This window comes from Paenibacillus agilis (assembly GCF_007786455.1).
Classification (GTDB): Bacteria; Bacillota; Bacilli; order Paenibacillales; family Paenibacillaceae; genus Paenibacillus_B; species Paenibacillus_B agilis.
This window is the reverse complement of sequence record NZ_VNJK01000001.1, coordinates 2746778-2804448: the sequence shown is the minus strand read 5'-3', so window position 1 is coordinate 2804448 and position 57671 is coordinate 2746778. Positions and strand designations below refer to the sequence as shown.

At 41.6% G+C, this 57671-nt stretch carries 47 protein-coding genes and 1 pseudogene (2 of these 48 running past the window's edge); 41 read left to right on the top strand and 7 right to left on the bottom strand.

The features are described 5' to 3' along the window. From FPZ44_RS12360 to FPZ44_RS12345, 4 genes are all read left to right on the top strand, one after another. On the top strand, window positions 1-976 hold the 3' portion of the coding sequence (locus FPZ44_RS12360) for an assimilatory sulfite reductase (NADPH) flavoprotein subunit (protein WP_144991818.1). Its footprint begins 881 nt before the window's first position; the window shows 976 of its 1857 coding nt (coding positions 882-1857); its start codon lies beyond the left edge, outside the window; it ends in the stop codon at window positions 974-976. A gap of 76 nt (window positions 977-1052) precedes the next feature. Then, the gene (gene cysI, locus FPZ44_RS12355; protein ID WP_144990592.1) at window positions 1053-2786 is read left to right on the top strand and encodes an assimilatory sulfite reductase (NADPH) hemoprotein subunit; all 1734 of its coding nucleotides are present in this window, start codon (window positions 1053-1055) and stop codon (window positions 2784-2786) included. A 163-nt stretch (window positions 2787-2949) separates the two neighbouring features. Continuing rightward, a complete protein-coding gene (locus FPZ44_RS12350) occupies window positions 2950-5637 on the top strand; it encodes a winged helix-turn-helix domain-containing protein (protein WP_144990590.1) in 2688 nt (895 codons plus the stop codon). Between the two features lie 126 nt (window positions 5638-5763). Beyond that, window positions 5764-6675, top strand: coding sequence for an NAD(P)-dependent alcohol dehydrogenase (locus tag FPZ44_RS12345; protein ID WP_144990588.1), 912 nt, complete (start codon window positions 5764-5766; stop codon window positions 6673-6675). Between the two features lie 39 nt (window positions 6676-6714). Here FPZ44_RS12345 and FPZ44_RS12340 read toward each other — a convergent pair whose 3' ends face one another. Next, a complete protein-coding gene (locus tag FPZ44_RS12340; RefSeq protein WP_144990586.1) occupies window positions 6715-7398 on the bottom strand; it encodes a class I SAM-dependent methyltransferase in 684 nt (227 codons plus the stop codon). Window positions 7399-7750: 352 nt separating this feature from the next. Between FPZ44_RS12340 and FPZ44_RS12335 the strand changes: the two genes are divergently transcribed. From FPZ44_RS12335 to FPZ44_RS12285, 11 genes are all read left to right on the top strand, one after another. Next, window positions 7751-8518, top strand: coding sequence for a GNAT family N-acetyltransferase (locus tag FPZ44_RS12335; protein ID WP_144990584.1), 768 nt, complete (start codon window positions 7751-7753; stop codon window positions 8516-8518). A gap of 43 nt (window positions 8519-8561) precedes the next feature. Beyond that, window positions 8562-9056, top strand: coding sequence for a GNAT family N-acetyltransferase (locus FPZ44_RS12330; RefSeq protein WP_144990582.1), 495 nt, complete (start codon window positions 8562-8564; stop codon window positions 9054-9056). Window positions 9057-9063: 7 nt separating this feature from the next. Further along, complete coding sequence (locus FPZ44_RS12325) at window positions 9064-9366, top strand: hypothetical protein (RefSeq protein ID WP_144990581.1); 303 nt, start codon at window positions 9064-9066, stop codon at window positions 9364-9366. Window positions 9367-9711: 345 nt separating this feature from the next. Further along, on the top strand, window positions 9712-10275 hold the full coding sequence (locus FPZ44_RS12320) for an HD domain-containing protein (RefSeq protein ID WP_144991817.1): 564 nt from the start codon (window positions 9712-9714) through the stop codon (window positions 10273-10275). 93 nt (window positions 10276-10368) lie between these two features. Then, window positions 10369-10833 (top strand): GNAT family N-acetyltransferase, encoded by a 465-nt coding sequence (locus FPZ44_RS12315; RefSeq protein ID WP_144990579.1) that lies wholly within the window; start codon window positions 10369-10371, stop codon window positions 10831-10833. 18 nt (window positions 10834-10851) lie between these two features. Beyond that, a complete protein-coding gene (locus tag FPZ44_RS12310; RefSeq protein WP_144990577.1) occupies window positions 10852-11562 on the top strand; it encodes an alpha/beta fold hydrolase in 711 nt (236 codons plus the stop codon). 1014 nt (window positions 11563-12576) lie between these two features. Then, the gene (locus FPZ44_RS12305) at window positions 12577-13134 is read left to right on the top strand and encodes a glycerol-3-phosphate responsive antiterminator (RefSeq protein WP_144990575.1); all 558 of its coding nucleotides are present in this window, start codon (window positions 12577-12579) and stop codon (window positions 13132-13134) included. A 194-nt stretch (window positions 13135-13328) separates the two neighbouring features. Further along, window positions 13329-14126, top strand: coding sequence for an MIP/aquaporin family protein (locus FPZ44_RS12300; protein WP_144990573.1), 798 nt, complete (start codon window positions 13329-13331; stop codon window positions 14124-14126). Between the two features lie 51 nt (window positions 14127-14177). Further along, complete coding sequence (gene glpK / locus FPZ44_RS12295) at window positions 14178-15668, top strand: glycerol kinase GlpK (RefSeq protein ID WP_144990571.1); 1491 nt, start codon at window positions 14178-14180, stop codon at window positions 15666-15668. 156 nt (window positions 15669-15824) lie between these two features. After that, window positions 15825-17486, top strand: coding sequence for a glycerol-3-phosphate dehydrogenase/oxidase (locus tag FPZ44_RS12290; protein ID WP_144991816.1), 1662 nt, complete (start codon window positions 15825-15827; stop codon window positions 17484-17486). A 331-nt stretch (window positions 17487-17817) separates the two neighbouring features. Continuing rightward, entirely contained in the window at window positions 17818-18183 is a 366-nt protein-coding gene (locus FPZ44_RS12285) for a MerR family transcriptional regulator (RefSeq protein ID WP_144990569.1), read from the top strand. 77 nt (window positions 18184-18260) lie between these two features. Here the strand turns inward: FPZ44_RS12285 and FPZ44_RS12280 are convergent, their stop codons facing one another. Then, the gene (locus tag FPZ44_RS12280; RefSeq protein WP_144990567.1) at window positions 18261-19022 is read right to left on the bottom strand and encodes an SDR family oxidoreductase; all 762 of its coding nucleotides are present in this window, start codon (window positions 19020-19022) and stop codon (window positions 18261-18263) included. A 759-nt stretch (window positions 19023-19781) separates the two neighbouring features. Here FPZ44_RS12280 and FPZ44_RS12275 point away from each other — a divergent pair. From FPZ44_RS12275 to FPZ44_RS12255, 5 genes are all read left to right on the top strand, one after another. Next, window positions 19782-20495 carry a pentapeptide repeat-containing protein gene (locus tag FPZ44_RS12275; protein WP_144990565.1) on the top strand — a complete coding sequence of 238 codons (714 nt, stop codon included), beginning with the start codon at window positions 19782-19784 and terminating at the stop codon, window positions 20493-20495. Window positions 20496-20708: 213 nt separating this feature from the next. Beyond that, a complete protein-coding gene (locus FPZ44_RS12270) occupies window positions 20709-21272 on the top strand; it encodes an HD domain-containing protein (protein ID WP_144991815.1) in 564 nt (187 codons plus the stop codon). Window positions 21273-21527: 255 nt separating this feature from the next. Then, entirely contained in the window at window positions 21528-23597 is a 2070-nt protein-coding gene (locus tag FPZ44_RS12265) for a serine hydrolase (protein ID WP_144990562.1), read from the top strand. A gap of 273 nt (window positions 23598-23870) precedes the next feature. Beyond that, on the top strand, window positions 23871-25946 hold the full coding sequence (locus FPZ44_RS12260; protein ID WP_144990560.1) for a serine hydrolase domain-containing protein: 2076 nt from the start codon (window positions 23871-23873) through the stop codon (window positions 25944-25946). 300 nt (window positions 25947-26246) lie between these two features. Continuing rightward, window positions 26247-26924, top strand: a complete 678-nt coding sequence (locus tag FPZ44_RS12255; protein WP_144990558.1) for an HAD family hydrolase — start codon at window positions 26247-26249, stop codon at window positions 26922-26924. A 29-nt stretch (window positions 26925-26953) separates the two neighbouring features. On the opposite strand, the gene FPZ44_RS12250 is transcribed toward FPZ44_RS12255, so the two are convergent. Beyond that, on the bottom strand, window positions 26954-27949 hold the full coding sequence (locus FPZ44_RS12250; RefSeq protein ID WP_144990557.1) for an alpha/beta hydrolase: 996 nt from the start codon (window positions 27947-27949) through the stop codon (window positions 26954-26956). Window positions 27950-28109: 160 nt separating this feature from the next. After that, window positions 28110-28202, bottom strand: a pseudogene (locus tag FPZ44_RS27050) (DNA-binding response regulator); the annotation flags it as partial. A 195-nt stretch (window positions 28203-28397) separates the two neighbouring features. On the opposite strand from FPZ44_RS27050, the gene FPZ44_RS12245 reads away from it, so the two are divergent. The 17 genes from FPZ44_RS12245 (at window position 28398) to FPZ44_RS12165 (ending at window position 49896) form a co-directional block, all read left to right on the top strand. Continuing rightward, window positions 28398-29417 (top strand): ABC transporter substrate-binding protein, encoded by a 1020-nt coding sequence (locus tag FPZ44_RS12245; protein WP_272482988.1) that lies wholly within the window; start codon window positions 28398-28400, stop codon window positions 29415-29417. Window positions 29418-29452: 35 nt separating this feature from the next. Continuing rightward, on the top strand, window positions 29453-30466 hold the full coding sequence (locus FPZ44_RS12240; protein WP_144990555.1) for a FecCD family ABC transporter permease: 1014 nt from the start codon (window positions 29453-29455) through the stop codon (window positions 30464-30466). Further along, window positions 30463-31506, top strand: coding sequence for a FecCD family ABC transporter permease (locus FPZ44_RS12235; RefSeq protein ID WP_261378303.1), 1044 nt, complete (start codon window positions 30463-30465; stop codon window positions 31504-31506). Before FPZ44_RS12240 ends, FPZ44_RS12235 begins: the two co-directional genes overlap by 4 nt. Before the next feature lie 30 nt (window positions 31507-31536). Next, entirely contained in the window at window positions 31537-32316 is a 780-nt protein-coding gene (locus FPZ44_RS12230) for an IucA/IucC family C-terminal-domain containing protein (RefSeq protein ID WP_261378302.1), read from the top strand. Between the two features lie 425 nt (window positions 32317-32741). Beyond that, window positions 32742-33737, top strand: coding sequence for an ATP-grasp domain-containing protein (locus FPZ44_RS12225; protein WP_144990553.1), 996 nt, complete (start codon window positions 32742-32744; stop codon window positions 33735-33737). A gap of 39 nt (window positions 33738-33776) precedes the next feature. Further along, window positions 33777-35135 carry a diaminobutyrate--2-oxoglutarate transaminase gene (locus FPZ44_RS12220; RefSeq protein ID WP_144990551.1) on the top strand — a complete coding sequence of 453 codons (1359 nt, stop codon included), beginning with the start codon at window positions 33777-33779 and terminating at the stop codon, window positions 35133-35135. Beyond that, window positions 35129-36562: an MFS transporter gene (locus FPZ44_RS12215; RefSeq protein WP_144990549.1), complete on the top strand. Its 1434-nt coding sequence runs from the start codon at window positions 35129-35131 to the stop codon at window positions 36560-36562. Before FPZ44_RS12220 ends, FPZ44_RS12215 begins: the two co-directional genes overlap by 7 nt. Then, window positions 36540-38228 carry an IucA/IucC family protein gene (locus tag FPZ44_RS12210; protein WP_261378385.1) on the top strand — a complete coding sequence of 563 codons (1689 nt, stop codon included), beginning with the start codon at window positions 36540-36542 and terminating at the stop codon, window positions 38226-38228. Before FPZ44_RS12215 ends, FPZ44_RS12210 begins: the two co-directional genes overlap by 23 nt. Then, on the top strand, window positions 38194-39981 hold the full coding sequence (locus FPZ44_RS12205) for an IucA/IucC family protein (protein WP_261378301.1): 1788 nt from the start codon (window positions 38194-38196) through the stop codon (window positions 39979-39981). Before FPZ44_RS12210 ends, FPZ44_RS12205 begins: the two co-directional genes overlap by 35 nt. Then, window positions 39978-40757, top strand: a complete 780-nt coding sequence (locus FPZ44_RS12200) for an HpcH/HpaI aldolase family protein (protein ID WP_144990545.1) — start codon at window positions 39978-39980, stop codon at window positions 40755-40757. Before FPZ44_RS12205 ends, FPZ44_RS12200 begins: the two co-directional genes overlap by 4 nt. Continuing rightward, window positions 40754-41959, top strand: coding sequence for a type III PLP-dependent enzyme (locus FPZ44_RS12195; RefSeq protein WP_144990543.1), 1206 nt, complete (start codon window positions 40754-40756; stop codon window positions 41957-41959). The genes FPZ44_RS12200 and FPZ44_RS12195 overlap by 4 nt, the downstream gene beginning before the upstream one ends. Before the next feature lies 1 nt (window position 41960). After that, window positions 41961-43787: an IucA/IucC family protein gene (locus tag FPZ44_RS12190; protein ID WP_144990541.1), complete on the top strand. Its 1827-nt coding sequence runs from the start codon at window positions 41961-41963 to the stop codon at window positions 43785-43787. A gap of 266 nt (window positions 43788-44053) precedes the next feature. Continuing rightward, window positions 44054-45271 carry a DUF418 domain-containing protein gene (locus tag FPZ44_RS12185; protein WP_186786032.1) on the top strand — a complete coding sequence of 406 codons (1218 nt, stop codon included), beginning with the start codon at window positions 44054-44056 and terminating at the stop codon, window positions 45269-45271. Window positions 45272-45584: 313 nt separating this feature from the next. Next, window positions 45585-46283, top strand: coding sequence for a response regulator transcription factor (locus FPZ44_RS12180; protein ID WP_144990539.1), 699 nt, complete (start codon window positions 45585-45587; stop codon window positions 46281-46283). Window positions 46284-46289: 6 nt separating this feature from the next. Then, complete coding sequence (locus FPZ44_RS12175) at window positions 46290-47753, top strand: sensor histidine kinase (RefSeq protein ID WP_144990537.1); 1464 nt, start codon at window positions 46290-46292, stop codon at window positions 47751-47753. Beyond that, on the top strand, window positions 47750-48853 hold the full coding sequence (locus FPZ44_RS12170; RefSeq protein ID WP_144990534.1) for a WD40 repeat domain-containing protein: 1104 nt from the start codon (window positions 47750-47752) through the stop codon (window positions 48851-48853). Before FPZ44_RS12175 ends, FPZ44_RS12170 begins: the two co-directional genes overlap by 4 nt. Before the next feature lie 182 nt (window positions 48854-49035). Continuing rightward, a complete protein-coding gene (locus tag FPZ44_RS12165) occupies window positions 49036-49896 on the top strand; it encodes a polysaccharide deacetylase family protein (protein WP_144990532.1) in 861 nt (286 codons plus the stop codon). 217 nt (window positions 49897-50113) lie between these two features. On the opposite strand, the gene FPZ44_RS12160 is transcribed toward FPZ44_RS12165, so the two are convergent. Next, complete coding sequence (locus FPZ44_RS12160; RefSeq protein WP_261378300.1) at window positions 50114-50737, bottom strand: helix-turn-helix domain-containing protein; 624 nt, start codon at window positions 50735-50737, stop codon at window positions 50114-50116. A gap of 224 nt (window positions 50738-50961) precedes the next feature. On the opposite strand from FPZ44_RS12160, the gene FPZ44_RS12150 reads away from it, so the two are divergent. The 4 genes from FPZ44_RS12150 to FPZ44_RS12135 all read left to right on the top strand — a co-directional run bounded on the left by FPZ44_RS12150 (window position 50962) and on the right by FPZ44_RS12135 (window position 54361). Continuing rightward, window positions 50962-51504, top strand: coding sequence for an AAA family ATPase (locus FPZ44_RS12150; protein ID WP_144990528.1), 543 nt, complete (start codon window positions 50962-50964; stop codon window positions 51502-51504). Between the two features lie 129 nt (window positions 51505-51633). Continuing rightward, entirely contained in the window at window positions 51634-52611 is a 978-nt protein-coding gene (locus tag FPZ44_RS12145) for a glycerophosphodiester phosphodiesterase family protein (protein ID WP_144990526.1), read from the top strand. A 248-nt stretch (window positions 52612-52859) separates the two neighbouring features. Next, window positions 52860-53315 carry a hypothetical protein gene (locus FPZ44_RS12140; RefSeq protein WP_144990524.1) on the top strand — a complete coding sequence of 152 codons (456 nt, stop codon included), beginning with the start codon at window positions 52860-52862 and terminating at the stop codon, window positions 53313-53315. 602 nt (window positions 53316-53917) lie between these two features. Further along, a complete protein-coding gene (locus FPZ44_RS12135) occupies window positions 53918-54361 on the top strand; it encodes a GNAT family N-acetyltransferase (protein WP_222429803.1) in 444 nt (147 codons plus the stop codon). A 787-nt stretch (window positions 54362-55148) separates the two neighbouring features. Here FPZ44_RS12135 and FPZ44_RS12130 read toward each other — a convergent pair. Beyond that, a complete protein-coding gene (locus FPZ44_RS12130) occupies window positions 55149-55586 on the bottom strand; it encodes a site-specific integrase (protein WP_144990520.1) in 438 nt (145 codons plus the stop codon). Between the two features lie 443 nt (window positions 55587-56029). Further along, a protein-coding gene (locus tag FPZ44_RS12125; protein WP_144990518.1) for a DUF7507 domain-containing protein crosses the window boundary here: on the bottom strand, window positions 56030-57671 show its end. It continues 3491 nt past the right edge of the window; the window shows 1642 of its 5133 coding nt (coding positions 3492-5133); the start codon falls outside the window, past its right edge; its stop codon occupies window positions 56030-56032.

Sequence of the window (57671 nt, the reverse complement as noted above, 5' to 3'; positions counted from 1 at the left end):
ACAAAACGATCCAGCTTTAGTTGATGATATTATTTCATTCTTACAATGGAATCCGCAAGAGTCTGTTGTAATTGGAAAAGCAGGCGAGACTTCTACACTGCGCGAAGCGCTACTTCACCACTATGAAATTACCGTACTAACGAAGCCTTTACTTGAAAAAGCAGCTGCCTTCTCTGGAAACGGAAAATTGGCCGATCTGCTGAAGCCAGAACATAAAGAAGATTTAAAAGCATATACGAACGGACGCGATCTATTGGATCTGCTTGGTGATTACGGACCATGGACATTCAAAGCTGCGGACGTTGCGAATTTGCTGCGGAAGATACCGCCAAGATTATACTCCATTGCAAGCAGTGAGAACTCCCATCCGGAGGAAGTACATCTTACAATCCGAAAAGTAGAATATGAAGCGCACGGACGTCCACGTAAAGGTGTGTGCTCTGTGTACACATCTGAGCGTCTCGAAGCGGGCGATAAGCTGCCTATTTTCATTCAGCAAAATCCGAACTTTAAGCCGCCAGTCAATCCGGATACGCCAGTTATTATGGTGGGGCCAGGCACAGGCGTTGCGCCATTCCGCTCATTCCTTGAGGATCGTGAGGAATCTGGGGCTGCGGGTCAAACATGGTTGTTCTATGGTGATCGCCATTTCGTAACGGATTTCTTGTATCAGACGGACTGGCAGCGCATGCTGAATGATGGTGTATTGACGAAGCTTGACGTTGCATTCTCTCGTGATTCAGATGAGAAGGTATATGTGCAGCATCGGATGTTGGAACATGGCGAAGAGCTCTATAAGTGGCTGCAAAATGGTGCTCATGTATACGTCTGCGGAGATGAAAAATATATGGCGCATGATGTTCAATCTGCACTGCTTTCGATTATTTCTAACTACGGAGGCAAGTCTCCCGAAGGAGCAGCCGCATATCTAACAGAGCTGCAAGAACAAGGCAGATATCAAAGAGACGTATATTAAGCGCGAATCGAATTTACATGCATTTATAGATATAAACGGGAACGATCCGATCATGGGGATAAAGGAGCTAACAGCAATGGCAAAAAAACTAAAAGTACAGCCAATTGGTGGGCCGCCGAGTGACGTCGAACAGCTAAAAGACGAAAGTAATTATTTGCGCGGTTCGTTAGTTGAATCACTGTCCAACCGTATTACAGGCGGATTGCCTGAATTGGACAATCGTCTTCTCAAATTCCACGGCAGCTACATGCAGGATGACCGTGACTACCGCAACGAGCGTGAAAAGCAAAAGTTGGAGCCATATTTTCAATTTATGCTTCGTATCGTTACGCCTGGCGGTGTATCGACACCGGAACAATGGCTTGTTATGGATGAGCTGGCTGAGAAATATGGAACAGGCAGCCTTCGTGTCACGACACGTCAAGCATTCCAACTGCATGGCGTATTGAAGTGGAATTTGAAAAAAACGATTCAAGAAATCAACGAAGCTTTGCTTACTACTTTGGCTGCTTGCGGTGACGTTAGCCGTAACGTTATGTGTAATCCGAACCCTTACCAATCGGACATCCACAACGAGGTCTTTTATTGGTCGCAGCAGCTGACGACACATTTAGCGCCTAAAACGCCTGCGTACCATGAGATTTGGCTCGATGGGGAGAAGGTTGTAGACAGCTCGGAGCAAAATGGCGCAGCTGTTGAAGTAGAACCGATTTACGGCCATGTATACTTGCCGCGTAAGTTCAAGATTGGTATTGCAGTACCACCATCGAATGATGTGGATGTGTATTCGCAGGATCTTGGCTATATTGCAATTGTGGAAAATGACAAGCTTGTTGGCTTTAACGTCTGTGTCGGTGGCGGTATGGGTATGACACACGGAGATACAGCAACGTATCCGCAGTTGGCTCGCGTTATCGGCTTCATTACACCCGATCAAGTACTTGATGTAGCAGAGAAAACGGTCACGATTCAGCGCGACTACGGCAACCGTTCTGTACGTAAAAATGCACGTTTCAAATATACGGTCGACCGCCATGGTTTGGAATGGTTTGTAGAAGAGCTTCATGATCGCTTGGGCTGGGAGCTTCAGCCTGCACGTGAATTCCATTTTGAAAATACGGGCGACCGCTATGGCTGGATTAAAGGCAAAGACGGCAAATGGAATTTGACGCTGTATGTACAAAGCGGACGCATTGTGGATATTGAAGGCTACAAGCTAAAGACGGCTTTGCGTGAGATCGCCAAGATTCATACAGGAGATTTCCGTCTGACTGCGAATCAGAATTTGATCATTGCTAATGTGAGCAGTCAGAAGAAGACGAAAATCGTTGCGCTGCTCAAGGAATACGGCATTGAAGAGGGTACGCAGTATTCAGCTCTTCGCCGCAGCGCGTTGTCCTGTGTGGCTTTGCCGACATGCGGTCTTGCTATGGCAGAGGCTGAACGCTATTTGCCGTCGCTAATCGACAAGCTTGAACCGGTAATGGAGCAAGCAGGTCTACGCGATGAGGAGATTACTATTCGTATGACAGGCTGTCCGAATGGCTGCGCTCGTCCTGCTTTAGGCGAGATCGCGTTTATCGGCAAATCGCCTGGAAAATACAACATGTATATGGGCGCTGGTTTCTCTGGCGATCGATTGAGCAAGCTCTACCTCGAGAACATCGGCGAAGAGGAAATTATCGATACACTTACGCCAATTATTAACCGCTATGCAGCGGAGCGTGATAAAGGCGAGCACTTTGGCGATTTCGTCATTCGAGCTGGTTATGTAAAAGAAGTTACGGACGGAACAAACTTCCACGATTAATCGAGACCATAGTGAAGGCGATGCAGGGGTTATGCTGCATCGCCTTTTTCATTTGCAAGTTTACAGACGAGTTTAGAAAAGGAAATACAATGGAATTAGAGAACATAATATTACGTATCACTTATCCAACCGCTGAAACTCTCAGCGTAGAATGGTGGTTATTATGGATTTTTCGATTATTTCCACGAAACTATATATCCCTCAAACAAGGTCACATGTTGTGAAGCGCTCACGATTAATCGATAAGCTGGATGAAGGTGCGAAAAACAATAAATTAACACTAATCTCTGCCTCTGCTGGCTATGGGAAAACGACATTGGTCAGCGATTGGCTTGCTTGTTGTGATCAGCCTGCTGCTTGGCTATCGTTGGACGAAGGGGACAATGATCCAAGGCGATTTTTTCAATATCTCTTTGCTGCGGTAAAGATGAACATGAGAAATATGGATGAGGAAGCAGTGGAGAGATTGGATATCGTTCATTCTCCTCAGTTACCGTCAATAGAACTGCTGCTAACAACGTTGATTCATACTATGACAGCTACTTCAGATGACTGTCTCATCGTGCTGGATGATTACCATGTTATTCAATCGGAAACGATTCAACAAGCAGTTGCTTCACTTTTAGAACGGATGCCGAATTATGTGCATGTTGTTATTACAACGCGGGAGGAGCCGCTTCTACCCTTGTCGAGATTACGAGCTAGAGGCCAAATAACGGAGATACGAGTATCGGATTTACGGTTTACTTATTCCGAAGCAGCTGAATTTTTGGAGCAGACGATGGGTTTGCAACTTTCCTCAGAACAAACTGCGCTGCTAGAAACTCGTGCAGAGGGCTGGATTGTTGGTTTACAATTAGCGGCTCTTTCTATTAGGGATCAGAAAGACGCCTCAAGCTTCATCCGATCTTTTAGAGGTAGCCATAGGTTTGTACTAGATTATCTAGTGGAAGAAGTCTTGCAACGGCAGCCATCAAGTATTCAACAATTTTTAATGCGTACCTCCATTCTCGATCGATTATGTGGATCGCTTTGTGAGGCAGTTCTGCACTCAGAAGATGGAGAACCAACCGTACGAGATGCTTCTGGGCAAAGTATATTGGAATATCTAGAACGGTCAAATTTATTTATTGTGCCACTGGATGATGAGCGGCGTTGGTATCGCTATCACCATCTGTTTGCTGATTTACTGCGGCAGCGTCTCCGTCAGCAATTGAATGCCTCTACTCAAAACGAGATGTTGATTGTAGCGGGATTGCATCTGCGAGCTAGTGAATGGTATGAAAATAATAGCTTTGAGATAGAGTCTTTTCACCATGCTGTAGCAGCTAATGATACCGAACGTGCCGCTCGTCTATTAGAGGGAAACGGCATGCCGTTACTGTTTCGTGGAGCAGCAGCGCCTGCATTAATATGGCTGGATTCTATCTCCAATACACAGCTCGATGCGCAGCCTGCATTGTGGGTACTGTACGCATCCGCGCTGTTAATTAGCGGTCGTGTATCAGAGGTTGAATCCAAGCTGAAAGCTGCTGAATATGCAATTCAGCTTGTAGAGCAAGATGAGAAGAATCGAGATCTCTTAGGCCATATTGCGTCGATACGCGCCACAATAGCTGTGAGCAAACATGAGGCAGAAACGATTCTCATTGAATCGCGTCGCGCTTTAGAGCTTGTGTATCCCGATAACTTTCCCGTTCGTACAGCAGCCACATGGTCGTTGGGATATGCCTACCAACTCCAAGGAGATCGAGCAGCAGCAAGCAAGGCATATATGGATGCTCTAACAAGCGGTCAAAAGATTGGGCATGTCATCATCACGATCATGTCATCGCTTGGTCTTGGTAGGATACAGGAATGTGAAAATCAACTACATATGGCGGCTGAAACGTACCAACAGGTTTTAAAGTTAGTAGGGGATATGCCGCTGCCTGCGGTTTGTGAAGCACACTTGGGTCTAGCGCGTATTTACTATGAATGGAATGACCTTCATACTGCTTTGCAGCATGGCCAAATAAGTGTTCGACTGGCGAAGCAGCTTGAACATACAGATAGAGTTGTTGCGGGTGAAGTGTTTTTGGCGAAATTGAAGATTGCACAAGGGGATGTAAGTGAAGCGGCGGCGATTATTTCGAAAGCTGAGCATATGGCTAGCCAGTACCATTTTAAGCATCAGCTTCCTCTTATTGCAGAGGCGCAAGTTTATGTGTTGATTCTGCAAGAGCATTTAACAGCAGCACATACATTGTCACGGAAATATAACCTCCCCATAAGTCAGGCGCGAGTACTCTTGGCTCAAGGTAATACTGCCACTGCATTAGCTATTTTGGAAGCAGCTATACAGAAGGTGGAGGCTAAGGCGTTAGAGGATGAACGACTCAAGATCATCATCTTGTTCTCGATTGTTTTGTATGCTCATGGCGAACAAATAAAGGCATTAGAAGCTTTAAGAGAAGCCTTGACAATGGCAGAGCCTAGTGGATGTATCCGTAGTTTTATAGATGAAGGTGTAGGAATGAAAAAACTGCTAGGTGTTGCGATTGTACACGGAATCATGCCAAATTACACGGCTAAACTGCTTGCGCAATTTGAGAGTGAGGAACAAATTTATCAATTTACATCGAATGAACTTCAACTCGATCCAGAGCGGGTATTGATCGAGTCGTTAAGCGCAAGAGAGTTGGAAGTTCTGCATCTAATCGCACAAGGGCTTTCAAATCATGAAATTAGCGAGCGATTGTTTATTGCCTTAACGACAGTGAAAGGGCATAATCGTGTCATTTTTGATAAGCTGCAAGTAAAACGCCGTACCGAAGCCGTTGCACGTGCACGCCAGCTAGGACTGCTCTAACTGGTTGGTTCAGCTAGCATCCATTTTCAGCTTGCGCCGCAGATTCAAAACCATACTTTAGTATCTGCACATGGCTCCTACATTGTAGTTATACTCATTGAAAAAATGAAATCCAGGAGGATGACAATGAGAGCCGTCGTATGCACGAAATATGGAGCGCCAGATGTGTTAGAGCTTAAAGAGGTCACTAAACCATTTCCGAAGGACAATGAAATACAAATTAAAGTCTTTGCCACAACGGTAACGACAGGGGACTGTAGAATTCGAAGTTTTACAAGTCCATTGTTACTCTGGTTACCTATGCGAATTGTGCTCGGCTTTACGAAACCGCGAAATCCTATTCTAGGTGTCGAGTTGGCAGGGGAAGTAGAGTTAGTAGGCAAGAAGGTGACGCGATTCAAAGTTGGTGATCAGGTGTACGCATTAAGCGGAATGCGTTGTGGTGCACATGCTGAATATATTTGTATGTCGGAACAGGCAGTAGTCGCGTTAAAACCAGACAATGCATCTTATGAGGAAGCTGCTGTGCTGCCATTCGGCGGAACAACGGCATTGCACTTTTTTAGAAAAGGGAATATTAAAGCAGGTATGAAAGTGCTTATTTACGGAGCTTCTGGATCGGTAGGAACAGCCGCCGTGCAGCTCGCTACTTATTTTGGGGCAGAAGTTACTGGAGTGTGCAGCGGCAGAAATATTGATTTAGTACAATCACTCGGAGCGAAGCATGTCATTGACTACACAAAAGAGGATTTTACGGAAAGCGCAGAGCGATTCGATGTCATCTTCGATGCGATCGGAAAAAGCTCTAAGTCTCATTGCACAAAAGTGCTTGCACCAAATGGAAAGTATCTGACCGTAGATGGGCAGGGAATTGCCAAAGTCAGTGCGGATGATTTAGTTTTCCTTAAAGAGCTAATGGAAAAAGGCAAGTTGAAAGCCGTCATCGATAGACGCTATTCATTGGAACAAGTTCCTGAAGCTCACAGATATGTAGAAACGGGTCGTAAAAAGGGGAATATAGTTATAACGGTGCAATAAATAAAAAAGTTCGAATCTCTGGATTACAAGCTGTAATTTTCAAAGGTTCGAACTTTTTTGATCTTTTTCCCAAATGACTCCCATTGCCCAGCCCATTTTTTGAAACCTACAATTCGGTAATAACTTCCCATACAAATCGTAGTATTGTTTCTCGGATATATATTTATCAGATGCTAAATGTTCAAGCCACGGCTTAGAAGTATTGTGTCTAAAAATTCTAGATGCGTTCTTTAAACCGAATTTGCGAATATGTGGAATAAACTCGAGCATTGCTCCAATCACATAAACGTAAGTAGCAGGCGTTTCTACTTCAGATACATTATCAAGTATGACGATTTTTCCATCATCATTCAGTAAGCTTTTCATTTGCTCTAACACATTTGGTAAATGGTTTAGGTGATGGAAAGTGGTTCTACTCACAATGAAATCAAATTTTTGTTCAAAGATAAGATTTTCTGCATCCATATGTAAGTAGCTTGTATTTGCACGCTGCCGCTTTGTTTTTGCTATGCTGAGCATTTCATCTGAAATATCAATTCCGACGACCTCATCAAAATGAGATGATAATTTATCCACTAATATACCGGAACCGGAACCAATATCTAATGCTCGTCCTTTTTGCAAGGAGAGGTTAGACATGAAAAATGAATAATCATTTAATAGCGTATTCACAAAATCATATTCTTCCGCAACTTTGTTAAATGAATCTCTCGCCGCTTCCAAAAGTAGGACCTCCTTTTCAAGTTGAGTGGACTCCGTGTTATCGTATTCTCTTATGCTCACAGTCTGAATAACGGAACCAACTCTATTGATGTTTTAATTATAAAATACTCGATTTAACGACTCAAGCTGTTATAGCAACTCTTTATAGTCCAGAGGTTTTTGTCACAGTATCGAAAATTAACCAAGCAATAACATGTGTTCATTATCAAACATATAACGTTGTTCCTGTTTTCAATAGAGGAAGCTTGTGATAAAATTTGGAAGTTATAATTTCTAAAAATGAACAACTCGTTTCCTTCAAAAACAGAAGTTCTACTTCAGAATATGAAAACAAGATGCGGGGGAGAGCTAGATGGGGCAAATAGAAGTGGTAGAGGTCTTCGAAGAGAATCTAGATAGCGGAGGTTGTTACTGCCTTCGCAGCAAGCCTAATTCTACAGGTTATATCAATAAGAATAACTGGCTGCTGGACAGTTTCCAAGAAGGATTAAAATATATCAAAATAATGGATAACAATAAACCAGCAGGATTTATTGAATATACACCTATTGAATATTCGTCGCGAGTTGTCTATGGCGAAAATTATATCGTTATTCATTGTTTATGGGTTCAAATAACGGGTAAAGGCTATGCTTCAAAGCTAATACAGCAATGCATTCAAGATGCTAAAGAACAAAACAAAGTAGGCGTTATCGTGGTTACCAATCCTAACACTTCTTGGACGCCGAGTAAGGATATTTTTATTAAAAACAATTTTATTGAAGTGGATCATGCACCTCACGGTTTTGAGCTGCTCGTTCATAAATTTGGAGCAGCACCGAACCCTTATTTTCCAAAAGACTGGGATGATAGACTGTCAAGTTTTAAAGATTTAACGGTCATGCGAACGCAGCAGTGTCCATTCGTTGATGTAGCAACTACAAATATGATGGAAGCGGCAAATAAACTTGGAATTCCTATACATATTATTGACATTCAAAATAGAGAAGAGTTGTTGAGAATTTCTCCTACTCCTTATGGTATTTACGGTGTTATCTATAACTCAAATTTAGTTGCGTATCATAGGCTTACTGTTCACTCGGCTATGAAAAGGCTAAAACATATCAACTCAGAAAAATAGAGATACTGTGTGAAACTATTTTACATATGAAAGGTTGAATGACATGACGACATATTACTTTTATCCAATGACTAAAGAGTATGCTTCTGTAATCTGTACTTGGAAGTACTCTGCCCCATATTCCATATACAGCATGGATGATAGCAACGAATGCATTTGCGATCTTATGAATGATGAGTATTTTTACGCATTGGATAGCGATAACCAATTAGTAGGCTTTATATGTATGGGGGGTTCGGCTCGTGTACCAGGTGGTTATCCAACGGGCATTTATGAACATATTGATCGGCGTGACATTGGATTAGGGCTTAGACCGGATTTTACAGGCGGTGGTAAGGGCCAAGCGTTCTTGCTGCAAGGTTTGGACTATTTGAAGCAGCATCACCATGCGCATGACCTTCAGCTTGTTGTCGCCACATTCAATGAAAGAGCGATCAAAGTATATGAGCGTACTGGATTTGTGCGAGGAACGAGCTTTATGAGTAGGATAGGAAATAAGCAAGTTGAGTTTCTGTCTATGACATTGGCAGGGAAATGAAGACATCATGAAAAAGTTGAAAAGCTGCGTATTCGTTACGATATTACTGTCATTTTTCTTTACTAGTACGGTGTACGGAACGACTTGGGAAGATTTAAAGCCAGAGGAAGTAATAAAAAGAGCAACAATCGTCGTCGAAGGAAAATTTGATTTTTCTACTCATTATACAGATGGAGCTAGCGGCCTAACCATTGGATATGATTTTAAAGTAGATAAACTCTATAAAGGTCATGAGTTTGATTTGATAATGGTTGCCGCCGATGAAAATGATAAGGAATGGATAGAAAAGCATCAGAACAATAACGGGTAAATAACACACCAAGTAGTACGCCTACAGTGAGTCCTGATAGTCATATGCGAAATATCACAAACCAAATAAACAAAGTACTTACTATTATTCTCATTCTAGTCGTTCCGATAATAATTTATGGCGTAATAAGAAAAATAAAAAAAGATCAAGAAGACACGAATTCATAACGAAAAAATATCCACACGATTACGGGGCGGCTGTGCAGTTTTTAGGTACAGTGCTCTCACATTCTGTTCTGTCAAACAGACCGTCGATTCTCACAAATTCGATTGAACGAAAAGAGATAGCACTAAATCATAGCAAGGAGTGATATTGGTGAAAGAAGACCTTGATTTTAATAAACAAATGCATTTTCTAATCGAAATGGATAAGCTCAAAAGCATTGAAAGACGGACTAAACTTATACATGGATCACGTCTTGAGAATGATGCGGAGCATTCGTGGCATCTTGCCATGATGGCAATTATTTTACAGGAGCATTCCAATCAAAAAGTTGATTTGTTTAAAGTTATAAAGATGCTGCTCATACACGATATCGTAGAAATTGATGCTGGTGATACTTTTGCTTACGATACGGTTGGGCATCACGATAAGTTTGATCGCGAGCAGCGAGCAGCCACTCGAATATTTGGTTTACTTCCAGAGGAACAAGGGAAAGAACTTATGGATTTATGGCTGGAGTACGAACGTAAGGAAACGAATGAAGCGAAGTTTGCGGCTTCTTTGGATAGTTTACAACCGCTGATACATAATTATTTGAATCATGGTGAAACGTGGAAGAAATATGGCATCACAAGCGATAAAGTTTTGGATCGAAATCGTAAAATGGCGAAGGGTTCTGAAAGGTTATGGGAGTATGCTCAAGAAATGATTGAGAAATCAGTAGTGCAAGGGTATTTAAGCAAGTAATGCAACGGAGATTGACTATGCATTTGCGTAATAGGGGATTTATACTGCTTATTATTTTTACAGATAACCTACATTACAGGAGTGGAAATGACCATGAATCTGCGCTTAACCAATGCTGATGATATTGAACAACTTGTAAAAATGAGATGGGACTTTTCAAACGAATACAGTCAGAACAAGTTCGAAGAGGATACATATGAGGAGTTTGCTTTAGAATGCAGATCCTTTTTAAAGAATGCCATCGTTTCTGATAAATGGTTTATTTGGGTTGCGGAGCAAGAGGGTCTCATTCTTTCTCATATTTATATTGAACGAATTGATAAGGTACCTAGGCCAGGAAGAAAAACGAATCCTTTTGTCTATATGACAAATGTGTACACGTTGCCTGAACACAGGGGGAATAGAATTGGAGCTCAATTACTGAAAAAGATTGAAGAGTGGGCGCGAACGAATCATTATGAATTTATTATCGTCTGGCCAAGCGAATGGAGTGTAGAGTTTTATGAACGCAATGGCTATAAACGATGTCAGGAACCAATGGAATTGATGTTAGATTAAATTCAAGGGGGTATTTATTTGAATCTGTTGTCCAAAATGGCGCATCATTATGGCTTGAATATTCATTTTCTAGATTCTTTTAATGATGCTGATCCTTCTCTAACTCCTATTGTTATATGCCCTGGCTTGTCGGAAACAGCCGAAGAGTACGTCGATTTGCTACAGTTTCTATTGCCGCGAAGAGGGATCGTGCTTTCGTTTAGAGGCAGAGGGCAAAGTGATACGCCGCAAGAAGGGTACGATTTGAAACATCATGTATCTGATATTGAAGCCGTTGTTAAAGAAGCAGGCGTTGAGTATTTTCATCTTTTTGCTTACTCACGGGGCGTGCCTTATGCACTAGAATACGCGAATCAACATACTCCTCTTATTGCCTCAATGATCATGCAGGATTATCCACCTGAACATAAAGCGATGTCCACGGAGTGGGCAGATGATTATATTAATAATTATTTAATCCCAGTTGATAGAGAAATGAATATTCGTCAGGAAACGGTTCGCGGTATTCAACGTGAATCGACTCAAAAATCAATATCTGTGGATTTTGATCGTCCGGTGCTTGTCAATAGAGGCTTGCTGAAAGGTTCATTGTTGACGGATGATAATCTTGACCTATATAAGAAACAATTTCCTCATTTACAACTCCATGAATTTATGAAAAGTGGGCATGACATCCGAAGAACAGAGAAAGCGGCATTTTATAGTGTAATTAATGACTTTTTAAGTTAGATAGAGACCGTGGGAGGTCATGACACACTTGGTTGTTTTCTTCCTTGTCCTCTTCCGTATTCTCTATACGCTGAGTGCTGGAAATGCACAGATGTACGACAAATGAGCGTTACTTGTTATACTCAATGTATTAAATGTGTCCAATCTACCCAATGCACTCAATTCACCCAATGACTCCAATGCAGCTAATATACTCAATGCCCCAAATGTATCTGATGTACTTAATGTAACCAATATACTCACTGTACTCGTTGTAGGGAATGCAGCTAATGAACTTAATGTAGCTAATCTATGAAATATCTTCAATGCACTCCGGCACTTCCTCTAACGGTTGCTATTGACGCTATTTCTACGAAATTGCCCATCAATGAATTTTAACGGGCGTCAGTGCGCCTATTTTAGCAATCTTGGTATGTGGCGCCGCTTTTTCTGGCGAATAAGCTCTCTGACAACCTTTAAACCTCAAAATAAGCAAATATAAGCTAAATAGGCTCTGTGGCAACCGTTAGTGCAATTCTGCTGTAGTAAACTGTTCGGGCTGGAGAGAATAAGAATAATAGACTTATGCTAGTTGATAGTAGAGCGTAGGTAAGGGGCAACTCTAAATCTGTGCAATGTCTATATGAAACACTTGTACCAGTTCCAGTTCTAGTTCTAGTTCTAGCTATAATCCTAATCCTAGCCTTCTGATGCCACCATAGTTGCTGAATAATTTAATTGTCCAGCTCAGTTTTTTAAGGACAAGAAAGTAATTAATTGGAACGAGATGATTACGGGTGGGTAAATGGAGATTCAGTAGCGTTGATGGACGAATACGAATAAAACGAAACGGATTTAGGAATAGTGGTTAATATCATTCCGTTCAACTTGTACTCGTCCTTTTAAATGATTGACCTATATGGATTAAGCAATCACACTTCATTCCCATTTTCTAGTGTGTACGGAAAGGATTGCTCCATGTATAATGATACAACGTAATTTTAGCACTGGTCGATTAAAGGGGAACAACGACAGATGGAATTTTATAAGCAACAAGTATTGCCTGCTTCCAGACAAATGAAAGACTTAGAAAAAGCAATTGCATCTCCATACGAGTATCTTATTCTGCTGGATATTCATGTTGCTCAATTAAAGCATGCCGTTGATATGGTGCGCAAAGCGGACAAAAAGCTATTGCTCCATTTGGATTTGATTCAAGGCTTACAAAGCGATGCTTACGCGACGGAGTATTTGTGCCAAGAATATCGTCCGTACGGCATATTGTCTACAAAAGGAAATGTCATTCAGCGTGCGAAGCAAAAAGGGGTTGTTGCTGTTCAACGTATATTTCTCATTGATAATAGTGCATTGGAGAAAAGTTATAAGCTGCTTGAAAAGACACAGCCTGATGTTATTGAAGTGCTACCAGGTGGAATGCCGGATGTCATCCGTAAGGTCAAAGAAAATACACAATTACCGATTGTTGCGGGTGGATTTATATCTACGAGGGAAGATGTAGAGCGTGCACTGGGTGCTGGAGCGGAAGCGGTAACAACGTCGAACAAGCAGTTGTGGACATATTATGAAAAATAGTGATTGACAACGCTTACAAATATGAATAAACTATGAATTAAGTTAATACTTGTTACGGAGACTTGGAGATCTACTTTCAGAACACATTTATCCTCTCAAGGGATAAGATGTGTACTCGATTGTGGGTCTCTTTTTGCATTCTCCTTGGCAGAATAAAATGTAACAACAGTGAGGATTTTACAGGAGGGCTAATTATGTCAGCATTTTGGGCCGAAGTAATTGGAACGATGATTTTGATCGCGCTCGGCGGCGGTGTCTGTGCAGGTGTATCACTTAAAAAGTCTTTTGCTGCAAATTCAGGTTGGATCGTGATTACGCTAGGTTGGGGTTTGGCAGTAGCCGTAGCAGCCTATTCCGTTGGTTCGTTTAGTGGAGCGCACTTAAATCCAGCTCTTACAGTTGGACTAGCTTTCACGGGGAGCTTCCCGTGGGCCGATGTACCATCGTATATTGTAGCGCAAATGATAGGTGCTATATTGGGAGCAGTAATTGTATACTTACATTACTTGCCGCATTGGAAAGTAACCGAAGATCCAGCTACAAAATTAGGTATATTCGCAACGGGTCCTGCTATTAATCATCCATTTTCAAACGTAATTAGTGAAATGATTGGTACTTTTATTCTCGTTCTTGGTATTTTAGCAATCGGTGCAAATAAATTTGCAGATGGATTGAATCCTTTCATTGTTGGTTTCTTAATTGTAAGTATCGGCTTGTCGCTTGGCGGCACAACAGGTTATGCAATTAACCCGGCACGTGACTTGGGTCCAAGGATCGCGCACTTCTTGCTTCCGATCCCAGGTAAGGGCGGATCGAATTGGAAGTATGCCTGGGTTCCTGTAGTAGGACCATTGCTAGGTGGTTCTCTTGGCGGGTTATTTTATAAAAATGTGTTTCTAGGTGAATCCGATTCGATGTTGTGGTTGGTGTTAGGAATAACGGTCGTTGTTCTGATTGGAGCTCAACTGCTTTCTAAACGAACAGCAAACTAAATTGCATATCAAATTCATTGAGCGTTCAAACAATACAGGGGGGAATCTTGTATGGAAAAATATATTTTGTCTTTAGACCAAGGAACAACGAGCTCGCGTGCTATTTTGTTTAATAAAGAAGGGCATATTGTACACACGGCGCAAAAGGAATTTACACAGATCTTTCCTGAGCCAGGTTGGGTTGAACATAACGCACAAGAAATCTGGGGAACGATCCTATCCGTAATCGCGACATGTTTGATTGAATCTGGGGTGAAGCCGAGCCAGATTGCAGGGATCGGGATTACGAATCAACGTGAGACGACAGTGGTATGGGATAAACAATCCGGTCGGCCTGTATACAATGCGATTGTATGGCAATCGCGCCAGACGAAATCGATTTGTGATGAGCTGAAAGAAGCAGGACACTCTGAGTTGTTCCGTTCGAAGACCGGATTACTTATTGATTCTTATTTCTCAGGTACGAAAGTTAAATGGATACTCGACAATGTTGAAGGTGCACGTGAAAAGGCGGAGCGCGGCGAATTATTGTTCGGTACAATTGACACATGGTTAATTTGGAAGCTGACTGACGGCAATGTTCACGTTACCGATTATAGTAACGCATCGCGTACGTTGATGTACAACATTCATGAGCTTCGCTGGGATGATGAGCTGCTTGAATTGCTCACCATTCCGAAACAAATGCTTCCAGAAGTTCGCTCTTCTTCAGAGGTGTATGGTGAAACGGTTGACTTCCACTTCTTTGGCGAAAGTATTCCGATTGCTGGTGCAGCCGGGGACCAACAAGCTGCGTTGTTCGGTCAAGCATGCTTTAACAAAGGTATGGCTAAAAATACGTACGGCACAGGTTGTTTCATGCTTATGAATACAGGTGAACAGGCTGTTCAATCTTCACACGGGCTATTGACGACGATTGCTTGGGGCATCGATGGTAAGGTTGAATATGCGTTAGAGGGCAGTGTGTTCGTTGCCGGTTCAGCTGTGCAATGGCTGCGCGATGGTTTGCGTATGATTAAGGAATCGAAAGACAGCGAACTGTATGCAAGTAAAGTAGATACAACAGATGGTGTCTATGTTGTACCTGCATTTGTAGGTCTTGGTACACCTTACTGGGATAGTGAAGTAAAAGGTGCGGTATTCGGCTTGACGCGTGGTACGACTAAAGAGCACTTTATTCGTGCGACGTTAGAGTCTCTTGCTTATCAGACAAAAGATGTGCTGCAAGCAATGGAAGCGGATTCTTCGATTGAGCTTACTACGCTGCGTGTTGATGGTGGAGCAGTACAAAATAACTTCTTGATGCAGTTCCAAAGTGATATGTTAAACGTTCCGGTTGAATGTCCGAAAGTATACGAGACAACTGCGCTTGGAGCGGCCTATCTTGCAGGTCTTGCTGTTGGATACTGGGATAGCCGCGATGAAATTGCTGCTCAATGGAGTATTGATCGCACGTTCCAGCCTTCTATGGAAGAGGAACAGCGTGTGGAATTGTACGATGGTTGGAAGAAAGCAATTACCGCAACAAAAGCATTTAAATAAGTTCATTATTATGTTATAATAATTACAAGTTAATAATTGATTCGGTTGGAGAATAGAGAAGCCGCAATTGCACTATCGTCTTGTGTATAGACTATAGTGTTATTGCGGCTTTTGTTATTTCGGTCACCGATTGCCCAGGAGGTTATACAGATGAAGATGGAATTTAACGCAGCAGGGCGTCACGATATAATACAATCTATGAAAGAGCAGCCTCTCGATGTAATCGTAATCGGTGGTGGCATTACAGGAGCGGGTATTGCGCTTGATGCAACGACGCGTGGACTTAACACAGCGTTATTTGAAATGCAGGACTTTGCAGCAGGAACTTCAAGTCGTTCGACGAAACTTGTACACGGCGGGCTGCGCTATTTAAAACAATTTGATGTAAAGACGGTAGCTGAAGTAGGGAAAGAGCGCGCAATCGTTTATGAAAATGGTCCGCACGTCACGACACCTGAGTGGATGCTGCTTCCGTTTCATCGTGGTGGGACGTTTGGCAAGTTCAGTACGTCGATTGGCTTGCGAGTCTACGACTTTTTGGCAGGTGTGAAACGCAGTGAACGTCGTCGAATGTTTTCTGAGAAAGAGACGATTGATCGTGAACCACTGGTAAAGCGAGAAGGATTGAAAGGCGGCGGCTACTACGTTGAGTACCGGACGGATGATGCACGTCTAACAATTGAAGTAATGAAAGAAGCGGTAAGTAAAGGTGCGAAAGCGCTGAACTATATGAAAGTAGAGTCGTTTTTGTACAAAGAAGGCAAAGTTGCAGGCGTGCGTGTATGCGATCAGTTGAATGGTCATCAATATGAATTGTACGCGAAAAAGATTATTAATGCAGCTGGGCCGTGGGTTGACGTACTTCGCGAACAAGATGGGTCGCGTACGGGTAAACGTCTTCAAATGTCTAAAGGTGTTCATCTTGTTATCGATCAGTCGAAGTTCCCGCTGAAGCAGGCGATATACTTTGATACGCCTGACGGGCGTATGGTATTTGCGATTCCGCGCGATGGCAAAACCTATGTGGGTACAACAGATACATTCTATAAATCTGATCCGGTTCATCCGGTAATGACTGCAGAAGATCGTACGTATATTATGGATGCGATTCATTATATGTTCCCAACAGTTCAGCTTACTGTAGAAGATATTGAATCGAGCTGGGCGGGGGTTAGACCTCTAATTTATGAAGAAGGAAAAAATGCATCTGAAATTTCTCGCAGAGACGAAATATGGCAGTCTCCTTCCGGCTTAATCACGATTGCGGGCGGAAAGCTGACTGGCTATCGGAAAATGGCGGAGACGATTGTTAATTTGGTGACCAAGCTCCTTCAAGAGCAAGATGGACGTACGTTTGCGGCGGCAACAACGAAACATATGCCGATTTCTGGCGGGCATGTTGGCGGTTCCGATTCGTTCCAGGATTTTGTGAGCAAGAAGATAAGTGAGGGTGTAAAACAAGGTTTGGACGTAAAGTTGGCCAAGCGATGGGCTCAATTTTACGGTTCAAATGTAGATCTTGTATTTGAGTTGGCACGTGCCTGTGCGGTCGATTCGGAGCAATTGGATCTTCCAATTGACGTGCTCGCACCGCTCGTATATGCGATGCAGCATGAAATGACGGTAAAGCCAGATGATTTCTTTATTCGTCGAACAGGTGCGTTGTTCTTTAATATTGCATGGGTGCGCCGCTGGAAACAGCCAGTAATCGACTATATGGCAGCAGCACAAGGTTGGACGGAGGAGCAGAAGGTACGTTACACATTAGAGCTTGAACAAAGTTTGGAACGTGCGGTAACTCCACAGACCGAAGTGTAATTGTTGTCAATGAAGCATTCATACGTGAAGCATATAACGCCAAGTTCTCATTTTGTGAGCTTGGCGTTCTGTTTTGTTCAGGTTTGTTTTGTGTGTAGATTTTCAAATAGTTGTAAAAGATGATTTGCGTTAAACTCTAGACATAATAAGAACCTTTCCGTTATCTTAAAAGGTACATCGTCCTAGCACATCTTCCTAGTTATCCCCATTAAGCACCGATAGGGGATTCGTAGTACTCCACAATTTTAGATTCCCGTAATCCTATCTCGATGAAGAATACTGTCCTTCATATGATTTCATTAGCGTCTACATACAAGGAGGTCTTTGAAGCGTGAGAATAAGTGAATTATCGCAATTGACCAAAGTGAGTGCTCGATCGATTCGACATTATGAAGAAAAGGGCTTAATACAGGCAGAGCGAACGGAAAATGATTATCGCAAATTCCATGAATCGGCTATCGAACGTGTTAAAGCGATTCAGTTGTATTTGAAGCTGGGGTTAACGGCAGATGAAATTGGGAGCCTGTTCAGGAGTGAGATCGCATCTCCCGATGACTATGAGTATTGTGAGGAAATGTTGAACATATATGAACAAAAGCTAAATAGTGTAGACGATCAAATGAAGTCCCTCCTTGACTTGAAGGAAATGCTGGAGAGGCAAATTTCGCGGACAAAAGCGAAGAAAATTTCTAGTTAGCCAAGGAAATTGGGAATGCCCCAGAGCAGAAATTTGTTCCGGGGTGTTTATTTGTATCCATATTAAATGAAGTACAATTAGATTGCGCTCAAGTTTTGACCTAGTCCTCCATCTACGGTAAGCCTTGCGCCCGTCGTAAAGGTAGCATCGAAGGCAAAGAATAATACTGCCTTTGCCACTTCGTCCGACGAGCCATGGCGCTTCATTGGAGTAATCTGATTACCAAGCTCTTCGAAGGAAGCACGTTCTGCATCTGTTAAACCTTCAACACCCTTCGATGGCGTTTTAATAAATCCTGGACTTATCACATTTACGCGAATGTTTTTCGGCAGCAGTTCTACTGCAAAGCCGGATGCTAAGGAGCGAAGCGCAGCTTTGGATGCGCTGTACACGCTCATGCCAGTATAGCCACCTTCATCAGCTACGGACGAAGTGAACACGATCGAACCGCCCTCTGCAATGAGAGGAGCCAAGCGCTGTACCGTGAAAAAGGCGCCCTTCGTATTAACGGCGAATGTCCGATCGTAAGAGCTTTCTGTTACTTGATGGAATGGTTCAAGCACCGAGATCCCGGCATTCACATGAAGTAAATCTATTTTTCCCAGATGCTGCTCCACATAAGCCTCTAATGCTTGTATGTCTTCCAAGCTTGACACATCAGACAATACAACATGCACGCGTTCGCTGCCTAATTCACGTCTTGCCTCTTCAATGTTCTTCGGATTACGGCCTGTAACAAGCACTTCCGCTCCTCCTGCCAATAGTGCCTTTGCAGTGGCAAGGCCCATACCATGTGTTCCACCTGTAATAACAGCTTTCTTCCCTTGATAGTTACTCATTTGATTTCCTCCTCAAAATGGTTTGGTTTAGCTTTCTGACCTCAGTCTAAAGCTTTACACTAGTGTCAAAGTCAAGTGGGTTTTTAGAAAAAACTGAATCGTGGCGAGCATGCTGTATGTAGTAGCCGTATGTAGTATTTTAAGGGACGGATTATTTTAATAAGTAGAGAGTAGAATTGCATTGCATGTATCAACAAAGAAACGTTTTCTTAAAGCAAGCGAGTTTCATATTTTAACGAATCGATGTCTATCTAAACAAAAAAAGCGAAAATGTATGCATAAATAGCTGTGCATGTATATAGGGGAGACACTGACACTACCATCATAATCATTATTACGTTAACGGTTGTCACAGAGGCTAAATTGCCTAGATTTAGTTATTTTTAGATCTAACGGGTATCATAGAGCTTATTTGACCAATTAAGTCATATTATCTATCTAAACTACTAAAATAAGCTCACATATGACCGTTAAAATTTTATTACGCATGATTTTATAAAAATAACCTCAATAGCGTCCGTTAGAGTAAACAGTACCCAGTACAATAGTAGCTTCGCGTAGGGTGCCTCGCGGCATATCGCAAATTTGGATCAATTGTTTGTTGAATGTATTTGAGAAGGTTGATAAGTCGATTACGATCGAGTTGATAGTTGATGTTATGAATAAGCTCATTCATAATAAGACTTCAGAAATATATTTGCCTCGAAGCACTAGCGATTATGAATGTTTGCAAGAAGCAAGTAAAATGAGGTGCGCAAAATGATGGAACAATCGGAGAAAGTTACGGAAGTCAAAGAGATCATTACTAATGCATTAACGGAAGATAGAGCAGTGGACTTCTTAGATATTCAAGGCCTGGACTTATCTTTTTCAGACCTTTCTGATCTTAGAGCCGATCGTATTATGGCAGATGGTGCTAGTCTGAGAGGTGCTTCTCTAATGCGAGTATCTCTTCGCGATTGTGAATGGAATAAGGTGAATGTAGAAGGTGCAAATTTTTATGAAGCTGATATGGCTGGTTGCTTTTTTTACAAGGCCAACTTTAGTCAAGCTCAAATGAAATATGCAGAGCTTAAAATAAGTTCTTGTGTAGAGGCTTGTTTTGATGAGGCAGATATTTCTTATGGGACCTTGTCAGGAACAACGTTCACGGCAGCGACTTTCCGGCAGGCCAAGCTAAAGGAAATAGAAGCCGATGAAGCGGTATTTAATGAGGCTGATCTATCAGGGGCCATTTTAGTTGAAGGAAACTTTATGAGCGTGGATTTTATCGGGGCCAACCTATCTGGTGTTGATGCAAGGGAAGGTAATTTTAAAGGTGCAAATTTTAGCAATGCTAATTTATCGAATGGGAACTTCGCAGGTGCGGACTTTAGCTATGCAGCACTTGACGGAGTACAGTGGAAGGGCGCAAATATTGAAGGTGCTAAGTTCGACGACCATGCGAAACCAATTATTATGAAGCAAATATAGTGTGTAATGTATAGAAGTGGCTATCAGTGAGTGTAGATGCAGATAGTCGCTTTTTTTCTGTATATGAATCTTCACAATACACTCAAGGTGCTTACTGGTATAATTAAATTTACTATTATAATTTCCTAACTAGATGAAGTAGAAGGGGCATAAGAATACGTGGAACAGCTAAAGAACGTACTACAATTGATTAAACTTGGTGAAAAATTGAAAATGGAAATGCGTCATAGCTGGTTGTCCAATGGGCGTAGGGAAAGCGTCGCGGAGCATACATGGCGTCTTGCTTTAATGGCGATGGCCATTGAACCGTATTTGCCTAATCAGGTAAACAGTGAGAAGTTGCTCAAAATGATCATTATCCATGACTTAGTCGAAGCGTATGCAAAGGATATTCCTGCATTTGATACGATGAATAATAGCGAAGCGAAGGCTTTGAAACATAAAAATGAAATCGCAGCTATCGAGAAGATTCGAGATATGCTTGGCGATGAACATGGTCAGAAGCTCTATGACTATTGGTTTGAATTTGAGGGCAAGGAAACGTATGAGGCCAAAGTGGCTAACGCGTTGGATAAGCTCGAGGCGCAAATCCAACATAATGAAGCAGGTATGGAGACATGGCTGCCGATCGAACATGAAATGACATTTATGCTTGGCAAGCATACAGATTTTGATCCTGTGCTTACGGAGCTAAAAAATCTAATCGAGCAAGAAGGCGAGCAGAAGCTTGCAGCCGCAGGCTTTGATGTAAAAAGGTTAAAGCAGCAAAAAGCCTAGAGCAGAACGGCATGCAGCATAAGTCGGTACAGTCTGAAAACCTCACAAGTGCAATATCAACCTAACCCATAAGATGGGGCTTGCAGAAGCCTTCATTTTACGGGTTATTTTTGTATGAGTCTATTCCTAATTCAATTGTAAGTTTATTGTAAGAATGCTGAAAGAAGTGAGAAAGATAGTTTTTTTACAATACAGATATTACCTACAAAAACAGTCATGGAAAACGAGAACTTACCATACTGAGGAGGTACGAATATGAAAAAAAGTAAAAAAGCACTTGCACTGCTATGTGGACTAATGATGTTGTCTGCATCACTTCCGCTAGCAGCTGCAGCTGCACCGAAAGATGTGCCGATCAAGCAATCAATCCAACAAGCCATCGCGGCAAAGCCAGCAGCTAAAAAAGCAGCAGTCCCATTAACGAAAGCGAATGTGGAAAAGTTTACGAAGGAGTTTTTTTCTCAACCGCATATAAAGAACATGATAGCTGGGGCGGTAGTTACCGTCGTAAAAGGTGATGAAGTGCTGCTTGAAGAGGGATACGGGTATGCAGATATAGAGAAAAAGAAGCAGGTAGATCCAGAAGAGACATTGTTCTATATCGGCTCCGTATCGAAAGTATTCACGGCGACAGCCGTACTGCAGTTGGTAGAGCAAGGTAAGATTGATATCCATGCAGATATAACGAAATATTTGGGCGACGTTAAAATAAAAAATGAAACAGGAAGCCCCATCACGGTAAAGGACTTACTCACACATACGAGCGGGGTTGAGCATGCAGATGCGGGATTCACGATTGATGCAGAGCTGGATTCAAAAACGTACTATTCCATTAAAGATGAATTGCTGAATAATAAGTTCCGCATCGTTAATAAGCCAGGCGAAGTATACAGCTATGACAATTTTGCATCCCAGCTGCAGGGATATATTGTGGAACAAGTAACGGGACAAAAATTCGAAGATTATGCAAAAGAGCATCTATTTGAAGTGCTGGATATGGAAAATACGAGCTTTGTACTAGAGAAAGATAAAGCGCATAAATTGGCTAGTTCTTATGACATGAAGGGAAATAAGCTAAAGCCTGCTTTATTTAAGCCAACTGTATTGCCAGAAGGTTCTATGTCATCTACGGGTGAGGATATGGCTAATTATATGTTAGCTGTTCTTAATGGCGGAGCATTGGAAGGGGAACGATTTTTAAGTAAACAATCTTTGACAAAAATGCTCACCCCTCAAGTAAGTATCCACCCCACCGTACCGAATATGACTTATGGTTTTGAATATTATACGCATCATTTGTTTAACGGACATAACTTTGTTGTGAAGGGCGGAGGTTTGTCAGGGTTTACTTCACAGGTGACCTTTTTACCTGACAAGAAAGTTGGCATATTTATAAGTGACAATCGAGGACTCAATGTACATTTTCCTTACTTGGAAGCATTTATGGATCATTTCTATCCCGATGAAAGACCTGCTCCGCAGTATTTACAACCAACCCAACAACAGCTCACTAAATTCGAAGGTCGTTATTCAAATTTACGATCGGGATATACAGTTACAGAAATTAAAGCGAATACCGATGGTACGTTAATCGTTAATGATAATTTTGGCAGCACGACGTATCGCCAAGTAGACCCCCTTTTGTTTGTAAGTGAGATTGGTATGCCATTGGCATTTAAAGAAGTGCACGGAAAAGTGAAATATATTTATACGGTAGGCTCCCTTGTTAGCTGGGCAGAGAAGCTTGAAGCACCTGTGGGGTATAAAGATGTGGCAGAAGAACATCCATACCGCAAGTATATAGATGGCTTGAGTCCGATTGTTGCATTAGGTGAAAAAGGCACGGATGTGCTTGAACCGACGAAAGAAATGACGCGTGGGGAATACATTCATCTGTTGATAGAATTGCTAGACTTGGGCTACCGTCATCATAAGGAACCAGCCTTTAAAGATGTGGTGGGACATAAGTATGTCGATGCTATTAATGAGGCGGTTCGTTTCGACATCATTGATGCAAAAACCGTTAAGGATGGGAAGTTTGAGCCGGATCGAATCATAGAGCGCCAAGAGGCGGCAGTATATTTGTATAGTTTCTTAAAAGCGTATCCTACGATCCCAAAAACGCCAGCTAAGCTGGCAGGAACGACAGATGAATGGGCAAAAGAAGCGGTGCAGTACATGGCCACATTCGGCTTTCATGGTCCAGAGGTGATTGAACATCAAGATGGTTCCATTGATTATTTGTCCAAGAAGGGATTAAAGCGCCAAGAAGCGGCGGCTCTACTCTACAAGCTGGTGTATCCATTTCACACAGAGGGAAAGTAAGCTAGATTAGGATTGCTTCCAATATTATAAATGAAGAACGCGAGCTGTATGAGTACATGAAACATTCATGTGTTCATGCAGCTTTTTAGTTGTATTTTAGCTGCACGCATAACAAATTTTTTGCGAAATGTATCAATTATTTTCATATCCGATTGTAAGTTTATTGTAAGGTTGCTGAAAGAAGTGAGAAAGATGAGTCCCTTACAATACAAATATTACCTGTTAAATAAAGTAGTAGAGTCACATGATTAACCATACTGAGGAGGTAAGTTCGTGAAAAAAAGTAAAAAAGCACTTTCGTTGCTATGTGCACTTATGATGTTGTCTGCATCGCTTCCCTTGTCTGTTGCTGCTGCAACAAAAGAGGCTCAGGTAAATCAACCAACCCAACATGCCATTGCGCAAGCTAAGCCAGCAGCAGCTAAAAAAGCAGCTGTTCCGTTAACGAAAGCAAATGTGGAGAAGTTTACGAAGGAGTTTTTTGCAAACCCAGATATTAAGAAAATGGTAGCGGGAGCAGTAGTTACAGTTGTAAAAGGTAATGAAGTGCTGCTTGAGGAAGGCTATGGCTACGCAGATAAAGAGAAGAAGAAACCAGTAGATTCGGAAGAAACCTTATTTTATATCGGTTCTGTATCAAAAGTATTTACGGCCACAGCTGTACTGCAGCTAGTAGAACAGGGGAAAATTGATCTGAATGCGGACATAACGAAATATTTGGGCGACGTTAAAATAAAAAATGACACGGGCAGTCCAGTTACGGTAAAAGATTTGCTTACACATACGAGTGGAGTGGAGCATGCAGATACGGGATTTACCATTGATGCAGAGCTGGATTCGAAACCGTACTATTCGATGAAAGACGAATTACTGAAAAATACGTTCCGAATCGTTAATCAGCCTGGTAAAGTATACAGCTATGATAATTTTGCATCTCAGCTGCAGGGATACATCGTGGAGCAAGTAACAGGGCAAAAGTTCGAAGATTATGCAGAAAAACATATTTTTGATGTGCTGGATATGGAAAATACGAGCTATGTGCTAGAGGAGGATGACGTGGATCAGTTGGCCAGTTCTTACGATTGGAAAGGGACAAAGCTAAAGCCAGCTGTGTTTAAACCGACGGTACTACCAGAAGGATCAATGACATCTACAGGTGAGGATATGGCTAATTATATGTTAGCCGTATTGAATGGCGGATCTTTTGAAGGGGAGCGCTTTTTAAATAAAGATTCCTTGTCAAAGATGCTTACACCACAAGTAAGTATTCACCCGAATGTACCGAATATGACTTATGGATTTGAATTTTATACCCATCATTTATATAACGGGCATAATTTTGTCGTAAAGGGTGGAAATATACCTGGGTTTGCTTCTCAAGTTACATTCCTGCCTGATAAGAAAGTAGGCGTATTTATAAGTGATAACCATGGAAGCAACATTCGCGATATTTACATGTCTGCCTTTATGGATCACTTCTATCCAGATGAGAGACCTGCTCCAACATACTTGCAGCCAACCCAACAGCAGCTTACGAAATTCGAAGGACGCTACAAAAATTTGCGGATGGGATTCGATGTCACAGAAATTAAAGCGAATAGTGATGGGTCTTTAACCGTAAAAGATGGAATTGGCAGCACGGTATATCGTCAAGTAGATCCGCTCCTCTTTGTAAGTGAAGACGGTCTGCCGTTAGCCTTTAAAGAAGTAGATGGTAGGGTGAAATATATCTATACATTATTGGGCTTTGTAACTTGGTCAGAAAAGCTTGAAGCATCAGTCTCTTATACAGATGTGGCCGCAGACCATCCTTATCGCAAATATATAGATGGCCTAAGTCCGTTGGTTGCAATTGGTGAGGAAGGATCAAATGTGCTGCAGCCGACGAAAGAAATGACACGTGCAGAGTTTGTCCATGTGCTTCTTGAGTTGTTTGATTTAGGATATCGTCACTACGATAAGCCAGCCTTTAACGATGTGGAGGGACATAAGTATGTGGATGCTATTAATGAGGCGGTTCGTATCAAGGTCATTGATGCAAAGACGGTCAAGGATGGGAAGTTTGAGCCAGATCGAATCATAGAGCGTCAAGAGGCTGCAGCGTGGATGTACAATTTCTTGAAAGAGATGCCTGCTATGCCGAAACCGCCAGTGAAGCTTGCAGGAACGACGGATGAGTGGGCAAAAGAAGGGGTACAGTATTTGGCAACGCACGGTTACTATGGCCCTGAAGTCATAAAAAATCAAGATGGTTCTATCGACTTCTTGTCCAAGAAAGGGTTGAAGCGTCAAGAAGCCGCGGCTATCCTTTACAAACTCGTATACCCTAATCACTCAGAGGGAAAGTAAGTTAAATCATTATATTTTTAACATAAAGATGAAAAAAATGTGGGCTGTGTGATGACATGAACTAATCATGTTTTCATGCAGCTTTTTTCATGCACAATTGTAAGATTATTGTAAGGATATTGAAAGAAGGAAGAAAGAGATATTTTTAGAATACATATAAATCAAAAGTAAGAACTTTTAATAGAGGTAGAGCCGTTCGTCCCGTAGTGATGCTATTAGGCTTCTACTCAAGCACACTGGCTACGCGGAATGGACGGTTTTTTATTTTTAGAATCAATCTAAGCGAAAGTGGGGGAGATAATGATTAAGGCTGTCCTATTTGATTTGGATGGAACTTTGCTGGACCGAGATACAGCTTTACGTTTATTTATTGAAGATCAGTATGAGCGATATGCGAATAAGTTGACCTTAGTTTCCAAGTCCTCATATGTTTCACGGTTTATTGTGCTCGATCAACGAGGGTATGTATGGAAGGATAAAGTGTATCAGCAGTTACTAGAGGAATTTAATTTGGACACCCTTTATTGGGGAGATATGTTGGAAGACTACATGATGAACTTTCCAAAGTTCGCAAGGGCTTTTCCCAATACCGTCGAGATCCTTCAATGGTTAAAGGAGAACCAGATTAAGATCGGAATGATAACGAACGGATTTACGCGTTTTCAAACAAGTAATCTAGAATCGCTTAAAATAGCGGATTACTTCGACGAAATATTGATTTCGGAGCAGGAGGGAGTTAGAAAGCCGGAGAAAGAAATTTTTAATAGAGCCTTAGAACGGCTGGGAGTCAAAGCATATGAAGCGCTGTTTGTAGGTGACCATCCCATTTACGATGTACAAGCATCCATAGATGCTGGAATGAAGGGGATTTGGAAGAAAGCTGACGCTTACGAACAACAAGAAGTTACAGCGGATGCAGTTATAGATAATTTGAATCAATTGCAAAAAATAATAGAAAAGGGAGCGGTACAGGATTAGCCCCGCACCGCCATTAAAGTATTATGCATTCAATTTTGTTTGACGTGAGTTACATCTTTCATGTATGTTCTCAAGTTTTCAACGATTTCCTTTGAACGGGTATGGTGTAAATAATGGCTCCCGTCATATGTCATCACTTTTCCATGTACAGAATCTTTAGCCTGCTCTTCATGCAAGGATACCCAATCTTTCCTATCCGTATTGTTTCCTTGTACAAATAAAAGAAGAGGAAGATCTTTAGGGAACTTTAAATGTTGAGCTGCTTGGAAATTAGCATAAATATGTTCCATTTCATTCAGTGTGGTGGGTTCATACATATTTTTGAGAGCAAGCATTTCCATTTGTTCTTTTGTTGCATCATCAAATGGCAGTCCATCATATGGACTAGCCCCCGTCTTCACTAACAATCTGCCGAAACCTGATTTTTTGAGTAGCTTAAACGTTTCGATTGGAAATTCAACATCCATACCGCTTTGGTTTGGAACGCTGCTATCGATTCCGATAAATGCAATCACTTCGTTCTTATATTTGTCCACATAATCTAGTCCGTAAATACCAGCAATGGAGTGACCCATAAGAATATAGCGGTCAATATTAAGATACTGTAAGGCCTCATGAACTTCACTGACAATATTGTCTGTGCTTCGTTCCTTATCCGTCCCGTCACTTAGTCCATAACCAAAAGGCTCAATCACGACGACTTTATAATAGGGTGATAGCTCTTCGATTAGCGGCTTAAAATCAAGTGCTGGCGCTGCGGTTCCGTAGCCTGGTAGCAGCACGACTGTTTCTTTGCCTTCTCCTTGAATGGTAACGTTCATATTTTTCCCGTCTACAGGCACTAGCTGTCCATATGACTCTATTTTTTCTTGCTCTGATTTGCTGCTAATAATGTTAACGGTAAAAACGATGGCTATAAAAAGTGCTATTGCTAAAACGATGGCTCCTACTATTTTAAGTAGAATCATTAGTGTTTTCTTTGTTTTCGTATTCGTTCTCTTTTTTACTATCTCTGCTTGTCCCATTCGTATCTTCTCCTATCGGTATCTCTTATTGGACTTCCTTAACGGGCCGTTAAGGCAAGCATATAAGACCAAGATGAACTCACTTTGACGTCAATATGAACGGAGTATGAACAAGCAAAAAATGCCACGGCGTCACATGTAAGAGAGCGTGCAGATGATGTCGTAGCATACGCGTCGTGCTAATTCGATATCGTTTTAGCAGTACTTTCCCATGAACTGTAAACTCCAACGGATCAAATGGTTTGGTTAAATAACCTAGATTTTTTTATCTGAAATGCGTTTTGTTTATACTTTCTGTCTATTAATTTGCACTTTTAGCTTTATTATGAGTAAGTTGATGCGGATTTTGGCATATAATGCTTGTCAACATTTGTATCGTCTCCTATAATTGCAAATGAGATTCAATATCAATTAAGTGAAATCGGGCAGAGTAGGGAGAGAAGCGAACGTGTTCAAACTAGGTAAAAAATCACTTCTTGTACTTGCATCAATGGTGTTATTATTGTCGATTATTACGGGTTGCGGAACTAATGGACAAGCAGGAACGACAACCGACTCAAGCAAGCCGGCTGCAGAGAATCAAGCTCAAGGAACAACCAATACGCAAACGAGTGAGGCAGAATCGGTTCGAGTTATCGAGCACCCGATGGGCAAAACAGATGTAAAAGGAACGCCTAAAAGAGTAGTTACCTTGTATCAGGGGGCTACTGACGTTGTAGTTGCACTTGGCGTGAAGCCTGTTGGTGTTGTTGAAGCTTGGGGAGAGAAGAAAGTTTTTGATTACTTAGCTGCAGATCTAGAAGGCGTTCCATTACTTGGTTTGGAAACACAACCTAACCTTGAAGAGATTCATAAGCTTAAGCCTGATTTGATTATTGCATCGAAGTTCCGCCATGAAGAAATCTACAATCAATTGTCTGCTATAGCACCAACAGTTTCGACAGAAGTGCTGTATGACTGGAAAGCAACTTTAAAAGTTGCGAGTCAAGCATTGAATATAGAGGAGCAAGGAAATAAGCTGCTGGCTGATTGGGATAGCCGAGTAGCTGACTTTAAGCAAAAGATGGGTGACCGTTTGCCAATCGAAGCTTCGATTATTAACTTCAGAGCTGATCATGTACGTATCTACTACATGGGTTATGCAGGCACTATTTTAAAAGAGTTAGGGTTCACAAGACCTCCAGGTCATGACGCAGATACTTGGGGCGTTGAAGTAACATCTAAAGAGAGTATTCCGGATATGAATGCAGATGTAATCTTTAACTTCAACTATGCAGGCAAAGATGCAGAAGCGAACAAAAAGACGGCGGACGATTGGATGAACCATCCACTTTGGAAAAATATCGATGCGGTGAAGAACAATCAAGTTCATCAAGTAAACGATATCATCTGGAATATAGCAGGTGGGTACAAGTCCGCTCATATGCTCTTAGACGGGCTGTATGATACGTTTAAACTACAAAAATAGTCACACGTTTATCTAACATATGAAAGAGTGAGAGTATGTTTCACCTTTATGCAAGTGTGAAAATGAAAGTAGCAGGCTTTTGCCTGCTACTCCTTCTATTAACAGGAGCTTTTGTGTCCAGTCTAATATTTGGACGGACACCCCTTACTTTTTCGACTGCGATGCAGGCTTTCCTCCATTATGATGCAGCTCTAATTGAACATGTCGTTGTTCTAACCGAGCGGCTGCCTCGCGCTGTTATTGCTACTGTGGTAGGAGCCAGCTTAGCTGTTGCAGGTGCGCTTATGCAAGCCTTAACACGCAATCCGCTTGCTTCGCCTAGTACATTTGGTATTAATGCAGGTGCTATCTTTTTTATTGTAATTGCTATCGTTGTTTTTTCAGTTTCATCATTAGTTCAATTAACATGGGTTGCCTTCGTGGGGGCGGCAATTTCTGCTGTTACTGTATATAGTTTAGGTTCTATGGGCAAAGATGGATTGACTCCCGTCAAGATTGTGTTAGCAGGAACAGCCATTACGGCTTTGTTTGTTTCGTTCACGCAGGCGATTCTTGTACTCGACGAAACAGGACTGCAAGATGTGATGTTCTGGTTGGCAGGCTCTATCAGCGGCCGGACATTGGACATGCTGATTCCCGTGCTTCCTTACATGGGAGTAGCAGGAGTAATGTCCTTATTTATGGGCAGAGCGATTAATCTGCTTATTACCGGTGATGACATTGCGAAAGGGATGGGACAAAATACACTTCTCGTAAAATGTATGATGGGTGCTATCATTGTGCTGCTTGCAGGCAGCTCCGTAGCAGTAGTAGGTGCCGTAGGTTTTATAGGTCTAGTCGTACCGCATCTATCCCGCGCATTTGTAGGGAACGACTATCGTTTGCTAATCCCGTTCTCAGCTTTAGCAGGTGCAGTATTGTTATTGTCTGCTGATGTCGTAGCAAGATTGCTCATTATGCCGACAGAAATTCCAATTGGCGTCATGACAGCTTTAATCGGCGGTCCCTTTTTCGTGTATATTGCCCGTAAGGGGGTAACAAAAATTTGAGACAGCATATTACTTTCCGTAATAAAAGTGACTCGATTTCTGTACACATGGAAAGAAGGTCATTGATCGTCATTTGTGTCCTTTTCTTCCTTTCCCTATCGGCGGTGATAGCAGGGACGAGCTTGGGGAATACAGTGATTCCACCACTGGAAGTCATTCAATCCATTTTGAAAATTGGTTCTGGTGAACATGATTTCGTTATTCACACGTTAAGGCTCCCGCGAGTTCTTGTTGCTCTATTGGTTGGGGCTGCACTAGGTGTATCTGGAGCTATCTTACAAGGGATTATTCGAAATCCGCTTGCTTCACCCGACATTATTGGTATAACTGGCGGAGCATCTGTTGCGGCGGTTGCTTTTGTCACTTTCTTGGCAGGTACAGTAAGTATTTCTTTCATGCCACTTGCCGCAATCGTAGGGGCTATGATCGTGTCTATCACGATCTACTTGCTAGCTTGGAAAAATGGTGTGACGCCTATACGGCTTGTACTTGTTGGCATTGGCATATCCGCGATTATGGGAGCCGGTACAACGTTCATGCTTGTTATGAGTCCTTATTTCACAGCAGGCAAAGCGTATATATGGCTGACTGGCAGTGTATATGGATCTACATGGGAAGACGTATATCTTATCTTACCGGTAACGGCAGTAATCATTCCGTGCGTCGTTATATTAGCACGCAATCTTAATTTGCAAGAGTTTGGCGATGAAGTGGCTACCGGATTGGGGGCTGCTGTTCAGCGACAGCGCTTAACATTACTTGCTTTTAGTGTATTGTTAGCTGGCGTTGCTGTGTCTATTGGGGGAGCTATCGGTTTTGTAGGATTAATCGCACCGCATATAGCTAGAAAGCTTGTTGGTCGTCCTTTTGGCAGTTTAACCATTGTATCAGCCTTAGTTGGTTCGTTGCTGGTGTTCGTTGCTGATTGGCTTGGCAGAACGGCTTTTTATCCACTAGATATTCCTGCTGGTATATTTACTGCGGGCGTAGGTGCACCATTCTTTCTTTATTTGCTGTTTAAGAACAGAAATCAATTATAAGAACGCAAAATGAATAAAGGAGAACGACATATGGCAGTACAGTTTACACCGGATGAGTTGGAAATGTTAACAACAAAATATCGATTCACAATGGAGGAGTCTTCGGATGAAATCTATTCGATTCGAGCGCTAGATTTTCTAGACAAAGACACTAATATTGCGTACTTCAATAAAGTTGCGAGTATATACGAATCCACCTCTGAAGTGGTTACCGCTTCCTTGTTTGCAAAACGATACGCTTGCTTAAGCATTGCCTCTGGGTTGTATGCGATGTCGATGTACAACAAAAGTATGGATTACTCTCTAGAAAATTGTCATATGGAATCTATATTTCATGGAGAAGCATGGCTTCCATGCGTGCGCCTAACGAATAGCGAAGTTTCGCAACCTGGAGCGGGGGAACGAAATGAATGGCGTGATCGAGTCATTCAAAATATATTTGCAGATAATATTGCTAGAGTATGGGATTCTTTTTCCAAGTCCGTTAAAGTTTCAAAATCAGTTCTCTGGGAAAATACGGCGATTTATGTATATTGGCTGTATGAAAATCAATTTGGAGAAGGGGCGAGCGCCTGTCAGCAGGCTCAACTTCTGGAAGACTATCAGTACTTAGTTGATGAAGCGCCAGCACATCTCTTTGGTGAAACGAAAAATCCTTTGAAGAAGTTTAATAGCCCTAAGAAGGTAACAACTGCATCAGAAACACCGCTTCGAATTCGCAAAACTTGCTGTTACTATTATCAAGTTGCGGATGACAATGAATATTGTCCGACATGCCCCAAAATTAAACATGAATTTGTTTCTGTATAAGTAATAGTGCGAATCATCAGTGTTTAATCTGTAAGTAAAGCAACCTCGTATTCTCATATGTCATGTTTGTTCCTTCCATTCAATTTATTTCTTATTATTCGTCTTAATTTATAAAGAGAATAGATAAATAAGTGCTTTGTTTATTTAGAAAACAAAGTGCTTATTATCTATATTATGGATAAAATAGATAGTTATTATCGAAAATTAGAGGTTGACAATAGTTAATAGTATCTATTATATTTTCACTAAATTGATATTGATTATCATTATCATATCAATTCAACATTTCATATATCTCTGCCTACGTAACTGAAAGTGGAAAGGATTAATCGTACAGCATCTAGATCCACAGGAGAGGAGGACTACGAGAGCAGAAAATGTGGGATTCTGCCGAGCGTCGATACTTAGTCTAGGGAGGATTTGTAGTGACTCAGCAAATCGTGCAAAACTTACAAAATAAATTAATCGTGAGCAAAGCAAAAGAAATGCAAATAGATTGCAAGCTGTTACTACCAGGTTGTGAAGACTTTTTAGAGCTAACATACCGAGGCAAGACCATTATTATTAACAAAACGAGATCGCACAAGCTTCCATTGATGTCAGGATTTTTGGCTAAAAATAAAGAGGCGTCCAATCTGTTGTTGGAAAGAGCAGGCCTGCCTGTACCCGCTTATATCGTAGTTCCACACATGTGCGAAGAAGCCGAACATTTTCTTCATACGTATCGGAATGTAACCGTTAAGCCGTTAGACGCCAGCTGTAGTATTGGCGTTACATTAGGAATTAAGTCGGTTGAGCAGTTAGAAGATGCGATTCAGCTTGCGAAGCAGCATAGCGATAAAATTATGATTCAAAAATATGTTGAAGGCAATGACTACCGTGTATTGGTTATAGCAGGGAAAGTAGTCGCTGTTATCGGATATGAGCTTGCAAGCCTTGAAGGAGATGGCCAATCTACGATAGAACAGCTAATCAATCAACTCAATGAGGCTCGAATCATTCGGAACGAGGTGTGTGAAATCGAATCATTCCCTGCAATTAACATTCAGTCGAATGCATTGCATGCGAATTTACGAGCACAAGGTAAAACGATTCAATATGTTGTAGAACAGGGTGAGCGTGTAGAACTGTTCTCGATTGATAATATACCGGCTGGCGAAATTAGTGAGATCAACATGAATCGAACGAATGATATTTGTGCGGCCAATGCGAAGATTGCAGTTGAAGCCGCACGAGCATTGAATATCGATGTTGCTGGTATTGATATAAGATGCCAAGATATAACCGCCCCGATCACTGATGAAAATGGGGGCATCCTCGAAGTAAACGCACTGCCTGATATGTCTACTCATCTCCTTCCTTTTCAAGGATCTTCAATTGATGTGTACACAGCCTACTTGGAATATTTGTTTGAAGATTAATAAACGTACTCACATACATGTATAAAGGGGAATTCAATTATGATTACAACTAATGTAGAGAACGAATACTATAAGCTTCAATCTGAAAAGGAATCCAATGCAAGATCGTATCCACGCAAATTTCCACTCATTATTAAGAAAGCCAAAGGCACGATCATTACAGATACAGAAGGCAAAGAATACTATGATTGCCTTGCAGGTGCAGGTACATTAGCACTCGGGCATAATCACGAAGTCGTTACGGAAGCGATAAAGGATGTATTGGAACAGCAGCTGCCACTTCATACACTAGACTTGGCTACTCCATTAAAAATAGAGTTCATGCAAGAAATTTTCTCTATTTTGCCGGAAGAGTTGAGAGATTCTTCAAAAATTCAATTCTGTGGCCCGACAGGTGCAGATGGAGTAGAAGCGGCTATTAAACTTGTCAAAAATGCGACAAAAGGAAAATCGATCTTGGCTTTCGATGGCGGCTATCATGGTTCTACACAAGCAACGATGGCGATGAGCGGCAACTTAAGCAAGAAGCAGCATTTGCAAAGTTTGCTGCCAGATGTTCATTTCCTTCCATTTCCATATGAATATCGATGCCCATTCGGTGTAGGTGGAGAGCAGACAGCTAAAATTAGCGCGCATTATATCGAACATTTGCTAGATGATTGCGAAAGCGGTATTGCTGCTCCTTGTGGTGTCATCGTCGAAACGGTTCAAGGTGAAGGCGGCTCGGTTCCCGCTAATATTCAATGGTTGAAAGAGCTGCGTCGCATCACAGCGGAACGAGGAATTCCTTTAATTATTGATGAGGTACAGTCGGGAATCGGAAGAACGGGTAAAATGTTCTCATTTGAACATGCTGGCATTGTTCCAGATGTTATCGTTTGTTCAAAAGCAATTGGCGGCAGCTTGCCGATGTCTGTTGTAATCTATAAAGAGGAATTGGACAAGTGGAATCCAGGCGCTCATACAGGAACATTCCGCGGCAACCAAATGGGCATGGCAACAGGACTTGCTACTTTGAAATATATAAAAGAAAATGATGTGCTTGAAAATGTAAAAGAACGCAGCAAACAATTTTTTGAATTCCTCAATGGCTTGAAAAATAAATACGAAGTCATCGGAGATGTTCGTGGCAGAGGCTTGATGATCGGGGTCGAAATTGTGAATCCAAACGGCCGGAAAGATCAGCTAGGTCACTATCCACAATTCGGTGAATTAACGGCACGTATTCAAGAAAGATGCTTTAACAATGGCCTCATTATCGAAGTAGGGGGACGTCGTTCTGCCGTACTTCGTTTTTTACCACCGCTTACTATTACCGCACTTGAAGCAGCTAAAGTATTAGCTATTTTTGAAAAATCAGTCAAAGAAGCAGTTGAGCTAATGGCTAATCCATGTTAATTCCAAGCTACTTGAAAAAGCATTCTGTTTTATTTTCTATTTTTACAGGTGCGTTTTCATTAGTTCTTACGAATAGTGCATTTAACATCTTACTTCCTAATTTCGTGAGTATGTATGGTATTTCAACCTCGCTTGGTGGATGGATAATCGCGCTTTATATGTTGGCAATGACCATTACAATGCCTCTTACCTCGCTTGTCGTTGATCGTCTAGGCAGAAAGCGTACGTATATGTTAGGAATTGGCCTATATGGTTCTTTCTCGATCATAGGTGGTTTGTTCTATTCCTATGTGGAAATTGTGATGTTGGTCCGCTTCATCCATGGGATATCAGCAGGGTTAATGATTCCATTGTCATTGGTCTTGTTATTTGATTGTTATGGTAAAGAATCGCGTGGCAGAGTGACTGGAATATGGGGCATGCTGCTGATGATCGCACCTGCAATTGGCCCGACATTAGGCGGCATCATTATGGAAGTAGGAGAACTGCGCCATTTATTCTGGATCAATGTTCCATTTGCACTTTTTTCCATCGTCATGTGCGCTGTCCAAATCAAACCATATCAACCAGCTCGTCGAAAGTCCATTCATAGGGAAGGCATTATGCTGCTCGTTATGAGCATTGCATTGCTCAGTTTAGGTATTCAACTCCTATCAAACCCCACTGTTCCTATGTGGATCGTGTATATATTGTTTGGATTAGGTGTTATGACATTGATTCGCTTTATCCAAAAGGAAAATACGAGAGAAGAACCGATTATTCGTTATAAGCTTTTGCGTCGCAATCCGATTTTTAGAACCGTCGTTATCATTTCAGTCATACAGGATAGCGTCATGTTTGGTGCGATCTTCGTGCTTCCACTGTTATTTCAAGAAGTATTTAGCTTATCTGCGTCAGTTATCGGAGCCATGTTTATCCCGACTGCGATTTGTACGAGTTTATTCGTTTGGGTTGGCGGAAAATGGATGGATTCAGGGAAATCATTGAATTTTATCGTTGTTGGCGTTGGATTCATTGTCATTTCTATTATGGCGTTCGTTTTTTTACCACCGAGCATTTCTATTATCGTCATCGTTTTCTTCATGGCATTGCGGGGGATTGGAATGGGGCTGTCTGATATGACGGTTACGACCATCGGACTCAACTCATTACCAGAAGAAGATATGCACGAAGGCTCTGCATTATCGAGCACGATTGAACGCTTACTTTCATCCTTTACAGTCATGTTATTAGCTGTATACTACGATGTTCGGTGGCAGTCGTTAGTTCAATCTGGTGAATCTATTGAATATGCCAAGTGGCTTGCCCTCAAAGAAGAGTGTTTCGTACTGGGTAGTCTCATGTTAATCACCTTGCCACTTATTTTATTCATAAATAGGAAGAAGGTAGACATAGTTGTTGGAAGTGAAAACAAGTCAACTGTCTAATCGTCAAGAACTAGCTAATTTCCATACATGCAAGACATTGTTGAATTGCTATATTCGAGAGTTCTGTCAAGAGAACCGCAATTTATTGTCCGTTGATTCGGAAGGCAGGAACTTTACACTTTATTTCCCAACTAGTGGAGTGACTTTGTCAGGCATGTTCTCTTTTTATTCAGCCATTGGGGAGCATGATTATAAGAGCATGTATATACAAGAGGAGCGGGAAATCCATTGCGCTGAACTCGTCCAATGGATTGTGAAAGAGCTGCAGCAGCAGGATTCACTCGTAACCGACAAGACGGTACAAAGTTTTACAAACAGAGTTGATAATAGCTATCGTAACTTAGCCTTATATCTGAAACAATCCGCACACGCTCCAATTAGTAATTATTTATCATCAGAACAATCTTTATTGTATGGGCATCCCTTTCACCCGTTTCCTAAAAACACAAGGGGCTTTACGGAAGATGAAGTAAGCATGTATTGTCCTGAGCTTCAACCTTCATTCCCGTTATGCTATTTGGCTGTTAAGAAAACCGTATTTCAAGAAGAGTGGGTTTCCCAAGGTAGACAAACAAAATTACACGAAAGTGTTGAAGAGCATGCTCTATCGGTACTTGCATCTAAACGTGATGAGTATGAAATTTTGCCGATTCATCCTTGGCAATATAAGCATGTGCAGACCGTGAAAGCAGTAAGAGACTATATCGCGCAAGAAAACATCATTCTCTTAGGGAGTCTTGGGCCTATCGCATATCCGACTTCTTCGGTACGGACGGTATATGTTCCCGATATGAAATGCAACATCAAATTGTCCTTGGATATCCAAATTACCAATATGATGAGAAACAACAATAAAGAACAAATGCGCAGAACGTTGGACGCATCCAACTATTTGCTGCAGCACAATTGCTTTGATTCTCATCCACATACCGAAATCTCTTATGAAGAAGGCGTTTGTACGTGTCAATTTGAGGATGATGAAGTTACAAAGCTATTTACGATTGCCTATCGTCCGATCGAGTTTGACGTAACGTCAACGTTTGTTATGTCCAGCTTGATTGAATCACCTGCGTTGGGAGAGCCAGCACGATTATTTTCACTCATCGATGGCACTCAGCTTGAGCAATGGTTTAGACGTTATTTAGAAATATCTCTTCTGTCTATCGTTCGCGTAGCGGAGGAAAAGGGTATTCATTTTGAAGCCCATTCACAAAATTGCTTGTTAACGATTAAGAATGGCATGCCGCATACCTTCATTATTCGAGATTTGGAAGGTGTGAGCGTGAATCAAGAGAAAGTGGCGGATACCATCGATAAAACAGGCCTGCTGTTTTATGAAAAAGAAAAGGCATGGGCGCGTACTTCCTATTATTTTATCGTGAATCACTTAGGTTCATTGATTCATGCACTTGCAAAGAGCGCACAAGCAACAGAGGAATATTTCTGGACCATTGTGCGTGATGTTCTTACGGATGAAGTAAAACATCATCATAATGAGTACATTCTGCATCTGTTAGAGGCGGAAGGATTCTATGCGAAACGAAATATGATGAGCTGTCTTGCTGGAGTTAGTGAGACACCTTCTTATGTTCTTGTTACTAACATCATGAACAAAATGGGGAGTGGAACAAGTGAGTCAAGCAAGTCAAGCAAGTCAGTGGAATAAGTCTGAGGCTGTATGTTTTGATGAAGTAAAAGAAAGAATTATGCGCCAGACGATGGAAGCGATGCTATTTGAAGGCATCATTAACGTGGAGAAAAATAACCGAGTATGGACCTTTACGGGCAAGAGCGCGGAAGGCAAGCTTGTGCACTATTCATGCGAAGCGGATGAAAAATGGTCTTTTGGTAGGGTGAAAATAGATAAGCACTCGATAAAAAGAGAAGGCGAACCGTGTACAAATATTTATGTATTTTTGGAAGAAGTGATTCAAAATAATTTGGACGGTGTGCTTAAAAATCAATTTATCGATGAATTGTTGGAGACGTTAGCCAAGGATAATCAGTCCAAGGTGTATCAAGCGGACGAAATTCCAGCAGCGGACATGCATTATGAAACATTGGAAAGTCATATGGCTGATGGACATCCCTATCATCCGAGCTACAAATCTAGAATCGGCTTCTCTCTAGAGGATAATTATTTGTATGGTCCAGAGTTTAATCAAGACATTGCTTTGCAGTGGATTGCGGTAAGTGATCAACTTGCAGATGTCGCTGTATCTAAAGATAGCTCCCTAGAAGAAATGTACAGGCTTCATCTCACAGATGAAGATAGAAATAGATTTAATCAAATCGTGAAAGAGAAAGGTTCAAGCGATAAGCGTTATGTTTTCATACCCGTGCATCCGTGGCAAATGGAGCATCGCACACCATCCCTATTTGTACAGCAATTGATGGATAAAGATATGTTGCTATTAGGGACATCGAACAGCATGTATCGGGCGCAGCAATCGATTCGTTCCATGTCTCATCGTGACCGTTCAGATGCACCTTATATTAAGCTGGCTATGAGTCTAATAAACACATCTACGAGTCGTATTTTGGCCCATCATACAACACAAAATGCGCCGCTGATCAGCGACTGGTTGCATCATATTATTCAACATGATGAACTGCTGCAAAGAGAAGGATTTCACTTCTTAAGAGAAGTAGTCGGTGTTTCTGTTCGCTACGATAAGCTAAATGCAATCCAATATCGCTCGGCCTATGGGACACTCGGCGCCGTATATCGCGAAAATGTTTCCACGTATTTGGAAGAAGGCGAAGAGGCATGGCCGTTAAATGCGATCACGCTTATCCAAAAAAGCGGTAAGTCTTTCATTCAAGACGCAATTGAGCAGCATGGGATCGAGAAGTGGAGCGAGGCGCTAGTTAAAGTAGTATCGCTTCCGATTATTCATCTGTTATACGCGCATGGTATTGCACTAGAATCACATTCGCAAAATATTATATTAGTCGTGAAAAATAATTTGCCGGTAAAAATCATGATTAAAGATTTGCATGATAGTGTTCGTTATATGACGAAGCATCTTCTACACCCAGAGTGGGCGCCGCAGCTGCATCCGGAGCCGGAAACCCATCGTAAATTTAACAGATACTCGTTCCTTCAAGCCGAAACGGTAGCTGAAGTGAGAGATTACACGTTTGATGCGTTCTACTTTATTTGTATGACGGAAATTTGTTTCACGTTGGAGAAGTTCGGTTTGCAAGAAGAAGACTTCTGGCGTGCTTGTACAGAGACGATTGTAACGTATCAAGCAGCTCATCCTGAATATAATGAGCGATTTGAGTTGTTCAATCTATTTTCCGAAGATGGTCTTATCGAAGAGATGACGAAGCGCCGTATTTATGGTGATGGTGAGCTGTTCTTCCGTAAAGTGAACAACCCTCTCTTACAAGCCAAAGGAATTTTAGCATGAGAAAAAACAAGCTGAAAGAAAAAATAAATCGAAATGAATCCGTATATGGATTATTTGTCTCGATTCCGCATCCGATTGTGATAGAGCTGATCGGCTATGCGGAGTACGACTTTGTCATTATTGATTATGAGCATGCGTCAACGAATATGGAAACGATCGAGGATATGATTCGAGCGGCTGAATTACTGGATATTACGCCGCTCGTGCGCATATCCAAAGTGGATCGAAATGAAATATTAAAAGTACTCGATAGCGGTGCACAGGGAATTGTTATTCCGCACGTGGAGAGTAAAGAGCAGATCGAGCATGCTATTTCTTACGCCTATTATCACCCGATTGGTATGAGAAGTTTGAACAGTGGGCGGCCTGGTGCTTTTGCAAAATATTCGTTAACCGAATATATCAAGGAAGCGAATGAGGAAGTCATGATCATTCCGATGATAGAAAGCGCTGTGGGCGTTGCTGAGAGTGAAGCTATCTTATCGATACCGCAAGTTAGCTTTGTACTAGAGGGAGCAGCGGATTTATCTCAATCTCTCGGCGTGCCTTGGGAGACGGATCATCCTGAAGTGCAGCGAAGTTTGGAGCAATTATATGAAACATCCCAGCGTTGTAACGTACCCTATGCTCTCGTTTCTAGAAGTATGGAACAACATGCGAAGTGGGCTGAGCGCGGGGTTAACATTTTTGTACTAGGAGATGACCGCAATACAGCGTTTCGAGCCTATAGAGCAAAGCGTGAAGACTATCGACAGGTGACAGGTGGGAGCCAATGAATCAGGTTGTTGAAAAATGGATCACAGAATGGCATGTTTACAATGATGAGCCTGTCTGTGCGTATATTTATGATTTGCAGGGCATCCAAAATCATGTGAAAAAGATGCTGGAAACGATGCCGAGTCAAACGAATTTATTTTATGCAATTAAAGCGAATCCCGATCCGAAAATTATTGAAGCATTAGTGCCTTATGTGAAAGGCTTTGAAGTAGCATCGATCGGTGAGATGCTGAAAGTAAGAGGGGTTTCCGCGGATGTTCCTATTTTATTCGGTGGACCTGGGAAGAAAGACTATGAGCTTGAGATGGCGATCAAGCAGAACGTGACGTATTTGCATGTTGAAAGTTTGTTAGAGCTGCGCAAAATCATCCTGTTAGCGAAGAAATGGGATCGTCCAACGCAGATTTTATTACGTATTAATGTAAGAACGAACTCGTTGCCGAAAACGAAAATTTCGATGGGTGGGCGCCCAACTCAGTTTGGATTGGATGAGCAGCTGCTTGAAGAAGCCATCTCTATATTGAGAGACGTTGAGAATACGCATGTTCAACTTAGCGGGTTCCATTTCCATTCTCTATCGAACAATTTGCATGCTGAGCTGCATGTGGACATGGTTCAGTTTTATGTGCAGACCGTAAAAGAATGGGAGCGGTTGTATAGTTTACATGTTGAAGTTATCAATGCGGGTGGCGGATTTGGTGTTACTTATGATGGTACGCCTAGCTTCGATTGGCAGTTGTTTACATCGTTATTGGCTCAGAACGAAGCGTTGCAGGCTTTGGGTAAAACACAGCTGTTCTTCGAGCCAGGCAGATTTATCGTTGCCGATTATGGCTACTATGCTGCAGAAGTGGTAGATATGAAACAGTCGCAGGATCAATGGTTCGCGGTATTAAGAGGCGGAACGCATCATAACCGCTTGCCTGCGTCTTGGGGACATAATCATCCGTTCCGTATCGTTCCGATTGATAGATGGGTGTATCCATTTGCGCGACCGGAATTAATCAATGGACAAGCTACCGTTGTGGGGGAGCTGTGTACGCCGAAAGATCAACTATATGCGAACGCCGAACTGGAGTGTTTACGTGTGGGGGATGTGCTCTTGTTCGAGAAGTCAGGCGCTTATTGTTGGACGATTTCCCATCATGATTTTTTAGGACATCCACATCCGAAATTTTATTATATAACGGAAGGAAATTAGGATGAATACAACCTTAACGCTATCGCAAAGCCAAACTGCTGTGCAGCGAATTATGAAAGATGTAATGGATGCATTTCTAGCCGAGCAATTTTTTCAGCTAGATGATCGCACGACGATCTCATTATCGGCTGCATCGAATGAATGGCAGCAGCTGTTCCCTATGTATGAAGGAACTTCTGTGTACGTAGGAAACATTGTGTTCCTGATAGAAAAGTGCTACAAGCAAGGGTATCAATGGGTAGCGGGTTCGCCTATTTATAAAAATGAGGATGAGAAATGGGTAGAGATCAGCTCTCCTATTAAAGTGGCTCAAATGGTACTGCGTCACTCGCTGTCTGAGGAAGCTTATGCTCATCCAGGCGTATCGGAGTTTTTGGCTGGACTGGATATCGCGATTCAACAATTACATACAAGCTTGGAGCAGGCTGGGGATGCTCTGTCCTTTACCCCTAGCTCAGCCTATGAATGGTATGTGAAGGGCGAGATGATTGCTTCTTTGCGAGATCGCCCGTTTCATCCATTGTCGAAGGCCAAAATCGGCTTTACGACAGAGGATTATCAGAACTACATGGCTGAGTTTGGGAAGAAGACGGCATTGCATTGGGTGGCTATCCATAATGAATCGGTTGTAAATGGTTATGCGGATGCCGTAGATGTTGATAGAGTGGAGCCCTATGATGTGCTGCACGATGAGCAGAAGGCGATGATCGATCAAGAGTTAGACAAGAAAGCGATTTCGAAAGAGCAATATACGATTATCCCTGTTCATACATGGCAGCTGCAGCACATCATTTTGCCCAACTTTAAGCAGGAAATAGAGGACAAAACGATTATCGTGCTGGATACACAAATAGGTGATTTCTTCGCGACATCTTCTGTTCGTTCGCTAACTTCAACGACTGCATCTACGAAAATGGTCAAGCTCCCGATTAGTGTATTATCGCTAGGGGCTGCTAGATATTTGCCTGTTGTGAAGCTGTTGAACGGAATTGTAGGAGAAAAAATGTTCCGTCAAGCGTTAGCCTGTGACGAGACACTTGCACATAAAGTGTTTTTATGTGAGGAGAACAATTGGTGGGGGTATATGCCAGCATCGATGGGACTGTTCGACGATCATCCTCGTCATTTGGCGGCACAAGTTAGAATCTATCCGCAGCAGTTATTGGATGATAGCTATAAGTTTCTTCCGATGTCATCGTTAGGCGTCGTATTGCCAGCTCAGCATTTCTTGACGGAAATCGCAGGGGGAAGCATATCGAAAGAAGAAGTCATCCAATTCTATTCGGAATTGGCTGCCACGTTCTACGATATTGTGATGAGATTGTTTAAAGTTGGCATCGTTCCTGAGATTCACGGTCAAAATTGCTGTGTCGTTCTTAAGGACAATAAAGTAAGCGGGCTGCTATTCCGTGATCATGATTCTGTACGCTTACACCAGCCATATCTAGATAAGCATGGCATTGAAGATCCGCGTTATCATATTCGACCGGGCTATTCAAATAGCTTGTACAATGAAACGTTGGAGAAATTGATATTCTATGTTCAATCCTTGGGTACGCAAGTCAATCTTGCCTCCATTATAGAGGCATTATCAGAATCTTATCAGATTCCAGTAAGCACGTTCTGGGAAATTACCGAAGCGAAGTTGAAGGATGCCTTGCAAATCATCGACATTCCTGAAGCAGATAGGGACGTATTACAATACGAGTTGTTCGAAAATAAGGTGTGGCCTGCAAAATTAATTATTCGCCCGCTGCTTGAAGCGGATGGTGTACCTGGTGCGATGCCGTCTGGCAAAGGAATAGGGTTTAATCCTTTTTATAAATGACCTAAAGGTGTGGTTTCTGAATAAAGGAGAAATGCAGTTCTTATTATTCCTATTTCATATTATGCAAGGAAGCCCTGATTCGAAATAAGAATCAGGGCTTTTATACTATATTGATAGCTCTTAAATAGATAAACATTGAAGCGACGTTCCTCGTTGTGACATTTCGTTTACATCTTGATCAAACTTTAGCGACATCTCCCCTCTATAGTGAACTAAGAAGACGGTACAAACACCTAAGAAATAATCATTATGAGGAGGAATACTAATTGTCAGTTAGTAGCAAGCTGCTGGACGAGTCTGGCAGTGAATATGGAACGGGAGCACCCATCGAAGATGTAGTGTCTTCCCAAAATAATAGACTGAAAACTAATGAGGGTGCAGGCAAATCATCGGGACGTCTTGCAGCGCTTGATGCAGCGCGTGGGCTGGCAGTCATAGGGATGTATTTACAGCACTTCGGGCAAAACGAGAGAATTGGAGACATCGTCTCTGGGAACACAACGCTGCTCTTTGTACTCTGTGGCGGGATTTCCTACTCGATTATGGCGCAGCGCTTGAAGGATCGAGAAACAGAGATGACCTCGTTCCGAGCAAAAATGCTTGCTCGCGCAGTGTTTATCGATGTGATCGGGTATTTGCTTATCATGCTTAATACCTCGTTTGGGGTGATATTGCCTGCCTATGCGGCAATATTCGTGCTGGCACTGATTCTGGTTAATCGTTCAACACGTGTGCTTGTCACGACAGCAGTCGCTTTGACCGTAATAGCCCCACCGTTGATGATTCTTGGCATGAGTCTCCTATCCGAAGCGTACCTTCTTGCTGATATTGCGGGCGGCCCAATGTCTGCTCTCGCACTTGCCCCTGCTTTCGTCGCAGGTATGGCGATCGGGCGCCTTGATCTCACCAAGATACGTACTGCATTCTCGCTTGCGGTCGGTGGTGTTGTCATGTTCGTAAGTGGTAAGGCACTGGACGCTTTCGTTCTTCCTGAACTACGACCTTCCTTTGAGGCGTGGCTCGTTCGTATTCAAGGTGCCGGAACTACCGGCTACCAGCCGCCTGACCTGTATGCCATTTGGCCGCTTAACACGGAACCACCGCTGTGGCACATGCTTCTCTATGCAGCTCCGCACACTGCGACGACATTTCAAACGCTGATTGGGCTGGGGTTCGCACTTCTGGTACTGGGATTGATATGCCTCGTGCCGAAGAACATTTCTTCCGTGCTAATGCCTTTCGCAGCAGTTGGACGAGTGGCGTTGACAATGTATGCGGCACAGTTCATCGTGAAGTGGTCTCTCGGACACGCAGGGATCGAAAATGGACTTGAGGGAGTACCTTTCAGTGACCTGCTCATTGTGGTGGCAACGCTAGCGATTGGTTGGGTGATCGCACGGCTGCCCAATGGCCCACTTGAGTCATTGATGCGACATTTTGACCAGATATTCAGCGTCTCTCGAACAGTACAAGCCTCCAAATAGAAGGTTGTCCTCGCCGGGGCTAAAAACTTTACAGGAAGACACTCTTCCTTATACTTGTGGGGCACTTGCAATACTTTTCTCCACGGACCTCCACGTGAAGTGGATTCGATTGTGAGGAGCTGCGAATGGACAGCTCCTCTTTGCTGTTCATCGAAGGCAATAGGTAGAAGAGTTTACGGTGCGGGACACTCCACCCACTGCCATCCATTGGAATTGCATATAGATAGACAAATCTTTAACATTAGTACTAGTATCATGGAATATATCACGCATTCGTATAAGAATTCGTACAAGAAAAGAGATAGGAGCTACTATGAATAACGCAAAAATTCTCATTATCGAAGACGATACTCCGATTGCGGATCTACTTGCATACGGACTTTCAAAAGAAGGATTTATAACGCGTGTCGCGACAAATGGAGCAGCTGGAATGAGAGAACTCCAATTGTTTCAGCCTGATTTATTGTTGCTTGATTGGATGCTGCCTGACTATAGCGGCCTGGATATTTGCAAGAAGGTAACCGCAGAATACAACATTCCGATCTTTATGATTACGGCGAAATCAGATATAACAGACAAAGTGCTAGGTCTTGAATTCGGTGCGGATGATTATATTACCAAGCCTTTTGATCTTCGTGAAGTGCTTGCACGTATCCGAACGATTCTTCGACGAGTTGACCAAGCAAACAGTGGTCATATAGACGAGGTACAAAAAGACGTCATTTGTTTTCAAGATATTGAAATTTATGCAGATGAACGACTCGTCCAAAAAAACAAGCAAGCCGTTGAATTAACGCCTAAAGAATTTGATTTGCTCATGATATTGATTAGGTACCAAGGAAAAACCTTTACTCGCTCGGAGTTGCTCGATATCGTATGGGGATACCATTTTGCAGGAGACACGCGTACCGTTGATACACACATACAAAGACTCCGTAAAAAGCTGGATGCTTCCGAATTCATTATTACTGTATTTGGAATTGGATACAAGTTCAAAAAAACGGGTGGGTAAGTAAAGATGCATAAAATCAGTATTAAATTTCTTGTTGGATTTATCCTCATTTTTTCTGTTTCTTTTCTTGTGCTTAATCACACCGTTAAGGAGCTCATTCGGACAAATAATCAAAGTATCATTACATCAGAATTAGAGGGATTGAAAAGCAACAGCAACGTGTACGTACGTCAAGCGTTCCTAATTAATCATTTCACGAGTGATGAACTATACTTTGGCGAAATGGCTGAAGAAATGGGAAACACCCTGAATCATGCCACGGGTAGTATCGTCGGCGTTTATACAGTCGATGGGGAATTACTATATGCTTCGGACAAGTCCAAGTTCACACAGTCGAATAAAAATGATTTACAAGAGGCGATTCATGGAAAGACAGCCTACAGTATTACTTATGATGATGATAAAACTTCTGTCCTATTTTCTTATCCCGTTGTCATTGATGGATCAAAAGTTGGTATATTACGCTTTTATAAAGATTTTAGCCTGCTTTATCAGCAAAGTGGAAAAATCTTAGAAATCATTCTATATATTACGCTTGCGATTTTCGCGGCGGCCTTTTTGTTTTCGTATATTCTTTCAAGACACATCACGCTCCCGCTTGGCAAACTTACTCGGGCTTCCAACGAGGTGAAAAACGGTAATTTGGAGGTTCGTATCCAGTTTAAAAGAAAGGATGAAATCGGTCGGTTAGCTGACAATTTTAACGACATGATCGATCAAATCAGCGGACAAATCAACATTATCAAAAAGGACCGAGATTATCTCGAGGAGCTCCATAAGAAGGAGAAACTTTTCTTCGATAATATTACCCATGAACTCAAGACGCCATTAACCTCGATTCTCGGATATGCCGAATTAATTCAAGCAAACGGTGAGAGTGACCGAATCTTTTTTGATAAGGGTATCAATCATATCATCGAAGAAAGCAGGCGCCTGCATGCGATGGTATTGAAATTACTTGAGGCTTCACGTAACAATGTCACGAAAAGTGAATTAGACAAAGTCGATGCTGGACTTATCCTTCAGGATGTTTGTGAATCGATGACTATTCGCGCTCAACGATACCGAAAAAAGTTAACGTATGACATTGATCAACAATTAATCGTATTCGCTCAAGGCGATAGGATGCGTCAACTCTTTATTAACTTGCTTGATAATGCTATCAAATACAGTTTAAATTTCTCGACAATCACAGTGAAGGGACTCCATGTTGACGGGAAAATTCGCTTTATTTTTGAAAACCCAAGCGATCCGATCGAGGCTGATCAACTTTCCAGACTTTTCCAACCCTTCTATTTAGCTCACTCAAAGGACTTGGAGAAGGGCAGCATAGGGCTTGGACTAAGTATTGTCAAATCCATTGTTGATGAATGTAAGGGTACGATTTCCATGGTTAGTCAACATGAACTTACGATTGTTACTGTGGAATTTGACTGTGTGAAAACGATGGAAGTGGAGAAGAGCTTATGACTAATAGAAATTTAATAGTATGGTCAGGGATTCTATCTTTGTTAGTTACGCTGCTGTCAGGATGTAGTGCAGGACCACAAACAGAAACGATTATTATGCCTAGCAAAGAGGAAATAAATATTGTGGGTCAGACCTCTAGTCCATTTCAAGTCAAAAATATTTATCGGCTCCCATATGAATTTACAAGCTCCGGACAATTGTTAGGCTGGTCTTCATCTGATTCGGTCATTGCTTCGTTCAAGACAGAAAGTGTATCAGAAGGTCTACAGTTGAAACGATTGACCTATCCGTTTGAGCAAAGCCAGATCATGTCCAAGATAAAAATGGATGACTCTCAAATAATTCTTTCTCCGGATGGTAAATATCTCGCAATGAGATCCTCGTCTGTTTCGGGTGACAGTTTGAAGTTACTTTCATTGGAGGACGGAAAAGAAACGGAGATAGCCAAATTCAGTAACCGCATATTTGTGCAAGATATTTCTTGGTCTAATAATAGTAGGTACCTAGGGTACTTAACGATAGATCCTTCTGGAGGGGAGAAAGACAGTCTCCGACTATATGATATGGAGTCTCGAACTTCCAAAATAGTTGAATTAAAGGATATGACTGAAGGAAATTCACCGATAAGTATTCATGTTTCAGATGATGGCCGCAGCGTACTGTTTACCATGTTGCCTGATCAAAGTGGAAAGAGAACGCTTCTATTGGGAGAAATATCTCATAACAAAATGGAGAAACAGTTCACTCGTCCGTCCGCAGGAGAGCAGAGTGCATGGATTAGTAGCGATCAGTTTGTATTCCTTGGATATGATGGAACATTATACGAATATGATCGGCGAAACGGCGCACTCTCCGTGATTTTGGAGAGAGTGTCTTCATTTAAACTTTCTCACGACAAAAAGAAAATCGCTTACTCTTTGTATGATGAAAATATCATTTATGTTGGAACATTGCAGGGAAGAAATGTTTTGTCTAATGGGCCTGTTTACCATGGAATTGTGCCGACAAATATGTACTGGAGCCTCGACAATAAAAAACTATTAATACAGGGGCAAAGCAATTCCACGGAAGAGCAGTCTTTTATTTTAGAATTTGAATAGCCACCATTCACTCCAAACAACCTTATTTCGGATCATCATCCGGATAAGGTTGTTTTTGTTATCAAAACCATCCATTCGGTGTGACAACTTGTTTACATCTCTATCAAACTTTGGCTACATCTAACCATTATATTGTAGTAGAGAAGAGCACAAGAAGTTTAGTAAAGGAAGTGTTAGGTAACATGGAGAGAAGAAGCAATGTGTCGGGTCATCGACGACGTAAATTAAACAAGAAGAAATTGATTGGGTGTACGGCACTACTATTTATTATCGTGATGATTGGTATTGGTATATATACTGCTGGACAACTTTTACTAGGAACGAATAGTCACATTCAAGCCGAGCAACTGCCACAAGTATCACATGTCATAACAGATGTGGCACCGAGTATGAGTGGGAAAGAAGCTCCTCCTACGCAGAATAGGGAAAATCGCAAAGTTGCCTATTTGACATTCGATGACGGACCTAACAAATATACAGACGATATATTAGATGTGTTGAAAGCAAATAACGTTAAAGCTACATTCTTTATGTTAGGCAACAATGTCTTAGCCAGACGCGATATCGTAAAACGGATGAGCGAGGAAGGACATTATCCAGCACTTCATAGCATGTCGCACAATTATGATAAGTTGTATAAGAGTGGTGGCAGCAGCAATTTTATTGATGAGTTTACAGAAGCACAGAGCATTGTGGAAGAAGTAACAGGCATTAAACCGACACTAATTCGTGCTCCATACGGCAGCTCACCGCAAATTAATGAATCGTTTCGTGGCGACATAGCGGAAGCGGGATTTAAGATGTGGGACTGGACGATCGATTCACTCGATTGGAAATACGAAAGTAACCCATCAGCCATTGTACAAGAGGTAACAGGTGCTTTGACAGAACAAACCGAAGTCATACTTATGCACGACCGTAAACAGACCCTTGATCAGTTGCAGAACATTATTGATGAAGTAAAAGCGCAAGGCTATGAATTTGAAGTATATGATCCAAATAACCACTATGTAAGTAATTTCGCCAAAGATGAGAGATTGTAGGTGCCCAATAGATATGAACCGCTTTGTAAGAACATAATATACATCTAATTGAGTCGCGCTTGCGGCTCTTTCTTCTGTATTACAATAAAAGGGATATAACACCTTGTACATATAAACAAAGGCTGCACTTCTTCCACGTACATGGGTTGAGTGCAGCCTTTGCTATGTTCGTTGCGTAACCAGTGAATTCTATCGATGATGTGTGAGATTCAAATGATCATTCCTCTTCTTCGCTAGCGGATTGATTAGGAACATCTTTCAATCGATAGGAAAGCAGCACATGAACATATTCGTCTTGCTCCTTTTGGCTCTCATACGCTCCTAGCTTCGCTTCTGCTAGATTAAAAGGTACTTTCGTCTGAGCTGTAGAAAGCGCTTGCGCGACATTGTGCATTTTTTCGGCCCATTCACGTGGGTTTAACGAGCTGTGTGCGATATTGACTTGTGCTAAACTTCGCTGCTGCGTATCGCCTTTACGTAAATTTACGTCTACAACATCAATGCCTTGCTGAATGAGTCGCAGTAGTTCTTGAAGAATAAAATCAGAATTAGCCGCGGCCATGGAACGATCTAGCGTATAGCTTCCTCTGTGTGTATTATCGGTGAGATAATACTTTTCAATTAAATTTCCTTGTTGTTTGGTTTCGACTAGCTGGAGTAGGCCGTGTTCTTCTAGTTTATTGACGTGGTAATACAGGCGGGATGGTTTCTCTTGTAGTTGCTCTGCCATTTGCTTAACGGTAACCGGTTCGTTCTTGGCAATTCGTAAAATAGCCAGCTTGCGTGGATCTAGCAGCATTTTAGCTAGCTCCATATCTTGCAGATTACGAAAATGATTCAATAAAGAGCCTCCTTATCCGGAAGAAGAGACTGCTTGTTGGCCTGCTTCTTGCGGCGTGGTGAGCCAGTCTGTCGAAGGGCTTGATTATATTTTAGCAGAGGGAAAACGGCACATACAACAAGCAGCAGCAATCCTGCTATTACAGTTGATTCGAGTGTTGTATTTATTGGAATAAGATCATAATCTGTAGCTATCACAATTTATGCTGAAAAGGTGGAATAACAATGCTGACTGATGAAAACAGAGGGATATACCTTATTACGGGCGTTATGGCATCTGGAAAATCTACAGTTGCACAGCTGCTTGCTGAGAAGTTTGAGCGAGGTGTTCATGTACGAGGAGATACGTTTCGTAAAATGATCGTAAGTGGGAGAGTGGAGATGCTCCCGAACACAGAGGAAGAAGCGATTAGGCAGCTGCGTTTGCGCTACCAAATTGCCGCCAACGCAGCAGATACGTATTACGAGGCAGGCTTCAACGTTGTACTACAGGATGTGATGATTGGCCCGATGCTGGGAGAGATGGTCGAGCTTATTCGTAATCGTCCACTATATGTAATCGTATTGAATCCGTCAGAGGATGCAGTTGCTCATAGAGAGCTTGCTAGAGCAAAGCAAGGGTATGGACTTTGGACGATTGCTGAACTAAATTGTTCCTTGCAAGAGGAAACATCGAAGATAGGTATGTGGCTTGACACAACGGATCTATCTGCTGAAGAGACCGTAGAACAGATTTTGCAGAGGGCAGGCACAGAAGCTCGCGTCTGAGCGAATTTGATAGATATACGGATAGATAGAGTCAATGTAATAAAAAGGTCAATCCATATGTTCGTATCAGATGCTAAACTATTGAAAGCAGGTGAATAATACTTACTTAAGTAACCAAGTGGAGGGAATATGAAGAAGTTTAAACGATATACCAAAAGATTCTTTATCTTTCTCGTTATTTTAGTCGCATTTATGTATGTGAATAATACGTCTCTATTTATAAAAGCTAGTGGCAAGTCTCCTGAGCTGCTGGCTCATAGAGGACTGGGTCAAACGTTCCCGATGGAAGGAATCCAGAATGATACTTGTACGGCGGAGCGAATCTATGAACCGGAACATTCTTACTTGGAAAATACGATCCCATCTATGCAAGCAGCCTTTGATGCAGGAGCAGACACGGTAGAATTGGATATTCAACTTACTACTGATGGTGAATTTGCTGTGTTTCATGATTGGACGCTGGACTGCCGAACAGATGGCAAGGGTGTTACTAGGGAACATTCAATGGCTGAACTTAAGAAATTGGATGTTGGTTATGGCTATACATCCGATCATGGTGCGACTTATCCGTTCCGTGGTAAAGGGGTGGGGCTAATGCCTACGCTGGATGAGGTATTGAAGCATTTTCCAGATCAATCTTTGCTTATTCATATAAAAAGTAATGATCCGAATGAAGGAGTGCTGCTTGCTCAATATCTATCTAAGCTGTCTATTAGCCAGTTGGAGCAGTTGGCCGTTTACGGTGGTGACGAGCCTATTGCAGCATTAAAAGAGAAGTTGCCAGACATTCGTGTGATGTCGATGAATACGATGAAAAGTTGTCTTCTACCCTATGCAGCAGTAGGGTGGACAGGATATATGCCTGCCGCATGTGAGAATACACAGCTTCACATTCCAGAGAAGTTTGCCCCTTATCTATGGGGATTTCCAAGCAAGTTCCTCGCTAGAATGGAAGAGGCAAATACAAAAGTCATCCTCGTAGCAGGTGATGGAGGCTGGTCAGAAGGGTTTGATAAGGAGCTCGATCTAGCACGGCTTCCAGAAAAGTATGACGGTGGCATTTGGACGAATCGTATTGATGTAATAGCGCCTACTATGAAAGAATGACCAGAGTAATTGTTCGACGAAACCGATTTTGTTTGATTTCCTAGCTGCAATGAATGGATTATTTAATAGTGCGTATAGCGCGTATGATAAAGAACCCGGCCCATTAGTGGTCGGGTTTTTGTGTTATGCATCGCATAAATAAACATTGTGTGAACTTACAGTTAAAGTCATATTAGGTCATTTATGAAAATACTATGGATAGGGTGATCTATCGTGCTTTACAAATCATTAAAGGAGGAATACATGTTATGAAACGGTTCGGTCATGTTTTATCCTTAATTGTGATGGTTATGGTGCTTGCTGCAGTTCCTGTTTATGCTGCATCAAGTACATGGACGCTTGATATGCCATTATGTATGTATAACGGAAAAGTGTATAAGCAATTTCATCATTTAGAGGATGGGAAAAATGGAATAACCGTCTCAGGAACGTTGACGACGAAACAAAAAAATAGTGGAGCAAGTGAGATCCCTCGCGAAATTACTGTCTTTCTTAGGGAAGATGATGGTCATACCAATAATCTAATCGGTTCTTTTAAGATAAAGCCATCAAGTGTAGTGGGTGGCACTGTTCATTTCAGCCAGCACTTCCCTGGAGCTAACTCGGTAGGCGACCCGGATGGCATTGGTGAATACTATCTAGTTTGGAGTAAAGGAGCCAACGATTACTGGAGAATAACAGGTACGGGAACCATGTCGAATTAAAATCATGAAATGAGCAGGACAGCTGAAATGGTTCTGCTCGTTTTATTCTAATATTGGGGCACTTCGTAAAAATGCTTAATATAAGTAGAAGCGGCCTTTGTAATTTTATTAAAAGTCAAGTAATTGTTTATAAAGCTCTATAACTAAATAATTTAATACAATGTCACACATTATATAGGGTTAAAAGGAAAGGATAGATGAACAGGGGGATTACCTGCTTACATCTATCCTTTTCAGATTGATGTTGAAAGACAAAAAAGTTGGGAATTAAAAACTCGATCCATTAGCTGTGGGTCGAGTTTTTTGTTACACTAAATAATTCAAAAAGGGTTTCACCTAATAATTGTGAAATATATTAATATAATTACAAATGATTTATTAAGCAGTAGCAATTACTTTGTTGATTCAGATGTATATAAAAATTATTTTATCTATTATGTGGTCACGTCAGATTTAAGCTGGTTACAACGCTAAGAAAAGAATAGTTACCAAACGACGCTTTGGGGACATTTTAATTAACAGAAGAAGGACAATACCTTACCCTGTTCAAATGCTATAATGGTAAAAAAGTATTTTCGAAGTTTGGAAGGTGATATTTTTTGGTGGAGTTAAGAACAATTAATAGGGACAATTATAAAGAATGTTTAAACTTGCATACAACTGATGCTAATGTGGACTTTGTAGACCCTGTAGCGTGGTCATTAGCCGAAGCGTGGGTGTTTTCTGATGATTCACGCCCTTTTGCAATTTATGCCGATAATGTGATGGTGGGCTATGTTTCAATGTATATTGGCGAAAATAACCCCCAAATCATAAATTTTATGATAGATAGCCGTTTTCAAAAAAGAGGCTATGGATCGGCAGCGGCTAGGCTTTGTGTTGAATATTTGTGCAAAGAATACAATGCAAGTAGGATTTCCTTACCAGTTAATCTAGGAAATATACCCGCACAAAAATTTTGGAGCAACTTAGGCTTTGAATTATCAGACGATATAGAGGATGGTTATATTTATATGCGGTTGTACATACAAGAAAAATATGTCTGAGCATATAAAAATGGAGCCGATTTCCCTAAACGGGCGCGATTGTTTCATAAGCGTTTTTGTTTCAATAACGGGGTGCTGCTTTAGTGCAATAAGGATTTATAGCGTATACAAAACAAACGTAAATAACGTTCCCAAACGCAAGTTTGGGCATACACCATTAAGCTACGAATGTTGTTAAAACAACGTTTCGTGGCTATTCTTATGAACTTTGTTTATAAATGATTTTATACACTCTCTTCAAAAGTCAGTCATAGCAATGTTTAAGTGGTCTTTCGAGCATGGATGCATGATCGACTTTAATGAATAAAATCATGCATATTTCTTAACGTTGAAATCGCTTCTGATTTTCTGCAACATATTGTTTAATTGCTATCAATCTATTCACCAATTCTTCTTTAGAAAGCTGCATATACTTCTTTCTAGCGTTTGTTAATCCTCTTTCGGGGGAAATCCTTCTTAAAGTGGATTCATCAAATATAGGGGGCTTCTCTGGCTTTTTACGAGCATTATTTACTTTATAAGTTCTACTATGCTTTTTGTAATGCTCATATAGTTCTTCATTTCGTTTAATAGTATTTATGTGAATACCTTTCTCTTCATCATTAAAGGCTTTTGAATGGTGACTAATATTATGATAGTTTCGATAATAGATGATTCGATAATTTCAAGCTTTGGTTTTGATTTCTTCGATAATTGCTGTTGCTTGATATATTCCTTTTCGTTTTGCTGCATTTGCTCCAACATTTTCTCATGTGCTTCTCGATGTTTCGTTTCATCAAAATGATGCTCATATACAGTCATCGTGTCTGGATTTTTCGACTTCATATAATTCATTTTGTGCAACGTTATAAATTTCTCGTAATCGAGAAGTAAAGAACCAGTGCCTTGCTTTATGTGGATTTAAACTTATTTCATTACTTTTCATTGCTCGATTCCAGTGGTAGTACCAAGCATGATAAGTAAGTGGTGTTCCGTTTGCAGATAAAAAGATAGGGGCATCATTAGGTAATTGTTCAGAATATAAATGATTTTCGTCAATGAATTTTCTTTCCTTTTCTATGTAGTGAAACAATCTTTTTACGGTATCTTTACTAACACGTATAAATTTGATTTTTCTACCATGACTCCCTTTATTGAATGTAATAAATTCTAATTCTTGATGACTTTTACGTTTGCGGTAATCCCCAACTGTTAGTTCAATAGGATATTGCAGAGCTTTTATCAATTCTCCCTACACAATCATGATAATAATCCGTCAAAGGAATAAAGGGCCGGTTCTCTTTGAATACAAGTAACTGGTATTTACTATCAATATGCTTTGGACAATACTCAAACTAATACAATTATTAACGCCTCTTTTTAAATAGAACGAATGTTCCTATTCTATTGTTTTTCTTTATGCTTGTAAAATGTTTAGCCTTTTAACAAATCTAAATGAGAAAGTTAGGAAAAATAAAAAAGCACACCACTAAAATTTCATTTAGTAATGTGCATTTTTATTAAATGTGTAACATGATAAACAAAACACCATTTTATAAGATATAAATGTACAATTACTTGTACTTAATCTTACAGAGTAGGCCGGTTCTTTTTAATGAACGTGCTATTCAAGATGGATAAGGAAGATGTTGGCGTTCAGTGTAAACCGTTGCAGGTCGGTTATCGTATTTATTCATGATGTTCCTCGACTTGAATCACTACCGTATTGGATTCAACAGTAAACACTGGAGCCAAATCGTCAAGTTGGAAGTTTACCGCAGCCGTATTGCGTACTTTATCTTTAGGTGGCAAGCACACTTGTTTCACTTCGAATGATACTTGAACAGATTGGCCGGGAGCTATACTGCCAAGTGAGATCCCGTTTTGAGGATTGGCATCTGGAATATGTTTGCCATCGATTTTGACGCTTTTTGGTACGAATTTCGTGCCTGTCTGCAGTACATCGGTCAATAGAACGTTGGTAGCTGTAACACTGCCTGTGTTCGTCATTGTTATTCTAAATGTAACCGTATCACCTACGAAAATGCGATGGCAATCTGCTTTCTTTGTTACCTCAATCGGCAGAGGAGTAACATTGACGGTTGCAGATGTGCTTAGAAGTCCAGTCTGAACTGAATCGACAAAGGCTGTATTTATGATCGGCTGACCTGGAGTTGAGGTAGGAGGTATCGTAAATGGAATAATTAGTGATAGTACCTCACCGACATCTTGTGAAACCACAGTTCCGCTAATGCTTAGCAGCGGATCATTGTAGCTAATATTTGTTAGTGGTACATTTCCGGTATTAACACCATGTAAGCTGAAGAATACCACTTCCCCTGGGAGTGCAGTCGGTGGAAAGACCGTTTTGCTGATAGTTAGTTGAGGATCGGCAGGAACAGTAACCTGAACGGTTGCTGTAACCGGTGCAGTTTCTGCAGTGGTTAGTACCGCAGTATTTGTTATTACAGTCCCGCCGATGGTGTCAGCAGGTATCGTAAACGTTTGGGTAAGTGAAACGGAGAATCCAGCTGGAACAAAGTCGACCGTCTTATCAATGCCTAGCAGCTCATCCGTAAAATGCAAATTCGTTAACGGTCCATTCGACGTATTGCGGAACTCAAACGTAAACGTAACGTTTTCACCTGGAGATGCGACAGATGGATTCACCTGTTTATCAAGCGTTAGCGATGGAATCAAAGATAGTACAGTAAACGATGCCGTTGCAGAGGTAGGAACCGTTTCATTGGATGTGGCCGTAGCAGTATTGGTCAAAACTGTGCCGGCTGGCAAGTTAGGCGTTACGAAAGGTAATGGAATTGAGCTGCTGGATCCCACAGGCAGATTTGGAATAACTGATCGGAAATCTATCGCTGCATCTTCGATGACTACATTCGATAAATCAACATTGCCTGTATTGGTCACTGTAAGGGTCACTGTTACGCTTTGACCTGGTACGGCTTGAGAAGGATCAATGGTTTTCGTAATTTGTAATAGAGGAGCAGGATCAATCGTTACAGAGGTGCGGCCTTCTTCCGGATTAGTCTGATCCGACTCAGCCACTGCCGTATTTACAATAACGGTACCGCTTGGTGTTCCAGCAGGAATCGTAAATGCGAACGTAAATGCCTGACTTTGGCCCGGATCTAACGTACCAACGGTTTGATTAATACCAAGTATATCATCATTGAAGAAGACATTGGTCAGGCTTACAGTTCCAGGGTTCGTTACGGTAATCGTATAATTAACGGTATCTCCAGGTGCGGCTGTAAAACGATCAGTCGTTTTCACAAGCGTTAATAATGGCGGTAATGGATTGACTAAAACAGTA

What these genes read in the sequence shown, in the direction of transcription:
- FPZ44_RS12150 (WP_144990528.1), top strand. Translation starts at nt 50,962, where the DNA reads ATGCTGACTGATGAAAACAGAGGGATATACCTTATTACGGGCGTTATG.
- FPZ44_RS12175 (WP_144990537.1), top strand. Translation starts at nt 46,290, where the DNA reads ATGCATAAAATCAGTATTAAATTTCTTGTTGGATTTATCCTCATTTTT.
- FPZ44_RS12180 (WP_144990539.1), top strand. Translation starts at nt 45,585, where the DNA reads ATGAATAACGCAAAAATTCTCATTATCGAAGACGATACTCCGATTGCG.
- FPZ44_RS12170 (WP_144990534.1), top strand. Translation starts at nt 47,750, where the DNA reads ATGACTAATAGAAATTTAATAGTATGGTCAGGGATTCTATCTTTGTTA.
- FPZ44_RS12200 (WP_144990545.1), top strand. Translation starts at nt 39,978, where the DNA reads ATGAGAAAAAACAAGCTGAAAGAAAAAATAAATCGAAATGAATCCGTA.
- FPZ44_RS12140 (WP_144990524.1), top strand. Translation starts at nt 52,860, where the DNA reads ATGAAACGGTTCGGTCATGTTTTATCCTTAATTGTGATGGTTATGGTG.
- FPZ44_RS12335 (WP_144990584.1), top strand. Translation starts at nt 7,751, where the DNA reads ATGGGGCAAATAGAAGTGGTAGAGGTCTTCGAAGAGAATCTAGATAGC.
- FPZ44_RS12275 (WP_144990565.1), top strand. Translation starts at nt 19,782, where the DNA reads ATGATGGAACAATCGGAGAAAGTTACGGAAGTCAAAGAGATCATTACT.
- FPZ44_RS12300 (WP_144990573.1), top strand. Translation starts at nt 13,329, where the DNA reads ATGTCAGCATTTTGGGCCGAAGTAATTGGAACGATGATTTTGATCGCG.
- FPZ44_RS12190 (WP_144990541.1), top strand. Translation starts at nt 41,961, where the DNA reads ATGAATACAACCTTAACGCTATCGCAAAGCCAAACTGCTGTGCAGCGA.
- FPZ44_RS12305 (WP_144990575.1), top strand. Translation starts at nt 12,577, where the DNA reads ATGGAATTTTATAAGCAACAAGTATTGCCTGCTTCCAGACAAATGAAA.
- FPZ44_RS12165 (WP_144990532.1), top strand. Translation starts at nt 49,036, where the DNA reads ATGGAGAGAAGAAGCAATGTGTCGGGTCATCGACGACGTAAATTAAAC.
- FPZ44_RS12345 (WP_144990588.1), top strand. Translation starts at nt 5,764, where the DNA reads ATGAGAGCCGTCGTATGCACGAAATATGGAGCGCCAGATGTGTTAGAG.
- glpK (WP_144990571.1), top strand. Translation starts at nt 14,178, where the DNA reads ATGGAAAAATATATTTTGTCTTTAGACCAAGGAACAACGAGCTCGCGT.
- FPZ44_RS12315 (WP_144990579.1), top strand. Translation starts at nt 10,369, where the DNA reads ATGAATCTGCGCTTAACCAATGCTGATGATATTGAACAACTTGTAAAA.
- FPZ44_RS12240 (WP_144990555.1), top strand. Translation starts at nt 29,453, where the DNA reads ATGTTTCACCTTTATGCAAGTGTGAAAATGAAAGTAGCAGGCTTTTGC.
- FPZ44_RS12230 (WP_261378302.1), top strand. Translation starts at nt 31,537, where the DNA reads ATGGCAGTACAGTTTACACCGGATGAGTTGGAAATGTTAACAACAAAA.
- FPZ44_RS12350 (WP_144990590.1), top strand. Translation starts at nt 2,950, where the DNA reads ATGGATTTTTCGATTATTTCCACGAAACTATATATCCCTCAAACAAGG.
- FPZ44_RS12195 (WP_144990543.1), top strand. Translation starts at nt 40,754, where the DNA reads ATGAATCAGGTTGTTGAAAAATGGATCACAGAATGGCATGTTTACAAT.
- FPZ44_RS12290 (WP_144991816.1), top strand. Translation starts at nt 15,825, where the DNA reads ATGGAATTTAACGCAGCAGGGCGTCACGATATAATACAATCTATGAAA.
- FPZ44_RS12270 (WP_144991815.1), top strand. Translation starts at nt 20,709, where the DNA reads ATGGAAATGCGTCATAGCTGGTTGTCCAATGGGCGTAGGGAAAGCGTC.
- FPZ44_RS12280 (WP_144990567.1), bottom strand. Translation starts at nt 19,022, where the DNA reads ATGAGTAACTATCAAGGGAAGAAAGCTGTTATTACAGGTGGAACACAT.
- FPZ44_RS12215 (WP_144990549.1), top strand. Translation starts at nt 35,129, where the DNA reads ATGTTAATTCCAAGCTACTTGAAAAAGCATTCTGTTTTATTTTCTATT.
- FPZ44_RS12320 (WP_144991817.1), top strand. Translation starts at nt 9,712, where the DNA reads ATGCATTTTCTAATCGAAATGGATAAGCTCAAAAGCATTGAAAGACGG.
- FPZ44_RS12255 (WP_144990558.1), top strand. Translation starts at nt 26,247, where the DNA reads ATGATTAAGGCTGTCCTATTTGATTTGGATGGAACTTTGCTGGACCGA.
- FPZ44_RS12265 (WP_144990562.1), top strand. Translation starts at nt 21,528, where the DNA reads ATGAAAAAAAGTAAAAAAGCACTTGCACTGCTATGTGGACTAATGATG.
- cysI (WP_144990592.1), top strand. Translation starts at nt 1,053, where the DNA reads ATGGCAAAAAAACTAAAAGTACAGCCAATTGGTGGGCCGCCGAGTGAC.
- FPZ44_RS12330 (WP_144990582.1), top strand. Translation starts at nt 8,562, where the DNA reads ATGACGACATATTACTTTTATCCAATGACTAAAGAGTATGCTTCTGTA.
- FPZ44_RS12145 (WP_144990526.1), top strand. Translation starts at nt 51,634, where the DNA reads ATGAAGAAGTTTAAACGATATACCAAAAGATTCTTTATCTTTCTCGTT.
- FPZ44_RS12220 (WP_144990551.1), top strand. Translation starts at nt 33,777, where the DNA reads ATGATTACAACTAATGTAGAGAACGAATACTATAAGCTTCAATCTGAA.
- FPZ44_RS12325 (WP_144990581.1), top strand. Translation starts at nt 9,064, where the DNA reads ATGAAAAAGTTGAAAAGCTGCGTATTCGTTACGATATTACTGTCATTT.
- FPZ44_RS12250 (WP_144990557.1), bottom strand. Translation starts at nt 27,949, where the DNA reads ATGGGACAAGCAGAGATAGTAAAAAAGAGAACGAATACGAAAACAAAG.